At 64.5% G+C, this 56,629-nt stretch carries 53 protein-coding genes (1 of these 53 cut by a window edge); 11 read left to right on the top strand and 42 right to left on the bottom strand.

Features of this window, described 5'->3' with window-relative positions:
* Positions 1-126 carry the 5' portion of a 2-hydroxyacid dehydrogenase gene (locus GVL12_RS09420; RefSeq protein WP_159913182.1) on the bottom strand. The gene continues 816 nt to the left of window position 1, outside the view, so only the first 126 of its 942 coding nucleotides appear in the window; it begins with the start codon at positions 124-126; the stop codon falls past the left edge of the window.
* Positions 127-189: 63 nt separating this feature from the next.
* A complete protein-coding gene (locus GVL12_RS09415; RefSeq protein ID WP_159913180.1) occupies positions 190-2,025 on the bottom strand; it encodes an ABC transporter ATP-binding protein/permease in 1,836 nt (611 codons plus the stop codon).
* Between the two features lie 38 nt (positions 2,026-2,063).
* On the opposite strand from GVL12_RS09415, the gene GVL12_RS09410 reads away from it, so the two are divergent.
* Positions 2,064-2,525 (top strand): acyl-CoA thioesterase, encoded by a 462-nt coding sequence (locus GVL12_RS09410; protein WP_159913178.1) that lies wholly within the window; start codon positions 2,064-2,066, stop codon positions 2,523-2,525.
* A gap of 79 nt (positions 2,526-2,604) precedes the next feature.
* Here the strand turns inward: GVL12_RS09410 and GVL12_RS09405 are convergent, their stop codons facing one another.
* The 8 genes from GVL12_RS09405 to GVL12_RS09370 all read right to left on the bottom strand — a co-directional run bounded on the left by GVL12_RS09405 (position 2,605) and on the right by GVL12_RS09370 (position 11,973).
* The gene (locus GVL12_RS09405) at positions 2,605-3,234 is read right to left on the bottom strand and encodes a polymer-forming cytoskeletal protein (RefSeq protein ID WP_159913176.1); all 630 of its coding nucleotides are present in this window, start codon (positions 3,232-3,234) and stop codon (positions 2,605-2,607) included.
* Between the two features lie 169 nt (positions 3,235-3,403).
* Positions 3,404-4,189 (bottom strand): enoyl-CoA hydratase, encoded by a 786-nt coding sequence (locus GVL12_RS09400; protein ID WP_159913174.1) that lies wholly within the window; start codon positions 4,187-4,189, stop codon positions 3,404-3,406.
* Between the two features lie 8 nt (positions 4,190-4,197).
* Positions 4,198-5,016: an acyl-CoA thioesterase II gene (locus GVL12_RS09395; RefSeq protein WP_200843627.1), complete on the bottom strand. Its 819-nt coding sequence runs from the start codon at positions 5,014-5,016 to the stop codon at positions 4,198-4,200.
* 161 nt (positions 5,017-5,177) lie between these two features.
* Positions 5,178-6,374, bottom strand: coding sequence for an acetyl-CoA C-acyltransferase (locus GVL12_RS09390; RefSeq protein WP_159913170.1), 1,197 nt, complete (start codon positions 6,372-6,374; stop codon positions 5,178-5,180).
* Positions 6,375-6,524: 150 nt separating this feature from the next.
* A complete protein-coding gene (locus GVL12_RS09385) occupies positions 6,525-8,936 on the bottom strand; it encodes a 3-hydroxyacyl-CoA dehydrogenase/enoyl-CoA hydratase family protein (protein ID WP_159913168.1) in 2,412 nt (803 codons plus the stop codon).
* 66 nt (positions 8,937-9,002) lie between these two features.
* Entirely contained in the window at positions 9,003-9,437 is a 435-nt protein-coding gene (locus tag GVL12_RS09380; RefSeq protein ID WP_159913166.1) for a DUF2147 domain-containing protein, read from the bottom strand.
* A gap of 43 nt (positions 9,438-9,480) precedes the next feature.
* Entirely contained in the window at positions 9,481-11,277 is a 1,797-nt protein-coding gene (locus GVL12_RS09375) for an acyl-CoA dehydrogenase C-terminal domain-containing protein (RefSeq protein ID WP_159913164.1), read from the bottom strand.
* A 48-nt stretch (positions 11,278-11,325) separates the two neighbouring features.
* Positions 11,326-11,973, bottom strand: coding sequence for a TetR/AcrR family transcriptional regulator (locus tag GVL12_RS09370; protein WP_159913162.1), 648 nt, complete (start codon positions 11,971-11,973; stop codon positions 11,326-11,328).
* A 231-nt stretch (positions 11,974-12,204) separates the two neighbouring features.
* On the opposite strand from GVL12_RS09370, the gene GVL12_RS09365 reads away from it, so the two are divergent.
* Complete coding sequence (locus tag GVL12_RS09365; RefSeq protein ID WP_159913160.1) at positions 12,205-13,632, top strand: hypothetical protein; 1,428 nt, start codon at positions 12,205-12,207, stop codon at positions 13,630-13,632.
* A 3-nt stretch (positions 13,633-13,635) separates the two neighbouring features.
* On the opposite strand, the gene slmA is transcribed toward GVL12_RS09365, so the two are convergent.
* The 18 genes from slmA to GVL12_RS09275 all read right to left on the bottom strand — a co-directional run bounded on the left by slmA (position 13,636) and on the right by GVL12_RS09275 (position 31,433).
* Complete coding sequence (slmA, locus tag GVL12_RS09360; RefSeq protein WP_159913158.1) at positions 13,636-14,328, bottom strand: nucleoid occlusion factor SlmA; 693 nt, start codon at positions 14,326-14,328, stop codon at positions 13,636-13,638.
* A 277-nt stretch (positions 14,329-14,605) separates the two neighbouring features.
* Positions 14,606-16,042, bottom strand: coding sequence for a sensor histidine kinase (locus GVL12_RS09355; protein ID WP_159913156.1), 1,437 nt, complete (start codon positions 16,040-16,042; stop codon positions 14,606-14,608).
* Positions 16,043-16,070: 28 nt separating this feature from the next.
* Positions 16,071-16,787 (bottom strand): response regulator transcription factor, encoded by a 717-nt coding sequence (locus GVL12_RS09350; RefSeq protein WP_159913154.1) that lies wholly within the window; start codon positions 16,785-16,787, stop codon positions 16,071-16,073.
* A gap of 44 nt (positions 16,788-16,831) precedes the next feature.
* Entirely contained in the window at positions 16,832-17,722 is an 891-nt protein-coding gene (gene argB, locus GVL12_RS09345) for an acetylglutamate kinase (protein ID WP_159913152.1), read from the bottom strand.
* Positions 17,723-17,828: 106 nt separating this feature from the next.
* Positions 17,829-18,932, bottom strand: coding sequence for a glycosyltransferase (locus GVL12_RS09340; RefSeq protein WP_159913150.1), 1,104 nt, complete (start codon positions 18,930-18,932; stop codon positions 17,829-17,831).
* 197 nt (positions 18,933-19,129) lie between these two features.
* Positions 19,130-19,888, bottom strand: a complete 759-nt coding sequence (locus GVL12_RS09335; protein WP_200843626.1) for a glycosyltransferase family 2 protein — start codon at positions 19,886-19,888, stop codon at positions 19,130-19,132.
* 90 nt (positions 19,889-19,978) lie between these two features.
* On the bottom strand, positions 19,979-21,379 hold the full coding sequence (locus GVL12_RS09330) for a hypothetical protein (RefSeq protein ID WP_159913148.1): 1,401 nt from the start codon (positions 21,377-21,379) through the stop codon (positions 19,979-19,981).
* 181 nt (positions 21,380-21,560) lie between these two features.
* Complete coding sequence (locus tag GVL12_RS09325; protein ID WP_159913146.1) at positions 21,561-22,664, bottom strand: DegT/DnrJ/EryC1/StrS aminotransferase family protein; 1,104 nt, start codon at positions 22,662-22,664, stop codon at positions 21,561-21,563.
* On the bottom strand, positions 22,664-23,077 hold the full coding sequence (locus GVL12_RS09320) for an FdtA/QdtA family cupin domain-containing protein (protein WP_159913144.1): 414 nt from the start codon (positions 23,075-23,077) through the stop codon (positions 22,664-22,666). The genes GVL12_RS09325 and GVL12_RS09320 overlap by 1 nt, the downstream gene beginning before the upstream one ends.
* Positions 23,078-23,100: 23 nt before the next feature.
* Positions 23,101-23,829, bottom strand: coding sequence for a DapH/DapD/GlmU-related protein (locus tag GVL12_RS09315; RefSeq protein WP_159913142.1), 729 nt, complete (start codon positions 23,827-23,829; stop codon positions 23,101-23,103).
* Positions 23,830-23,846: 17 nt separating this feature from the next.
* On the bottom strand, positions 23,847-25,367 hold the full coding sequence (locus GVL12_RS09310) for a DUF563 domain-containing protein (protein ID WP_159913140.1): 1,521 nt from the start codon (positions 25,365-25,367) through the stop codon (positions 23,847-23,849).
* A gap of 137 nt (positions 25,368-25,504) precedes the next feature.
* Positions 25,505-26,227, bottom strand: a complete 723-nt coding sequence (locus GVL12_RS09305; RefSeq protein ID WP_159913138.1) for an ABC transporter ATP-binding protein — start codon at positions 26,225-26,227, stop codon at positions 25,505-25,507.
* A gap of 2 nt (positions 26,228-26,229) precedes the next feature.
* Positions 26,230-27,021, bottom strand: coding sequence for an ABC transporter permease (locus GVL12_RS09300; protein WP_159913136.1), 792 nt, complete (start codon positions 27,019-27,021; stop codon positions 26,230-26,232).
* Positions 27,011-27,562: a dTDP-4-dehydrorhamnose 3,5-epimerase gene (gene rfbC / locus GVL12_RS09295; protein ID WP_159913134.1), complete on the bottom strand. Its 552-nt coding sequence runs from the start codon at positions 27,560-27,562 to the stop codon at positions 27,011-27,013. Before rfbC ends, GVL12_RS09300 begins: the two co-directional genes overlap by 11 nt.
* Positions 27,559-28,446 (bottom strand): glucose-1-phosphate thymidylyltransferase RfbA, encoded by an 888-nt coding sequence (gene rfbA / locus GVL12_RS09290; protein ID WP_159913132.1) that lies wholly within the window; start codon positions 28,444-28,446, stop codon positions 27,559-27,561. The genes rfbC and rfbA overlap by 4 nt, the downstream gene beginning before the upstream one ends.
* A 6-nt stretch (positions 28,447-28,452) precedes the next feature.
* Positions 28,453-29,340 (bottom strand): dTDP-4-dehydrorhamnose reductase, encoded by an 888-nt coding sequence (rfbD, locus tag GVL12_RS09285; RefSeq protein ID WP_159913130.1) that lies wholly within the window; start codon positions 29,338-29,340, stop codon positions 28,453-28,455.
* Entirely contained in the window at positions 29,337-30,398 is a 1,062-nt protein-coding gene (gene rfbB / locus GVL12_RS09280) for a dTDP-glucose 4,6-dehydratase (RefSeq protein ID WP_159913128.1), read from the bottom strand. Before rfbB ends, rfbD begins: the two co-directional genes overlap by 4 nt.
* A 258-nt stretch (positions 30,399-30,656) precedes the next feature.
* Entirely contained in the window at positions 30,657-31,433 is a 777-nt protein-coding gene (locus GVL12_RS09275; RefSeq protein ID WP_159913126.1) for a type III pantothenate kinase, read from the bottom strand.
* A 161-nt stretch (positions 31,434-31,594) separates the two neighbouring features.
* Between GVL12_RS09275 and lysM the strand changes: the two genes are divergently transcribed.
* Positions 31,595-32,077: a peptidoglycan-binding protein LysM gene (gene lysM / locus GVL12_RS09270; protein ID WP_159913124.1), complete on the top strand. Its 483-nt coding sequence runs from the start codon at positions 31,595-31,597 to the stop codon at positions 32,075-32,077.
* Between the two features lie 300 nt (positions 32,078-32,377).
* Here the strand turns inward: lysM and GVL12_RS09265 are convergent, their stop codons facing one another.
* The 6 genes from GVL12_RS09265 to glyQ form a co-directional block, all read right to left on the bottom strand.
* Entirely contained in the window at positions 32,378-32,818 is a 441-nt protein-coding gene (locus GVL12_RS09265; RefSeq protein ID WP_159913122.1) for a rhodanese-like domain-containing protein, read from the bottom strand.
* Between the two features lie 71 nt (positions 32,819-32,889).
* Entirely contained in the window at positions 32,890-33,873 is a 984-nt protein-coding gene (locus GVL12_RS09260) for a M48 family metallopeptidase (RefSeq protein WP_159913120.1), read from the bottom strand.
* A gap of 8 nt (positions 33,874-33,881) precedes the next feature.
* Entirely contained in the window at positions 33,882-34,622 is a 741-nt protein-coding gene (locus GVL12_RS09255) for a 1-acyl-sn-glycerol-3-phosphate acyltransferase (protein ID WP_159913118.1), read from the bottom strand.
* Positions 34,623-34,680: 58 nt separating this feature from the next.
* Positions 34,681-35,268, bottom strand: coding sequence for an HAD-IIIA family hydrolase (locus GVL12_RS09250; protein WP_159913116.1), 588 nt, complete (start codon positions 35,266-35,268; stop codon positions 34,681-34,683).
* Between the two features lie 16 nt (positions 35,269-35,284).
* Positions 35,285-37,396: a glycine--tRNA ligase subunit beta gene (glyS, locus tag GVL12_RS09245; RefSeq protein ID WP_159913114.1), complete on the bottom strand. Its 2,112-nt coding sequence runs from the start codon at positions 37,394-37,396 to the stop codon at positions 35,285-35,287.
* 23 nt (positions 37,397-37,419) lie between these two features.
* Positions 37,420-38,361 (bottom strand): glycine--tRNA ligase subunit alpha, encoded by a 942-nt coding sequence (gene glyQ / locus GVL12_RS09240; protein ID WP_159913112.1) that lies wholly within the window; start codon positions 38,359-38,361, stop codon positions 37,420-37,422.
* A 178-nt stretch (positions 38,362-38,539) separates the two neighbouring features.
* On the opposite strand from glyQ, the gene GVL12_RS09235 reads away from it, so the two are divergent.
* Complete coding sequence (locus tag GVL12_RS09235; RefSeq protein ID WP_159913110.1) at positions 38,540-39,676, top strand: SPFH and helix-turn-helix domain-containing protein; 1,137 nt, start codon at positions 38,540-38,542, stop codon at positions 39,674-39,676.
* A gap of 56 nt (positions 39,677-39,732) precedes the next feature.
* The gene (locus GVL12_RS09230) at positions 39,733-40,887 is read left to right on the top strand and encodes a TFIIB-type zinc ribbon-containing protein (protein ID WP_200843625.1); all 1,155 of its coding nucleotides are present in this window, start codon (positions 39,733-39,735) and stop codon (positions 40,885-40,887) included.
* Positions 40,888-40,957: 70 nt separating this feature from the next.
* On the opposite strand, the gene fabB is transcribed toward GVL12_RS09230, so the two are convergent.
* The 6 genes from fabB to GVL12_RS09200 form a co-directional block, all read right to left on the bottom strand.
* On the bottom strand, positions 40,958-42,178 hold the full coding sequence (gene fabB, locus GVL12_RS09225; protein WP_159913108.1) for a beta-ketoacyl-ACP synthase I: 1,221 nt from the start codon (positions 42,176-42,178) through the stop codon (positions 40,958-40,960).
* Positions 42,175-42,699: a bifunctional 3-hydroxydecanoyl-ACP dehydratase/trans-2-decenoyl-ACP isomerase gene (gene fabA, locus GVL12_RS09220; protein ID WP_159913106.1), complete on the bottom strand. Its 525-nt coding sequence runs from the start codon at positions 42,697-42,699 to the stop codon at positions 42,175-42,177. Before fabA ends, fabB begins: the two co-directional genes overlap by 4 nt.
* A 162-nt stretch (positions 42,700-42,861) precedes the next feature.
* Positions 42,862-44,442: an apolipoprotein N-acyltransferase gene (gene lnt / locus GVL12_RS09215; protein WP_159913104.1), complete on the bottom strand. Its 1,581-nt coding sequence runs from the start codon at positions 44,440-44,442 to the stop codon at positions 42,862-42,864.
* Positions 44,443-44,450: 8 nt separating this feature from the next.
* A complete protein-coding gene (locus GVL12_RS09210) occupies positions 44,451-45,332 on the bottom strand; it encodes an HlyC/CorC family transporter (protein ID WP_159913102.1) in 882 nt (293 codons plus the stop codon).
* 147 nt (positions 45,333-45,479) lie between these two features.
* Complete coding sequence (locus GVL12_RS09205) at positions 45,480-46,100, bottom strand: GNAT family N-acetyltransferase (RefSeq protein ID WP_200843624.1); 621 nt, start codon at positions 46,098-46,100, stop codon at positions 45,480-45,482.
* A gap of 363 nt (positions 46,101-46,463) precedes the next feature.
* Positions 46,464-46,946, bottom strand: coding sequence for an Lrp/AsnC family transcriptional regulator (locus GVL12_RS09200; RefSeq protein WP_159913098.1), 483 nt, complete (start codon positions 46,944-46,946; stop codon positions 46,464-46,466).
* Between the two features lie 200 nt (positions 46,947-47,146).
* Between GVL12_RS09200 and hppD the strand changes: the two genes are divergently transcribed.
* Positions 47,147-48,286, top strand: a complete 1,140-nt coding sequence (gene hppD / locus GVL12_RS09195; protein WP_159913096.1) for a 4-hydroxyphenylpyruvate dioxygenase — start codon at positions 47,147-47,149, stop codon at positions 48,284-48,286.
* A gap of 28 nt (positions 48,287-48,314) precedes the next feature.
* Positions 48,315-49,172 (top strand): phenylalanine 4-monooxygenase, encoded by an 858-nt coding sequence (gene phhA, locus GVL12_RS09190; RefSeq protein WP_159913094.1) that lies wholly within the window; start codon positions 48,315-48,317, stop codon positions 49,170-49,172.
* On the opposite strand, the gene GVL12_RS09185 is transcribed toward phhA, so the two are convergent.
* Positions 49,169-50,113: a triacylglycerol lipase gene (locus tag GVL12_RS09185; protein ID WP_159913092.1), complete on the bottom strand. Its 945-nt coding sequence runs from the start codon at positions 50,111-50,113 to the stop codon at positions 49,169-49,171. The two genes, phhA and GVL12_RS09185, sit on opposite strands and share 4 nt — an antisense overlap.
* A 538-nt stretch (positions 50,114-50,651) precedes the next feature.
* On the opposite strand from GVL12_RS09185, the gene GVL12_RS09180 reads away from it, so the two are divergent.
* A complete protein-coding gene (locus GVL12_RS09180) occupies positions 50,652-52,337 on the top strand; it encodes an AMP-binding protein (RefSeq protein ID WP_159913090.1) in 1,686 nt (561 codons plus the stop codon).
* A complete protein-coding gene (locus GVL12_RS09175; protein ID WP_200843623.1) occupies positions 52,334-53,281 on the top strand; it encodes an MBL fold metallo-hydrolase in 948 nt (315 codons plus the stop codon). Before GVL12_RS09180 ends, GVL12_RS09175 begins: the two co-directional genes overlap by 4 nt.
* On the opposite strand, the gene GVL12_RS09170 is transcribed toward GVL12_RS09175, so the two are convergent.
* Complete coding sequence (locus GVL12_RS09170; RefSeq protein ID WP_159913088.1) at positions 53,278-55,260, bottom strand: lytic transglycosylase domain-containing protein; 1,983 nt, start codon at positions 55,258-55,260, stop codon at positions 53,278-53,280. The genes GVL12_RS09175 and GVL12_RS09170 overlap by 4 nt on opposite strands.
* Here GVL12_RS09170 and GVL12_RS09165 point away from each other — a divergent pair.
* The gene (locus tag GVL12_RS09165) at positions 55,154-55,864 is read left to right on the top strand and encodes a 5-formyltetrahydrofolate cyclo-ligase (protein ID WP_306770588.1); all 711 of its coding nucleotides are present in this window, start codon (positions 55,154-55,156) and stop codon (positions 55,862-55,864) included. The genes GVL12_RS09170 and GVL12_RS09165 overlap by 107 nt on opposite strands.
* 495 nt (positions 55,865-56,359) lie before the next feature.
* Positions 56,360-56,629, top strand: a 270-nt coding sequence (locus tag GVL12_RS09160) for an RRXRR domain-containing protein (RefSeq protein ID WP_200843621.1), incomplete at its 3' end; no start/stop codon positions are given.

The following is a 56,629-nucleotide window of genomic DNA, read 5'->3' as shown; positions in this document are numbered from 1 at the left end:
GGCGATGGTCGCATGCCACTTCGTCACATCCGGCTGGTTGACCAGCTCCAGCATGGGAAACGCCCGGGCCAGCTGGTCCAGGTGCGCGGGGGAAAGATGGTTCAGTGCAAGCAGTACAGGTTTCATGGCGCAAGGCTCAGCAAAAAAATCGATTCTCCATCCTCGCGCCTATGCCTGCTGCGATCCGGGTCAGGCCAGCGCCACGCCCTCGGCGACCGACTGGCTTTGCTGCAGCGCCCACATCTGCGCATAGCGCCCGCCCAGCGCCAGCAACTGGCCATGCGTGCCGCGCTCGAGAATCTCGCCGGCGTCGAGCACCAGGATTTCGTGCGCATCGACCACCGTCGACAGGCGGTGGGCGATCAGCAGCGTGGTCTTGTTGCGCGCCGCGCTCTGCAGCTCGGCCTGGATCGCGCGCTCGTTGGCCGAGTCCAGCGCCGAGGTGGCTTCGTCGAAGATCAGGATGGGCGGATTCTTGAGCAAGGTGCGCGCAATCGCCACGCGCTGCTTTTCGCCGCCCGACAGCTTGAGCCCGCGCTCGCCCACGCGCGTCGCGTAGCCCTGGGGCGTGCCGGCGATGAAGTCATGGATGCGCGCGGCGCGCGCCGCGGCCACCACTTCGTCGTGGCGCGCGCCGGGGCGGCCGTAGGCGATGTTGTATTCGACGCTGTCGTTGAACAGCACCGTGTCCTGGGGCACGATGCCTATGGCCTGGCGCACGCTGGACTGCGTCAGGCCACGGATGTCCCGGCCCGCAATCGTGACCCGGCCCTGCTGCACGTCATAGAAACGGAACAGCAGCCGCGCCAGCGTCGACTTGCCCGAGCCCGAAGGACCGACCACGGCCACGGTCTTGCCCGCGGGAATCTCGAAGCTCACGCCGCGCAGGATGGGCCGCGCGGGGTCATAGGCGAAATGCACGTCTTCGAGACGCACCGCGGGGCAGCCAGCGGTCTGCAGCGGCTGCGCATCGGGCGCGTCGGCGACTTCGCGTTCGCGGTCCATGAGCACGAACATCCGGTCCAGATCGACCAGGCTCTGCTTGATCTCGCGGTAGATCACGCCGAGGAAATTCAACGGAATGTACAGCTGGATCATGAACGCATTGACCATGACCAGGTCGCCCAGCGTCAGCCGGCCGTCGACCACGCCCTGCGTGGCGCGCCACAGGATGGCCACCAGCGCGGTGGCGATGATGATCTGCTGGCCGGCGTTGAGCAGGCTCAGCGTGGTCTGGCTCTTGAGCCGCACGCGGCGCAGCTGTTCAAGGTTCTCGTCGTAGCGGCGCGCTTCGAACGCTTCGTTGTTGAAATACTTGACAGTTTCGTAGTTCAGCAGCGAGTCCACGGCCTTGGTGTGGGCCGCCGACTCCTGGGCATTGGCCTCGCGGCGAAAGCGCGTGCGCCAGCCGGTGACCTGCACCGTGAACACCACATACAGCACGAGCGCGGCCAGCGTGATCACCGCGAACCAGACGTCGAAGCGCAGCGCCAGGATGCTCAGCACCAGCACCATCTCGATCAGCGTCGGCAGGATGCTGTAGAGCGAATACGAGATCAGCGACTCGGTGCTGCGCACGCCGCGCTCGATGTCGCGCGTCATGCCGCCGGTCTGGCGTTCGAGGTGAAAGCGCAGGCTCAGCGCATGCAGATGCTCGAAGGTCGTCAGCGCGATGCTGCGCGCCGCGCCCTGCGTGGCCTTGGCGAACACCAGGTCGCGCAGTTCGGTGAACAGCGCCGTCGAAAAACGCAGCGCGCCATAGGCCAGCAGCATGGCTGCGGGCACGACCAGCACCGCGGCTGCGTCGCCGGGCTTGAGCGTGAGCGCGTCGACCAGCTCCTTGAGCAGTACGGGCACGCCCACATTCGCCACCTTGGCCGCGACCATGAACAGCAGGGCCGCGAGCACCCGCCACTTGTATTCCCACAGATAAGGCAGCAGCCGCTTGAGCGTAGCCCAGTCGGCGCCGGAAGCCGGGGAAGCTGATACGGGTAAATCCTGGGGAGATTCGGCAGAACGGCGCATCGGGGACAATTCCTGTTGTTATATTCCCGATTGTGCCAATGCCTCCGCGTCCAGACCTTCCTCCCCACCCATTGCCCGCAGACAAGGATCTCGTGCTCAAGGTGATTCCCATGCCCGCCGATGTCAACGCCAATGGCGACATCTTCGGCGGCTGGGTCATGGCGCAGGTCGATCTCGCAGGCTCGGTGCTGCCGTCGCGCCTCGGGCCGCGTATGGTCACGGTGGCGGTCAATGAATTCATTTTCAAGCAACCGGTGCGCGTGGGCGACATCCTGTCGTTCTATTCGAGCGTGCAGCGCGTGGGCCGCACGTCGGTCACGGTGGACGTCGAAGTCTATGCCGAGCGTTTTCACGACCAGGGCCGCTTTGTCAAGGTGACCGAAGCCTTGCTGACCTATGTCGCCATCGACAGTGAAGGCAAGCCCCAGGCCCTGCCGGAGAACGCCCAGATTGCGGCCTGGCGCCAGGCGATCGCGCGCAACACTGCACCAAAGGCCTGAGGCCTTCAGGCAGCGCCCGATGCAGGGTTGCGGCGCATAGTTCCTGCGGCAGCTTGCGCTGCCGCGAAACGAACGGCAGTTAAGCGGGCAAACCGGCCGCCACGCGCGGCTGGCTGGCCACCGAGGCCGGGCTGGATGCGGCTGCGGCAGTCGCTGCGGGTTGCGCGCTCGCCGATGCCGTCACCACGCTGCTGCCCGGCGCCGTGGAAATGTTCCTGGGCGAGGAACCAGCCTCGATCTGGCCCGTGAGTTCGCCGCCCTCCTCGATCACCACCTTGCCGTAGCGGATCTTGCCGCTGACCTTGCCCGTGCCGTAGATCACGAGCTTCTGGCGCACGATCAGCGTGCCGTCGAACACGCCACGGATTTCGGCGACGTCGATCTCGGCCGTGCCGTGGAATGCGCCCTGCTCGGCAATCTCGATCACGCGCGAATCCATCGTGGCCTCGACCGTGCCTTCGACCACCAGCGTGTCGCAGTCGGTGATTTCAACGCCCTTGAGCTTGATGTTGGGGCCGACGATCAGCCGGCTGCCGCCTTGGCTTTGCGCGGCCGCGCTGGCGGTGGCTGGCACCGCGCTCGCGCTGCCCTGGCCAGCGGCCGGGCTTGCGCCAAAGCTGCTGCCGGTCGATGCCATGCCAGTGGCGGGGCTGCGGGGGGTGAAGCTGTCGTTCTCACGCTTGCCAAAAAACGGGTTCTGCACGGCCATGGTCTCTCCTTGGAAAGCGTCCATGCTAAACAGCAATGTGGCAACATTCGCCTTCATCTCGCAATAAAAGTAACCAATCCCCTCGATTGATGCATCTGCTTGCAAGCGTTTCCTGATTACACAGCTATGGACGCCAGGCCAACAGGTCAGCCAAGCGAATCTCTGGCCGTCAGACCCGAGAAAAGTCGGGGTGGCGCTTTTCCATGAAGGCCGATACCGCTTCACGCGCCGCGGGCTCGTGCAGCATGCGGCCAAAGCTCTCGCCTTCCTCGGCCATGCGAGTGCGCACCAACGCCGCCTGGCCCGACTTCATCAGCCGCTTGGACTCGACCAGCGCTGCGAGCGGCTTGGCCGCGAGCTTGCGCGCCTGGCGCTGGGCCAGCGCATTGCACTCGCTGGGCGGCACCACGCGGTTGACCAGGCCGACTTCGAGCGCGGCTTCGGCCAGGAACGGCTCGCCCAGCAGCAGCGCTTCGGCCGCGCGGTGGTAGCCCATGAGCTGGGGCAGCAGCAGGCTGGAGCTGAACTCGGGGCACAGGCCCAGGTTCACGAATGGCAGCGAGAAAGCCGCGTTGTCGCCCGCATAGACCAGATCGCAGTGCAGCAGCAAGGTGGTGCCAATGCCCACGGCCGGGCCGCAGACTGCGGCAATCACGGGCTTGGGGAAATCCACGAGCTGGTGCATGAAGCGCATCACCGGCGTTTCGCCGCCGAGGCTGTTGGCGGACGCATTGAGGAAGTCGCCCAGGTCGTTGCCGGCGCTGAAGATCGCCAGGTCGCCCTGGAACACCAGCACGCGCACCGCGGCATCGCCACGCGCCGCGGCCAGTGCATCGGCCATCGCGCCATACATGGCCTGGGTGATCGAGTTCTTCTTCGCGACCCGGTTGAACGTGAGCGTGCAGACACCGTCTTCGGTGTGCACAAGAATATCGGAGGTGGTGGTAACCGTCATGGCGTTGATCATTCCTTGAAATAGACAATCTGGTGGCTGCTCGCGAGCAGGTAGCCGGCCTCGTTCCACAGCTGGGCCGTCTGGTCGAAAAAGCCGTTGCGAAACTCCTGGCCCCGGGCCTGGCCCAGCACATAGCCCGTGCCCGTGGTCTGCAACTGGGCCTGGCTGGCGTGGAAGTAGACCGTGATCGACACCGTGCCCGCGGGCACCTGGCGCGCGCGCCGCAACCAGACGCGCGGAAAGAATACATCGGCCAGTGCGGCGAGCGCGCAGAAATCGAGCGGGCGCGGTGGATCGTCGCGCATCCACAGCTGCGACAGGCTCGGGGCCTGCGCGCCGTCCCAGTCCTTGGGCAAGCCGCCCTGCACCGGCCGCATCTCGTAGCGCGAAAGCCACTCGACGCCAAAGCCCGGCGCGATGCGCTGCAGGTCGCCGGGCGCGGCCACCTCGGGCATGGGCTCGTCGGAGATGCTCCAGGTCTCGCGGCGCACCGCCGTCACCACGGTGGCCGTGGTCGTGACCACGAGTTCGCCTTCGGCATCGGTCTGCAGCACCGACAGCGTCCAGTGCTGGGTCGAGCGGTTGGTGCGCACCGGCGTGACCTGCAGCGTGAACGCCCCGGCCGTGAGCGCGCCCGCGTAGTTCACCGTCAGCGACAGCGGCTCGCCCAGCCGCTGCGGGTGGTCCATCACGGCCTTGACCAAAGTGGCAGCGGTGATGCCGCCAAACGGCCCCACCATATTCCAGTAGCCGGGGCTGGTCTGTCCTTCGTGCTGCCCTGGGGACACAGGCTGCAGCTGCAGCGCCAAATCAAGAGGATGGGTCATGGTCATGGAGCCAGTGTCGATGAACGAAGGGGTGGATGCGGTCGTTTTGGTGACTCTGCGAGCCGCCGCCGGGCCGCCCCGAGGCGGCGCGGGCCCCCCTGGGGGGCAGCGCCCCCCAGCGCGCAGCTACGCGAAGCGAGCAAGCGTGGGGGCGACATATTTCACACCCGTTCAAAGATGCCCGCAGCCCCCTGCCCCATTCCCACGCACATCGTCACCATGCCGTACTTGAGATTGTTGCGACGCAGCGCATGCACCACCGTCGCGGCGCGGATCGCGCCGGTCGCGCCCAGCGGGTGGCCCAGCGCGATCGCGCCGCCCATGGGATTGACCTTGGACGGGTCCAGGCCCAGCGTGTTGATCACCGCCAGAGACTGCGCCGCGAAGGCTTCGTTGAGCTCGAACCAGTCTATGTCCTGCTGGCTCAGGCCCGCGTAGCGCAGCGCCGCGGGAATCGCCTCGATAGGGCCTATGCCCATGATCGCCGGCGGCACGCCCTTGCTCGCAAAGCTCACGAAGCGCGCCAGCGGCGTCAGGCCGTAGCGCTTGATCGCCGACTCGCTGGCCAGGATCAGCGCGCCCGCGCCGTCGCTGGTCTGCGAGCTGTTGCCGGCCGTGACCGAGCCGCGCGCCGCGAACACCGTGCGCAGCCTGGCCAGGCCTTCGAGGCTGGTGTCGGGGCGCGCGCCTTCGTCAAGCGACACCGTGCGCGTGTTGAGCGCAACTTCGCCCGTGGCCAGGTTCAGCGCGCGGTCGGTGACTTCGATGGGCGTGATCTCGTCGGCAAACGCGCCTGCGGCCTGGGCCGCGAGCGCCTTCTGGTGCGAAGCCAGCGCGAACGCGTCCTGCGCTTCGCGGCTGACCTTCCACTGCTGGGCGACCTTCTCGGCCGTCAGGCCCATGCCGTACGCTATGCCCACGTCGCCATCGCGATCGAAGATGCTGGGCGACAGGCTGGGCGCATTGCCCATCATCGGCACCATGCTCATGCTTTCTACGCCAGCGGCAATCATCACATCGGCTTCGCCCACGCGGATGCGGTCGGCGGCCATCTGCACCGCCGACAGGCCCGAAGCGCAGAAGCGGTTGACGGTGATGCCGCCGACGCTGGTCGGCAGGCCGGCCAGCACGGCCGCGATGCGCGCCACGTTCAGGCCCTGCTGGGCTTCGGGAATCGCGCAGCCGCAGACGATGTCCTCGATGCTCGCGGGGTCCAGCCCCGGCACCTGGGCCAGCGCGCTCTTGAGCGCCTGGGCCAGCAGGTCGTCGGGCCGGTAGTTGCGGAAAAAGCCTTTGTGCGAGCGGCCGATGGGCGTGCGCGTCGCGGCGACGATATAGGCGTCCTGGATCTGTTTCATGTCATTCCTTCAACGTATCAGCTATGCATAGCCTTTGAAACCGGCATGGCCCAATTCAGTGGCATCGAGGAAGGGCCGCCCCGCACCGAGGCTGCCGTCCCCCTTGGGGGGAAGCGGGGGCCGGCCATCCGGCGCCAGCCGCTCAGGGGGTCAATTTCGCAGAGGTTTGCCGGTGGACAGCATGCCCAGGATGCGCTCCTGGCTCTTGGGGTGGGCGATCAGCCCGCAGAACGCCTTGCGCTCGAGCTGCATCAGGTATTCCTCGCTGACCAGCGTGCCCGCGTCGACGTCGCCGCCGCAGACCACTTCGGCAATCAGCGTCGCGATGTACTGGTCGTGGTCGCTGATGAAGCCGCCGTCGCGCATGTTGACCAGCGAGCCGCGTATGGTCGCAATGCCGCTGCGCCCGGCGACCGGGAACAGCCGCTTGTGCGGCGCGCGCCAGCCGCCCGCGGCCAGGGCCCGGGCTTCATTGAGCGCGACGAACAGCACTTCGTCCTTGTGCGCGACGACCAGGTCGCTGTCGAGCAGATAGCCGAGCTGGCGCGATTCGAGCGCGCTGGTGCCGACCTTGGCCATGGCTGCGGCTGTGAAGCCTTCCGTGAGGAACGGCAACAGGTCCTTGCCCGTAGACGTGGCCGCATTCTCGGCCGCGCGCCGCGCGATATAGGTCAGGCCGCCCGCGCCCGGCACCAGGCCCACGCCGACTTCGACCAGGCCGATATAGCTTTCCATGTGGGCCACGCGGCGCGCGCAGTGCACGGCCAGCTCGCAGCCCCCGCCCAGCGCCATGCCGTGGATGCCGGCCACCACCGGCACCTGCGCATAGCGCAGGCGCAGCATCAGCTGCTGCAACTCCTGCTCTATGCTTTCCACGGCGTCGGCGCCGCCGACCACGAACGCCGGCATGGTTGCCTGCAGGTCGGCGCCCACGCTGAACGGCGCGTCGCCCGACCAGATGACCATGGCAGCATACTCGGCTTCGGCCAGTTCCAGCGCTTCCATCAGCCCTTCCATCACGGCCGGGCTGATCGCATGCATCTTGTTCTTGATGCTGGCGATCAGCACGCGGTCGTCACCCTCAGCATCCAGCGTCCAGACGCGCAGCGCATCGGTTTCGCTGATGGTCGTGCCCGCGGTCTCGAAGCCCGCGCCTGCCTCGCCCAGCAGGCGCTCGGGAAACAGCTGGCGCGCATAGACCGGCAGCGCGCGGCGCGCGACGAAGGTCTTGCGCGCCGGGCTCCACGAGCCTTCGGCCGTGTGCACGCCGCCGGCCTCGGCCACCGGGCCCTCGAACACCCAGGCCGGCAGCGGCGCGCGGCTCAGCGCCTTGCCCGCGTCTATGTCTTCCTGGACCATCTTCGCGACCTCGAGCCAGCCGGCTTCCTGCCACAGCTCGAACGGCCCCTGGCGCATGCCGAAGCCCCAGCGCATGGCCTGGTCGACGTCGCGCGCGCTCTCGGCAATGCTTTCGAGGTGCACGGCCGCGTAGTGGAAGCTGTTGCGCAGGATGGCCCAGAGAAACTGCCCGGCCGCGCCTTCGGCGTTGCGCAAGAGCTTGAGGCGCTCGGCCGCGGGTTTTTTCAGCATGCGCGCATAGACCTCGTCGGCCTTTTGCCCGCCGGGCACATAGTCTTCGCTCTCCAGCTCGAAGCGCAGGATGTCGCGGCCGACTTTCTTGTAGAAGCCTGCACCCGACTTCTGGCCGAGCTGACCGAGTTCCAACAGCTTTTTGAGCACCGGCGGCGTCGCGTAGCTGTCGTAGAACGGGTCGGTTTCGACAGTCAGGCTGTCCTGCAGCGTCCTGATCACATGGGCCATGGTGTCCAGGCCCACGACATCGGCCGTGCGGAACGTGCCGCTCGAGGCGCGGCCCAGCTTCTTGCCCGTGAGGTCGTCGACCACGTCATAACTCAGGCCGTAGTTCTCGACTTCCTTCATCGTCGCCAGCATGCCGGCAATGCCTATGCGGTTGGCGATGAAGTTCGGCGTGTCCTTGGCGCGCACCACGCCCTTGCCCAGCGTGCTGGTCACGAAGGCTTCGAGCTGATCGACCACGCCGGCGTCGGTGCCGGGCGTGGCGATCAGTTCCACCAGCTGCATGTAGCGCGGCGGATTGAAGAAATGGATGCCGCAAAAGCGCGCGCGCATGGCTTCGGGCAGGGCTTCGCCCAGTTGGGTGATCGACAGGCCCGACGTGTTGCTGGCGACGATGGCGTGCTTGGCGACGAAAGGCGCGATCTTGTGATACAGGTCGGTCTTCCAGTCCATGCGCTCGGCAATGGCTTCGATCACCAGGTCACAGCCCTTGAGCAGCTTCATGTGCTCTTCGTAGTTCGCGGGCTGTATCAGGTCGGCGTCGGCGGCGAGGCCCAGCGGCGACGGCTTGAGCTTCTTGAGGTTGGCAATCGCTTTTTCGGCGATGCCGCTCTTCGAGCCCTCCTTGGCGGGCAGGTCGAACAAGATGACCGGCACCTTGACGTTGACCAGATGGGCGGCGATCTGCGCGCCCATCACTCCGGCGCCGAGCACGGCGACTTTCTTCACAGGAAATCGTGACATCTTGGGTTCCATGTAATGCGCCCGCCCGCAGCGCGGACGGGCCTGAAGCGGGAGGCCTGGCGTGGCTTATTGAACGCGAACCCAGGTCTGGGTACGGCCGAAGGGTCCGATCGAGCCGCGCACGTCGAGCTTGCTGCCGCTGTCGGTCGGGGTCAGGCGCAGCGTGTACGACTTGCCGGTTTCAGGGTCGAGGATCTTGCCGCTCTCCCAGACATCCTTGCCTTCGGCCTTCTTCGCGCCGCGGATGATTTCCAGGCCCACCATGGGCTGGTCCTTGCGTTCGTCGACGCAGGCCGTGCACAGCGCCGCCGGGTCGGCGCCCGCGCGCAGCAGCTTCTCGACCCGCCCGCTGAGCACCCCGCCCTGGTCGGTGATGCGGATCTCCGACTTGGGATCACCGGTCTTGTCGTCGACACTTTTCCACAGGCCCACGGGCGTCATCTGCGCCCAGGCGGGCGCGGTGATTGCCATGCAGACCATGGCGGCAAAAGCTTTGAACATGAGCACCTCCAGGAAGAAAAAGGCAAAAGTCCGAAAGACAAGCTCAGGCCAGCGCGGCGTCGCTGTCCATCAACACCCGGCTGCCCGCGCGCGCGGTGCGCATCAGCGTCGCGGTCTCGGGGAACAGCTTGGCGAAGTAAAAGCGTGCGGTCTGCAGCTTGGCCAGGTAGAACGGGTCGGCATTGCCCTTGGCGATTTCGCGCAGCGCCACCTGGGCCATGCGCGCGAACAGGTAGCCGAACACCAGATGGCCCGCGACGCGCAGGTAGTCGACCGACGCCGCGCCGACTTCGTCGGGGTTTTGCATGCCCTTGAAGCCGATCTCGGTCGTGAACTTGGTCATCTGCTCGCCGAGCACCGCGATCGGGTTGATGAATTCGGCCATCTTCTCGTTGACGCCCTCTTCCTCGACCAGGCGGCCCACGAGCTTGCCGAACTTCTTGAGCGTCGCGCCCTGGTTGCCCAGCACCTTGCGGCCCAGCAGGTCCAGCGCCTGGATGCCGTTCGTGCCTTCATAGATCATGTTGATGCGCGCATCGCGCACGAACTGCTCCATGCCCCATTCCTTGATGAAGCCATGGCCGCCGTAGACCTGCTGGCTCAGGGTGGTCGCGGTCCAGCCGTTGTCGGTCAGGAAGGCCTTGACGATGGGGGTCAGCAGCGCGACGAGTTCTGCGCTGTCCTTGCGCACCTTCTCGTCGGAGTGGTGCAGCTCCTTGTCGATCAGCACCGAGCAGAACGTGGACAGCGCGCGTCCGCCTTCGGCATAGGCCTTGACGGTGAGCAGCATGCGGCGCACATCGGGGTGGACGATGATGGGGTCGGCCGGCTTGTCCTTGGCCTTGGTGCCCGACAGGCTGCGCATCTGCAGGCGGTCCTTGGCATAGGCCAGCGCGTTCTGGAACGCGACTTCGGTCAGGCCCAGCGACTGGTTGCCCACGCCCAGGCGCGCGGCATTCATCATCACGAACATCGCCGCCAGGCCCTTGTTGGGCTGGCCGACCAGCGTGCCCACGGCGCCGTCGAGGTTGAGCTGGGCCGTGGCATTGCCATGGATGCCCATCTTGTGCTCGAGCCCGCCGCAGTAGATCGGGTTGCGCTCGCCCAGGCTGCCGTCGGCGTTGACCAGGAACTTGGGCACGACGAACAGGCTGATGCCCTTGGAGCCGGCCGGCGCATCGGGCAGGCGCGCGAGCACCAGGTGCACGATGTTGCTGGTGAGGTCATGCTCGCCGGCGCTGATGAAGATCTTGTTGCCCGTGAGCTTGTAGCTGCCGTCGGCCTGGGGCTCGGCCTTGGTGCGCAGCAGGCCCAGGTCGGTGCCGCAGTGCGACTCGGTCAGGCACATCGAGCCGGTCCACTCGCCGCTGGTCAGCTTGGGCAGGTACAGCTGCTTTTGCGCGTCGGTGCCATGCGCATGCAGAGCTTCGTAGGCGCCATGCGACAGACCGGGGTACATGGTCCAGGCCTGGTTGGCGCTGTTGAGCATTTCATACAGGCACTGGTTGACGACGAACGGCAGGCCCTGGCCGCCATAGTCGGGATCACAGCTCAGCGACGCCCAGCCGCCTTCGACATATTGGGCATAAGCCTGCTTGAAGCCCTGGGGCGTGGTGACCGCATGGCTGTCGCGATCCAGCGTGCAGCCCTCTTCGTCGCCGCTGATGTTCAGCGGAAAGATCACATCGCTGGCGAACTTGCCCGCCTCTTCGAGTACCGCATTGATGGTGTCGGCATCGACCTCGGCATGCCGGGGCATGGCCTTGAACTCCTGCGTGACATCGAACACTTCGTGCAACAGGAACTGCATGTCACGCAGAGGCGGTTGGTAGCTGGGCATGTGTCGTCTCCTTTGATGGATGGTGATGTGATCGGACCGAGGCGCGCATCAGTTGCTGCAGCGCGCCAGAATATTCTCGAAACCCTGGCGGGCGCGCTGCAGCGCACCCTGCGCGCGCAGGAAGCGGGCTTCGTAGTGCAATGCCAGAATGAGCCCATGGACTTCAAAAAGCAATTGGGCTTCATCCGCATCTGCACGTAAGTCACCATGCTCCCGGCACTGCACGATGGTGCGGCGCATGGCCGCGTGCCAGGTGTGAACGGAGTCGGCAAGCGCCTCGCGCACCGGGCCGCTGCGGTCATCGAATTCGACCGCGCCGCTGATGTAGATGCAGCCCGAGTCGATCTCGACCGACGTGCGCTTCATCCACAGGTCGAACAGCGCGCGCAGGCGCGGCAGGCCGCGCGGCGCCTGCATCGCGGGGAAGAACACTTCCTGCTCGAAGCGGACGTGGTATTCGCGGATCACGGAAATCTGCAGTTCCTCGCGCGAGCCGAAGTGGGCAAAGACGCCCGACTTGCTCATGCCCGTGGCCGCGGCCAGCGCGCCTATCGACAGGCCCTCGAGCCCGGCCTGCGACGCCAGGTGCAGCGCCGCATCGAGGATATGGGCCTTGGTTTGCTGGCCCTTGTGCATCCCGCGGACTTCGCTGCGCGCGCTGAGTGGGCTGTCCGACAAGGAGGAAGAAGAAGGCATGGCAAGAAAATAAAACGAACGTTCGTACTATTTTGCACCACAATCGCCTGTCCTCGCTGCGCCACGCGGGTAAACACCTAGCTTCCACGGCCGCCCCCCGTAGCGTCCATGGCCGGCATCCGGCGATGCCGACCGCAGCGGCAAGGGCAAGGCCGGCGCCCCTCCCGGCGCATGCTGAAATATTTTCACCACCATCCGGTGCACCGCCCCATGGGGCATGAAAGGAATGCCATGAGCCGCCATTTCCCTTTTGCCACCCTGACCCTGGCGCTGAGTCTCAGCGCCAGCGCCTGGGGCCAATGGAGCACCGACCCGCAGAAAAACACCCCGGTCGCCAACGTCCCGGGCGCGGCCCAGGTCCAGCCGCAGATTGCGGCCACGGCCGACGGACATTGGTGGATCAGCTGGTTCAGCTTGATTCCACAAGGCAGCGCTCCCCAGGGATACGACGTCTTTTTGCAACGCCTGGGCCCGGACGGCAGCGAGCGGTATCCGCACCAGGGCCTGCAGATAGCCAACCTCGGCGTCGGCTGGACCGAGGACTACGGCCTTGCGACCGACCCCCAGGGCAATGCCGTGCTGACCTTCCAGGACGACCGGGCCCACCCGCCGGCACGCGCCATCGCCGCGACCAAGATCGACCCCGCGGGCCAGCCGCTGTGGCAGACGCTGACCGCCCCTTCGGGCCATGCGCCGCATGTCTCCATCCTGCCCGATGGACACTCGGTCATAGGCTGGAGCACGGACACGGAAAACAGCGTGCGCCTGCGCAAGCTCGATCCCCTGGGCCAGCCGGTCTGGAAATCCGCCGACGGCGCTGCACTGGATTTTGTGCTCGTCGAGCCCGGCTACAGCTACCGCCTGGCCGACCTGCAAACCACGGGCGATGGCAGCGTGATCGTGTCCTTCATCCGCAACCGCGGCATCTCGGGTGCCAAGCACCTGTATGCGAACAAGATCTCGCCCAGCGGCCAACTGCTCTGGGGGCCGGCGCATGTGAAGATCTTCGACGCGGGCTCGCTGCAGCAAGGGAATTTCCCGCACTTCGTGCTCGACGGCCAGGGCGGCGCGGTGTTCGCCTGGTACAGCATAGACCCGCAGATACAGGTCTATGCCCAGCATATCCAGGCCAATGGCAGCCCGGCTTTTGCCGCCAACGGCGTGCCGGTGTCGACCAACCTGCAGCAGGCACGCACCTCGCCCTCGCTGACCTACCAGCCGTCCACGGGCGAGATCACGCTGTTCTGGACCGAGCTCGACAGTGCGCTGGAGCAGCACCGGCGTGGCCTGTATGCGCAGAAGTTCGATGCGCGCGGCGCGCGCCAATGGGGAGAAACCGGCCGCACTGTCCTGCCGCTGGCGCGCCACGACATCGCCCATCTGCACAGTGTCGCGGTCACCGATGGAACGCTGGCTTTCTGGGTGCAGTCCTCCGCGGGCGGGCACGACACCATCCAGGCAATCAAGCTCGATGCCACGGGCGCCGCGCGGTGCCCGCAGTTCGCGGTCTCGACCCGGCCGTCGGCCAAGTCGCGGCTGGTCAGCGGCGCATCGGCGTCAGGCCAGACACTGATCGCCTGGGAAGACCAGGCCCAGAACCAGGGCGCCGACATCTATCTGCAAAGCGTGAGCGCCGACTGCCGGCTGGGCGCACGCTGAGCGTCAAAGCATCAGCGCCAGGCTCTCTTCGAGGTGCTCGGTCGGCAGGCGGCGAAAACCGGAGCGCGAAAAGCGCTGCAGCCGGCCGAGCGCAAACGAGGTCAGCACGCTGGCCGCGACCTGGGCGTCCACCGTGGGCTTGGCCGAGCCGCGCGCATCGGCCACGGGGCGCAGGCATTGGCGCAGCGTCGATTCGATGCGATCGAAGAACTGGTTCATGCGCTGCTGCAGGCGTTCATGCTCGAACACCAGCGCATCGCCGACCATCACGCGCGCCATGCCCGGATTGCGCTCGCCGAACTGCAGCACCAGCGCGATGACGCGTGCGGCCTGGCGCGCGCCGTCGATGCCCGGCTGGTCCGGGTCGGCCACGTCGCGGCCGACGATCTGCTGCACCAGCGTGAACACCGACTGCTCGACGAACTCGATCAGGCCCTCGAACATCTGCGCCTTGCTGGCGAAATGCCGGTACAGCGCGGCTTCGCTCACCAGCAGGTGGGCGGCGAGCGAAGCGGTGGTGATGCGTTCGGCCCCGGGCTTCTCCAGCATGGTCGCCAGCGCTTGCAGAATCTGCTCGCGCCGCTCGCCCGGCTTGGGGCGCTTGCGGGGGGCGGGCGCTGCAGCAGCGGCGGCATCGCTGTCGCCAACAACGGCGGCAGAGAGAAAAGAGGAGGACAGGACTTCAGACTCAGACATAGGCGATCAGGAATTTGTAAATAATTCTCTCACAGCCACCCGCTCCCATGTCCTACTGTTTTCAACCTGAATGGACTTGACAAAACTCAACGCACCCCCTGAGCCGCTTCGCGGCCTCCCCCTCTCAACCTTCGGTGGAGGGGGCGCCCGGCCAGGGACGGCAGCATCGCTGCGGGGCGGCCCTTGCTCGCTGCCACTGGCCTGGAACACGCCCAATTCGCAAGTTTCACCTAAATCTTGAGTCTTGAGTTTGTCGGAGGCTCAAGGGGCCCGCGACTCAAGCCGCGGCATCGGGCTCGGGCGGAAAGACCAGCAGCACGCGCAGGCCCAGGCCGCCGGCGCCTTCGCCCAGTACCAGGCGGGCCTGGTGCAGCTGGGCGATCTCGTCGGCAATCGCCAGCCCCAGGCCCGAGCCTTCGCCGGGCGCGCCGGGCAGGCGATAGAAACGCTGCACGATGCGCTCGCGCTCCGCTTCGGGCACGCCAGGGCCGTCGTCTTCGACCTCGAGGAATGCGCCGTCCGGGCGCGACCCGCTGCGCAAGGTCACGCGGCCGCCTTCGGGGTTGTACTTGAGCGCGTTGTCCACGAGGTTGCTCAGCAGCTCGCGCAGCAGCCAGGCATGGCCCCAGACGCTGGCCGCAGCGACTTCGAGACCGAAGTCGATGTTCTTCGCCGCGGCCTGTTCGAAGAAGGCTTCTAGCAGGCTCTCGCAGAGGTCCTTGAGGTCCACGCGCTGCAGCGGCTGGGACTGGGCGTGGCGCGCGTCGGCGCGCGACAGGGCCAGCAACTGGCGTGCGAGCTGCGAAGTGCGGCGCGTGGCATCGCGCAACTGGTGGATCTGCGTTGCACTGAGCACCAGCGTGCGCTCCAGCGGATGGTCCGTTGACTGCGCTGGTGCATCCGCGGGCGCGGGCGCGGACTGCACCATCAGCGCCCAGGCTTCGACCTGGGCCTGCAAGGCCGCAAGCGGTGTGCGCAGCTGGTGCGCGGCATCGGCGACAAACCGCCGCTGCTCCTGGGCCTGGGCATCGACCAGCGCGAACAGCCGGTTGAGCGAATGCACCAGCGGCCGCACTTCATCGGGCGAGGCGGCTTCGTCGATGGGGCTCAGATCGCGCGGCGAGCGGCGCTCGACCGCACCGGCGAGCACCACCAGCGGCTCGAACGCCTGGCGCACCGACCAGTAGATCGCCAGCCCGGCCGCCGCGATCAACAACACGTTGGGCAGCAGCACGCGCAGCAGCAGTTGCTGCGCCCATTGCTGGCGCGCGTCCGAGCCGTCGGCCAGCGCCACCACCATCTCGCCCGCACCCGCCGTCTCGATGCGCAACACGGCGACGCGGTACATGATGCCGGCGAACTCCTGGCTGTGGAATTCCGCGACCCGCGTGCTCGGCACTTCGACGCGTATCCAGGTGTCGCCCGCGAGCACCCGGCCCTTGAGGTCGGCGATCGCATAGCCGGCCTCGTTCTGGCGCTGGCGCAGAAACTCCTCCACGGTCGGCGGCAGCATCAATACGGGCGGGGATTGGCCGTCGAGCGACGGCGCGAGCACGGCCTCGGCCAGTGCGGGCAGAAAGCGCATCAGCCGCTGGTCGTGCTGGCCCGCGGCGGCTTCGGCCGAGCGGTAGGCAAACCACGAGCCCATCAAGGCCAGCACGCTCAACGGCAGCACCAGCAGCAGCAGCAGCCGAAAGCGCAGATTGGACGTCATGGCTCAGCGTGGGGCCGACGCCGCGGCGTCAGGCGCTGCCTGCCACCAGCTCCAGCCGGTAGCCGAAACCACGGATGGAGCGCAATGCCACACCATACGGCTCGATCTTGCCGCGCAGCCGCGAGGCATAGACTTCGACGGCGTTCGGCGTGATTTCCTTGTCCCAGCCGGTGAGGGCCTGCAGCAGCTTGTCCTTGCTCGCAGGCTTGGGCGCATGGATCAGCAGGTATTCGAGCACCGTCCACTCGCGCGGCCCGAGGTCGATGGGCTGCAGATGGCTGCCTTCGGCGGAATCATCGGCCACGCGCACGCCCACGCAGCGCGCGGCAGTGTCGAGCTCGAGCGGGCCGAACGTCAGCAGCGCCGAGGTCGCGGCCTGGGAGCGGCGTGCAAGCGCGCGCAGTCGCGCGAGCAGCTCGGGCAGCTCGAAGGGCTTGACCATGTAGTCGTCCGCCCCCATGTCGAGCCCCTGCACGCGGTCGAGCAGCGCATCGCGCGCGGTCAGGATCAGGATCGGCATCGCGGCGCTGTCCATGCTGCTGCGGCGCAGGCGCTGGGTCAGCTCCAGGCCGCTCAGGCCCGGCAGGCCGATATCGATCACCGCCAGGTCGAACGATTCACTCGCCAGCACTTCGAGCGCGCGCTCGGCGCTGCCGACCCAGTCGACCGCATAGCCGGCATCGCTCAGGCCCAGCTTGACGCCACTGGCCACCATCACATCGTCTTCCACCAGCAGCAGGCGCATGTCGAATCTTCCAGTGCATGGCCCCTGGGGGGCCCTGGCCACGTTCAGTGGCTGCGGATCATCGTGCCGTAGGCCTGGTCCGTGAGAATTTCAAGCAGCATCGCATGCGGCACGCGGCCGTCGATGATGTGCACCGCATTCACGCCGGCCTTGGCCGCGTCGAGCGCGCCCGCGATCTTGGGCAGCATGCCGCCCGAGATCGTGCCATCGGCAAACAGTGCATCGATTTCACGCGCCGTGAGATCGGTCAGCAGTTGGCCGGCCTTGTCCAGCACGCCGGGCGTATTGGTCAACAGCATCAGCTTCTCGGCCTGCAGCACCGTCGCCAACTTGCTCGCGACCACGTCGGCATTGATGTTGTAGCTCTCGTTGTCTTCGCCAAAGCCGATCGGGCTGATCACCGGAATGAAGGCATCGTCCTGCAGCGCACGCACCACGCTCGGGTCGATCGCCACGATGTCGCCGACCTGGCCCAGGTCGTGCTCGATGCTCGGGTTCTTGTTGTCGGCCAGCTTGAGCTTTTGCGCGCGAATCAGGCCACCGTCGCGGCCCGTGAGACCCACGGCCTTGCCCCCCGCCTGGTTGATCAGGCCGACGATGTCCTGCTGCACTTCTCCGGCCAGCACCCATTCGACCACTTCCATGGTCTCGGCGTCCGTGACGCGCATGCCCTGGATGAACTCGCCCTTCTTGCCCAGACGGTTGAGTGCGGTTTCAATCTGCGGCCCGCCGCCGTGCACCACCACGGGATTCATCCCCACGAGCTTGAGCAACACCACATCCTCGGCAAAGTCGGCCTGCAGGGCCGGATCGGTCATGGCGTTGCCGCCATACTTGATCACGATGGTCTTGCCATGGAACTTGCGGATGTAGGGCAGCGCCTGGGCGAGGATTTCGGCTTTGTCGCGCGGGGCAATGGAGAGGATATCGTTCATGGTGCAGGCCGTGGGGCAGGGAAGTAATCAACAACAAGCGGGGCATTGTGCCGCAACTGCAGTGCCGCAGTGCGCTCTGGGGCGCCCCCGGGACGGTAAAAGCGGCTCACTTCTGCAGCCAGCCCGGCAACTTGAAGCGCACGATCGCCAGATAGGCGCAGACATAGCTGATCATAAACAGACCGCAAAAAGCCATCAGCACCGGCGTATTGCGCCAGAACAACATGGCCGGCAGCACCGTGAGCAACGTAAAGGCCCAGAGATAGGGTGAGGTGCGGTTGTTGCGCATCAGCATCTGCCGGGATTCATCATCGTGGAAGACTCCCCAGACGATACGCCTGTAGACCAACTGGTGGAAGTGCAGCGCATCGGCCATGCCTGGCGAGTCGCCGCGCGCGAGCTTGCGGTACATCGAGAAAACCGTCTCCCAGACCGGGTAGATCAGCAGCAGCATGGGAAACCACGGCGAGACCAGCGCATGACGCTGCACCAGCAGGATGCTCGAAAAAGCGATAACCACCCCCCAGATATAGGCGCCGCCGTCGCCGGCGAACAGCATGCCGCGCGGATAGTTCCACACCAGAAAGCCGCCCGTGGCCGCGGCCGTGCTCAGCAGCAGCGCGGCCAGCGCACGGTCGCCTACCTGCAGTGCCACATGGGCCAGCGCCAGGCAGATGACCACCGCGACCATGCCCGCGAGCCCGTTGTAGCCATCGATGATGTTGAACGCATGCGGCAGCCCGGCGATGGCCACCAGCGCGATGCCCATGCCTATCCAGGGTGCCCAGACCAGCAGCGCGTCGATCCAGGGCAGGCCCAGGCGCGGCACGCCCAGATCGAGCAGCCAGATGCCCAGAACGCCCGTCAGGCCCGTGAGCAGCAGCCGATAGCGCACCGACAGGCGCTGGGTCAGGTCTTCGGCGAGGCCGCCGAGGACCGCAGGCAGGATGGCCAGCATGAACCAGCCGACCCAGATATTCATGCGCAACGCGGACGGGTCGCCGAAGAAAGCCGTCGAGACCAGGCCCGCGCTCCAGCTCAGCAACAAGGCAATCAGCACGGCCAGGCCGCCGATGCGCGGCACATCGCCGCGGTGAAAACGCTGGGGCATGTCTTCGCCATAGACCACATGGTGGCTGCGTGACCAGCGCACGATAAGACCCGCACAGACCAGGGCCGTTAAGAAAGACAGGATGGATAACCAGACCATTCAATTTCGATTCAGTGCGCCTATGACGCCAAAAGAACAATATATGCCAGCCCCCATGAAAATCTCGGGAGCCACAGGCGCGTTATATGAAAATCAGTGTCGCCGAAGGAGCGAAAGGATGCGCCGGCCAGCACCCCGGGATTTACGCGACCAACCACCGGTATTTACCTGGATGGCCCCTTGGGGCGGAGCGTGAGTCAAGCGCGGGCGTACAAGGTCTTCTTGTATGCCTTGTATGCCGGCGATGCCCACAAGCGCAACAAACTGCCCACATGCCATCGCAAATGGCTCCATTTACGATGGCTGGCCCGGCTCCCGGAGTGGAGCAAGGTGCATGGTGCTTTTTCCAGCGTGAACCCCGCCAGGCGGATCCGCAGGCACAGATCGACATCCTCGCAATACATATGGTAGGAAGTATCAAAGCCCCGTACCGCCTGCCATAGCCTGCGGGGAAACATCAGGCAGGCCGCGTTGACCCAATCCACCCGTGCTTCCGGCTGGCCCAACACCCTGCGCCGCAGCAACGCAAGTGGCGTCGGCAGCGCCCTCTCGCTGTCCTGGATTCTGCCTTGCTCGTCCACCTGGATCGGGTAGGCGCAGGCCTCATTTCCATCCTTTGCAGCGTGCATCAATGCGGCAAACGGATCTGCCCCCTGAAGACCAACATCTGGATTCAACACGCAAAGGAAGTCTTCGGTAGCCCCCAGCAGGGCTGCATTGTGGTTTGCACCAAACCCCAGCGGGTGTGCATTGCAGCGCAGTTCAAGAAGAAACGGCCACTCTCCGTCGAAGGAGCACACAGGCTGCTCGGGAATATTGATGGTCAGGACGACCCGCGTGACCACGCCGGCGCTGGCCTGCGCAATTTCCTGCAACAAGGACCGCACCATCTTCCCGTGCCCGTGGCTGACCACAGAAACCACCAGGGAAGAATTCACACCGACGCGGGAGCTCATAGCATTCCATGGAACTGCATGCCCAAGACATGCATATCCCTGCCAACCGGAAAGAGCAGCGAGGCCATTTTATTCATCCTATATTTCAATTCAGCGAAACCGGCTCAAGAATGCTTTCACCGCACGAAAGCAGCGCAAGCCCCTGCGCTTCAATACGCCCGAAAAAGTAAACTGCGCGGACCGCAACAAGGCTGCGTCCAATTCGTCGGATGGCCTGGGCATTGGCTGGGGCGGAAATCCCGACTCATTGACGCCGAATTGCAGCGCCTTCATCAGACTTTCAGGCGAATGGTATTTTTCGTAGTGCAGTCGCGCCTGACACCCCAGCTGGCGCAACGTGACAGTGTCGTTTGCGGACAGGAAGGTCATCAACTGGTCAGGCGTGGACCAGACGCAGCTGCCCACAGGCAACATGTCCACCGCGCCCAGGAATCTTTTGCCCGAGTGGTCGTGTCCTGCAATCGCCACACCCGCGGCCATGGCCTCCACGGCCGTACGGGCGCCAGCGTAGGGAAAGGATGCCAGATAAAGATCCACTTGGCGCTCCTGCAAGAAGCGGGCAACGCTGGGCACATAGGGAATGAACTCCAGAGCACTGGACGGTACCTGCCTCCTGGCCAGGGCGCGTCTGATCTTCCTGCGATAAAGCCAGCTCAGGCGCCCGACATGAAGGTGCTTTCCGCCCGTCTTCGCCAGAACATCAGCGATCACATCGGCGTAATCGGGCCAGTACGCATGCTCTATCTTGTTCTTCCCGGCCGCAGTGCATGACACGATTTCCGCGGATGGCGCGCCCCGGGCTTTCGCAGAATCCAGCCCGGGATCCGCAACGATCAGGGGCAGGTATTGGTTTTCCTTGTGATGCAAGACATCACGACAGTTCCAGAAGCCCATGGAATGCAGGTCATAGTGCTCGCCAAAGGAAAGGAACACACCCAGGCAGAGATGGTGATCGCCATGGTGCAAGTATTTGAGGGCATAGCCCTGACCAGGCTGGACCGCCGATACGGCCACGCTGTCCTGGTGGTGATTGGCCAGCCATACCGTCTCTGGATTGATTGCCTGCAGACAGGCCTGTAGCCACTGAAGCTTGCCCAAACGGCTGCCCGCGGGCACGCAGATGAATTCCAGCCCGGGCGCAGCCCTGAACGCATGCTGGATCGCAGAGAGATCCGTAGCCCCCACCACGCCCGTGATGACAATGGTGACCGGGCCTTGCATGCGGCATGCGATATCCGCCAAAACAGCGGTATGGCCGCCAGACGCCTGCAGTCTGCTCGCGATGAAAACGGCACCTCCACGATCGCGATAGCTTCCTGCATCAGGATGCGCTGTGCATCCGCGCAAGGACAAACGCCCTATCTGCTCGCAGGCCGAGTCCAGGAACGGGTCACCGAAGATTTGCGCCGTATTCAGTGGCTCGCAAAAAACGCGCTCCACTATATTCTCAATATAGAGGAGCGCAGCCTCCAGCTCATCGGCTTTGATCAAGCGTTCAATTTCATGACGGAAATTGCGACTGTTCTCTGACCTTGAAAAAATCACCTCAGCACCTCATCCATGGACAGCCACGAAAACCAGCCATTTTCAAAAAAACAATGAAGCGCTGACCACGCCATTCACCCACCATCAGCCCATGGTGCTTTCAGCCAGAGACAGGCACAACCCTGGATCATTCACCCCGCGCGAAAAATTCTTTCACGGAGTCAATCACCTCTTGTACTTCGGCATCCGTCAAATCCGGCGACATGGGCAAGCTCAGCACCTGCCCGGCAAGCTGCTCAGCCACGGGCAACGATGTCTGAGAATACTCCGCATAGCAGCCCTGCAGGTGCGGCGGCTTGGGATAATGGATCACGGTGCCAATGCCTCGCGAGGCCAGATACTGGTGCAATGCATCACGCTGGGCGGTGACGACCACGTACAGATGCCAGACATCACCGCCCCACGGCGATCCCTGCGGCAGCGTCAAACCTGTGCCCTGCAATGCCTCGGTGTATTTTTTGGCGACAAGCTGCCGTTTCTGGTTCCATGCGTCCAGAACCCTGAGCTTTTCACGCAGAAAAGCAGCCTGCAGTTCATCCAAGCGGGTGTTATAGCCCGCCTCGGTATGCTCATACTTGACGGTCGAGCCGTAGTTCCGCAGCTTGCGGACCTTGGCCGCAATCTCCGCATCATTTGTCAGCACGGCCCCGGCATCGCCCATCGCGCCCAGGTTCTTGCCTGGGTAGAAGCTCGTGCCTGCGGCATGGCCCAAGCCACCGGCCTTGCGGCCCTTGTACAGCGCGCCCTGGGATTGGGCCGCATCTTCAATCACGACCAGTCCGAAGCGTGCAGCAATCTCCATGATGGGGTCCATGTCGGCGACCTGCCCATACAGGTGCACCGGCATGATCGCACGCGTGCGGGGCGTGATGGCCTTTTCAATCCGGGCCGGATCCATGTTGTGGCTGACGGGATCAGGCTCGACAGGGACAGGCTTGGCGCCGCATTGGGACACCGCCAGCCAGGTAGCGATGAACGTGTTGGACGGCACGATGACTTCATCACCCGCCCCGATGCCGTAGGCGCGCAAGAGCAAGGTCAGGGCATCCAGCCCGTTGCCGACACCAACGCAATGGCTCACATTGGAGTAGGCGGCGAATTCCTTTTCAAAGTGGTCGACCTCCGACCCCATGATGTATGTACCGGAATCCATGACGCGCTTGTAAGCAGCATCCATTCCAGCACGGAGTTCGGAATTCAAACGACCCAGATTAAGAAAAGAAACCGCCATCACACACCTTTTTTACAGCCGACAAGAAAATCCGAGTAGTCTCGGTAGTAGTCTTCTTCATCATACTTCTCGGAAGCCACCACCATGCAGACAGCGCCAGAAGAAAAGTTTTTCAACTCCCGCCAGATCATGGGACAGATATACAAGCCTTGATAGCTTCTATTCAGCTGAAAAACCTTCTTCTCTCCACCGTCATCCAGGTGGACATCAAATGAACCAGAAATCGCAATAATCAACTGGTGCAGCGCCTTGTGCGCATGCCCCCCGCGCTCGGCGCCACCGGGCACATCATAAAGATAATAAACCCGCTGAATATCAAACGGGATATGCGTCGACCCTTCAATGAAAGTCAAATTACCTCTAGGGTCTTGTACCCTAGGCAAATCCACAACACTACAGTTCGCAATAGGCATATTTACCCCTAGAAACAAAATAATCAGGTATCGCTATTCACCGTCTTACGCACAAAACGCGCCGGTGTGCCTGCCACCAAGGTCTGGGCTGCGACATTCTTTGTGACAACCGCACCGGCAGCAACAGTTGCGCCCTGACCGATCACGACACCCGGCAGCAACGACGCGCCCAGTCCAATGACTGCATCGTCCTCGATCACCGGCCCCACCACATGCTCCGCATAACCTGCGCGGACCAAATTGTCATTCGCAGTGCCCACCAGCACGCTGATGAACACATTGCGGCCGATGACTGCGTTGCCAGTGATATGTGTGTTATCCATGATTTTGGTTCCATCGCCCACGCTGGTGTTGTAGTTGATGGTCACATAACGACTCACGATGCACGATGCACCAATCTTGCACTTTTCACGAACCGAAGCACCATCGCCAATCAATGTGCCGGCGCCAATGACGACGTCATAAAAAATGACGGCATGGGGCCCGATCGAAGACCCGGCACCGACGAGCAGCCTCTTCTCGAACTCAGGTTTTCTCGCCAAGGCTCCGGCGCCTTTGGGTTCCTTGCCCAGAAATGCCCCCGGAAAAACCTCGACGCCATCTTCCAGACGAACGCCATCAGCGATAACAACGTGGGGGTGAATGACGCAGTTATTACCGATGACTGCATCTCCAATAACGCAAAACGGCGCAATGGAGACGCCAGCGCCCACAACTGCATTGGGCGATACGATCGCAGTAGAATGAATCATCAAGACTCCAAATCTTATTAATAGTTGATGGCGAAAACAACATCATCCACGTCGACCACAAAATCCGCATGAACTCCCTGGTTTTTCTCGCCAACCACGGGCCCCAGCACATAACGGATATTATTCCCCATCGCAGATGCCATATTTCTCCAGTAGCCAAAGCTGTGCTCTTTGTGTGAAGAAATACAGATGATCAAGCGGCATGCAGGCTGGCAGAAAACAAGATTTGCCATGGCTGCCCCCGTGGCACCGACCACACACTCGGCATTCGAGAACAAATGGTATTGCTGTGAAAAGCTAAGCTTTTCAGGATATATCGAAGAAAAACCCAACTCCTGCAGCTTCAAAGCCAGCGCTTCCTCATTCTTCATCGATCGCGCACCCGAGCTTCGGCGCAGCATGATCTTTCGAGGGTAATCGCCATCTGCGGGCCCCATCAATGCGGACAACTCCGCCCTCATGGACTTCAACGCCGACGGACTGAAGACGCCATGTGAATAAACGCCCTCCTTGGCTGGCCGCCGATCGAATGGGATATAGCCTGTGGCCCCCACCACATACAGCTTCTTGACCTGGATGCTCTCCCCCCTTTTGAGCTCGACCAGCGGATGGGCTCCCGCAAGCAAGCGGGCGGAGAAAAGAATATTCGCATGCAAACCCGCATCGACAATGAACGGGATACTCTCATCCATTCCGGACTTCGCACCAACATGAATTCTAGGCAGCACTTCCGTCAGCCAATGCGCATAGTTTGGCGAGCATGCGTCGGTAAAAACCGCAGCAGCCTCCAGGACAGCGCCTGGTTCAGACTTCCCAAACTTCCTGATGATTTTTCTCCGAGGAAAAATGGCAAATCGTCCATGCAACTCTTCCGAAGTGTAGTCATAGGTCAGTTGGTATAGATCATGGTGCAGCACTGCCTCATGCGTCTCAACAAAATTGCTCAGGCCTTCCACCGTGGCATTCACGATTTCCACGGCAGTGATGGCAGGAAAAATATAGCTGTCAGCGACCAGGCCTACTTCATCACCCAGGGATGGAGGAAAGACAATCGGTGCGCCAGTGAGCACCTCTTCTTTCGAAAACAGCTCTGCGGACGGTTTGATCCTTTTTTCCGCTGCGGCATCCCTGATTGCCAGAAGAGCGAGTTCGCGACTTCCTCCGAAAAGCATGAACATTTTTCGGAATTCAAACGACAACAGCTTTGTCCTGATATGCCGAGGAATAGTCCTGCGCGCCAATGGCTTCACCAGCTTGACAATGAAAAAGTCAAAAACCGGCGCGACTTTTTCAGATGTGAAATCCGAGAAATTTCGCAAAGCAGAGCGCGGTCGTTCTGGAACAAAATTATCCAGAAAATAAGAGCCATCCCATGAAAAACAAAAAAAGCTCATCTTCCGGAAAAAATTCGCAAAGGCCCGCTTGACCGGATAGACAACTTTCCACCGGACAGTCCAAACCGTCTTGCCCGCCAACAACCTCAAGAGACGGACAAAATAGAATTGTTTTAAATATTTTTTATAGAAATTTACAAACATCAAAATCAATATCCAGAATGTCCATCAACCCTCAAGTGCTGCACCACTGCCAGACAGCAAGGGCTACTTTATTTTCAATAATCAAACCAATCCATCAAACAGATCCAAAAGTTCAATCACCGATCAATATCAAGACTTCACCCGAAATCCTCGCGCGAGATTTCGTCCACGGCACCATGATGGACTCTGAAGAAGCGGTTGCAATAGTTTTTCACCAACTCATTATTGTGCGATGCAAAGACAAAGATACCCACGGACTCAATCAACTCTTCCATCCGCTTCTTGGCTTTATCCTGGAAATCAGCATCTCCGGTGCCAAAAATCTCATCCACCAGCAAGATGTCTGGCCGCGTTGATGTGGTCACGGCAAACATCAACCTAGTTGCCATGCCGGACGAATAGGTTCGAACCGGCAATTTCAAGAAATCCCCCAACTGGGTGAATTCTTCGATATCTCCTGTGCGTTCCTTTATTTCCCGCATATTCGCACCCATCAGAACGCTCATGCGAATGATGTTTTCATAGCCTGAGAGTTCCGGATCCATTCCGGCACCCAACTCCAGGACCGTCGCCACGCGGCCCTGCCGGACGACTTTTCCTGCAGTCGGCGCATAGACACCTGCCATGGTGCGCAGCATGGTGCTCTTACCCGCACCGTTGTGCCCGATGAGCGCTACCGCATCCCCCTCCTTCAAGGAAAATGAAACGTCTTTCAGCGCAGTCACGATGCTCACGTGACCGGCCTCGCTTTCGATGCGCCCACCTGTTCCAATTCTCACCAACTGATTTCTCAGCGACAAGCTGCGAGTGTTGTAGACGGGATATTGAACCGTCACATTATTGAATTCTAGCTTTGTCATCTTCACACCCAAAATGCAATGCGATTGTGCTTCTTATTGAACAACCAGACTGCACCAATCCATCCAACAACCAACATCAGCAAGTTTGTCTGAATTACAAACATGGGTGGAGCCACACCTAAAAGAGGATCTCTGATTATTTCGATGAAATAAGAAAGTGGATTCGCCCAGATGATGTTCTGACTGAATGGCAAATAGGCGGGGCGGTAAAAAACCGGGCTGACGAACATCAGCAATGGAATCACCGTTCCAACAATATGCTCCAAGTCTCTGAACCGCGCACCCAGCAAGCTGACCACCAGGCAAATCCACAATAGATTCAGCGAAACCAGCAACAAGCCGGGAATGAACAGCAAAGTATTCAGATTGAAAGGCACATTCAAGATAAGCGCCAGCACAATAAACACAGGAATATTGTGCGCAAAATTGACCAGATGCCTGAAAATCAACTGCAGCGGATGGATCGACAAAGGCAGGTTCATGTTCCGTATGATGGATGCCTGCCGTCCGTACAGACCACATGATTCGGTGATCACACCCGAAACAAGCTGCCAGATGATCAATCCGGCAGTCAATGTCGGCACAAAGCTCTTCGCATCGACTTTCAGCAACTCGCTCCAAAGCATGCCTAAGCCGACCGAGCCGATCGCCGTGCCCAAGGTAATCCAAAGTGGTCCGAGAACGCTGCGTTTGTAGCGCGCTCGCATATCGCTGAGCGCCATGAAACTCACCACAGACCAATTTTCAAAAGCCCTCTTGAGGTCATCCTTTGCCGGAAATTTATCAGCACTCATCAAACACCTCCGCATCTTGAAAATAAGATGCTGCCAAATCTTTTTCTGATAATTTCGGGATGCAACCTGCAGGCCAATCAATATTCAACGTGGGATCATCCCAGCGTATGGATCGCTCATGCTGAGGCGCGTAATATTCAGTGGTTTTGTAGAGGAAGTCTGCAGACTCACTCAAAACGATAAACCCATGCGCCAGCCCAGGAGGCACCCATAGCTGCTGCTGGTTTTCCTCACTCAACTCGACTCCCACCCACTCTCCAAATGTGGGAGATTTCCTGCGCAGATCGACCACCACATCAAAAACAGCGCCCTGCACCACACGCGTCAGCTTTCCCTGCGGTTGCTTGACTTGATAGTGCAATCCTCGCAGAACATTGCGGGAACTTCTGCTGTGGTTATCCTGAACAAAATCATAGTTACCGCCTACGACTTGATCAAACTCTTTCTTATTGAAACTTTCCAAGAAAAATCCGCGCTGATCACCAAATACCTTGGGTTCAAGCAGGATGACCCCCGGAATTTTCAATGGAGTCGCTTTCATGCACTCACCTTCTCTTTCAGCAGGCGCAAAAGATATTGCCCGTAACCATTCTTCGCCAATGCTTTCCCCAAATTTTCCAGTTGCCCGGCATCGATCCACCCCTGGCGAAACGCGAGTTCCTCGGGACAAGCCACTTTGAGGCCCTGGCGGTTTTCGAGCGTGGCGATGAACTGGCCGGCTTCGAGCAGGCTTTCATGCGTGCCGGTATCGAGCCAGGCATAGCCACGGCCCATGATTTCGACCTGCAGTTGCGCCTGCTCCAGGTACATGCGGTTGAGGTCGGTGATCTCGAGTTCGCCGCGCGCCGAAGGCTTGAGGCGCTTGGCCATTTCGACCACCTGGCCGTCGTAGAAGTACAGGCCGGTCACCGCGTAGTTGCTTTTCGGCACGGCGGGCTTTTCCTCTAGCGACAGCACCTTGCCCGAAGCGTCGAATTCGGCGACGCCGTAACGCTCGGGATCCTGCACATGGTAGGCAAAGACGCTTGCGCCTTCGTCGCGTACCTGGGCACGGGCCAGCAGGTGCTGGAAGTCGTGGCCGTAGAAAATGTTGTCGCCCAGCACCAGCGCGCTGGGCGCACCGTCCAGGAACTGCTCGCCGATGATGAATGCCTGGGCCAGCCCGTCCGGGCTGGGCTGCACCGCGTATTCGAGGCGCAGTCCCCACTGGCTGCCGTCACCGAGCAGTTGCTCGAAGCGCGGCGTGTCCTGGGGCGTACTGATGATCAGGATCTCGCGTATGCCCGCGAGCATCAGCGTGCTCAGCGGGTAATAGATCATCGGCTTGTCATAGACCGGCAGCAGTTGCTTGCTGATCGCCAGTGTCGCCGGGTGCAGGCGAGTGCCCGAGCCGCCGGCCAGGATGATGCCCTTGCGTTGTGTCATGGTTGTTTATAGAGTTTCTTGAAGCATGCGGACCACACCCTGCTGCCAATGGGGCAGCCGCAGGCCGAAGCGAGACTGCAGCCTTGATGTGTCCAGGCGGGAATTGAGCGGCCGCCGGGCAGGGGTGGGAAAGGCCGTGGTGGGCACGGGCGCGATCTCGCTGACGCGCAGCGGCAGTTCGGAGCGCAACGCGCGCGCGGTCTCGATCACGAATTGGGCATAGGCGTGCCAGCAGGTTTCGCCCGACGCCACGAGGTGGTACAGCCCCAGGTCCTGCGGCGAATGGCCTGCATGCCGGATCGCATGCGCGGTCACATCGGCGATCAGATCGGCTCCCGTGGGCGCGCCCCACTGGTCGTCGATGACCGTCAGGCGTTCGCGCTCCTGCGCCAGACGCAGCATGGTCTTGGCGAAATTGCCGCCGCGCGCGGCATAGACCCAGCTGGTGCGGAAAATCAGGTGCCGGCAGCCGGACGCGGCAATTGCCTGCTCGCCTTCGAGCTTGGTCCGGCCATAGACCGACAGCGGCGCGGTCGCGGCGTCTTCGCTGCGCGCCGCGCTGCCGCTGCCGTCGAACACGTAGTCGGTGCTGTAGTGCACCAGCAAGGCGCTCAGCGCACGGGCTTCACGCGCCAGCAGCGCGGGCGTGGTGGCGTTGAGCAGGCGCGCGCGCTCGGGTTCGGCCTCGGCCTTGTCGACGGCCGTATGCGCGGCCGCATTGACGATGACGTCGGGGCGCAGCGCGCGCACGCTGCGCGCGACGCTGTCGGGATCGGCGAAATCGCCTGCGTGCGGACCCTGGCGCCCCAGGGCGATGACTTCGCCGAGCACGGCCAGGCTGCGCTGCAACTCCCAGCCGACCTGGCCCGTGGGGCCCAGAAGAACAATTCTCATGCGTTCGCGTATTGGGTCTGCACCCAGTCCCGGTAGGCGCCGCTTTGCACCTGGGCCACCCATTCGGGATTCTCGAGGTACCACTGCACCGTCTTGCGAATGCCGGACTCGAACGTTTCCGCGGGTTTCCAGCCCAGTTCGCGCTCGAGCTTGCGTGCGTCGATGGCGTAGCGGCGGTCATGGCCGGGACGGTCTTTCACATAGGTGATCTGGCCCGCATAGCTCTGGCCATCGGCGCGCGGACGCAGCTCGTCGAGCAGGGCGCAGACGGTGTTGACGATCTCGACGTTGGGCTTTTCGTTCCAGCCGCCGACGTTGTAGGTCTCGCCCAGACGACCGGCTTCAAGCACGCGGCGTATGGCGCTGCAGTGGTCCCGGACGTAAAGCCAGTCGCGCACCTGCATGCCGTCGCCATAGATCGGCAGCGGCTTGCCGGCAAGCGCGTTGACGATCATCAGCGGAATGAGCTTTTCCGGGAAGTGCAGCGGACCGTAGTTGTTGCTGCAGTTGGTGGTCAGCACCGGCAGCCCGTAGGTGTGGTGCCAGGCGCGCACCAGATGGTCGCTGGCCGCCTTGCTCGCCGAATAAGGGCTGTTGGGCTCGTAGAGGTGCTCTTCGGTGAAGGCCGGCGCCTGGGCATCGAGCGATCCATAGACTTCGTCGGTGGATACATGCAGGAAACGGAAATCCTGCTGCTGTTCGGCCGGCAAGTCACTCCAATATCCACGCACGGCCTCGAGCAGGCGGAAAGTACCGACGATATTCGTCTGGATGAAATCTTCCGGGCCGTGGATGGAGCGGTCCACATGGCTTTCCGCCGCGAAATTGACCACGGCGCGCGGCCGGTGCTGCAGCAGCAGTTGCGACAGCAGCGCGCTGTCGCCAATATCGCCTTGCACAAATACATGGCGCGGGTCGCCATTCAGGCTCGCGAGATTGTGCAGATTGCCGGCATAAGTCAGCTTGTCGAGATTGACGACCTGTTCATCGTGGGCCGCGAGCCAGTCGAGAACGAAATTGGCACCGATAAAACCTGCGCCGCCTGTGACCAGAATCATGGGGGAAATTAGTTAGATGCCTCTTGGCGAAGCGGTAAATTATCGCATCCACCTTCTGCTCCGGAGAACAGGGGTAGTCACTGACGGTAAGGTCTGCAGCGCAGATGAATCCATGCTGTACAGCCCGAATTCACCAGCGCCGGCAACCCTTAGTGGATGCAGCGTGCAAACCGTCTCATTGAGAAACAATTTATTACAGATTGCAGTGACTGTGCACAGCGGCATGGGCTGCATGGCGGCCGCCCACCGCCGCGCCCATCACGACTGCCAGCGTTGCGCGGCAATCACCAGCAGGCCATCGAAGATCAGGTTGTCGGTGAGCTCAAACGGGCGCGACATGCTGGGCGCCATTTTCCATCCTGCGCCACCGGCCATGATGCAGGCCGGCGCCTCGCCGCAGCGTGCGCAAAGATGCTGATAGATGCGTTCGACGGCCCCGGCGATCGCATAGGTGCCGCCGCTGGTCAGCGCGTCGCTGGTATTGGTCGGAAAAAGCGTGACCTCGCCCGTGGGCACGTGCAGGCCCGCGGTACCGGTTTCGAGCGCGCGCAGCATGATGCCGTGGCCGGGCAGGATCAGGCCGCCGAGAAAATGGCCTTCGGCGTCGAGCGCATCGACGGTCACCGCCGTGCCGACCATGACCACCACCAGCGGCCGGGGCACGCCCTGGCGCAGCACCTGGTGGCGCGCGCCTATCATCGCCACCCAGCGGTCGGCGCCCAGGCGCGTGGGGTGGTCGTAGCCATTGACCACGCCGGCCTCGGCCACCGACGGCACCACCCACTGGGGAACGACATCCCAGTGCGCCATCTGCTCTATCTGCTGCTGCACCCGGCGCATGACGGCATCGCCCGCGACCACGCAGCCGAGCATGCGATCGGGCGCGGGCAGGCCCGCCCAACCGGTTTCGGCCAGTTGATCGATATGCTCGAGAAATTCGGCGCCATGCGCCAGCAGGGTGGCGCCAGGATGCGCCGCGTCGTACAGCGCCCACTTGAGACGGGTGTTGCCAACGTCGATGGCCAGAAATGTCATGCGGCGGATTATCCGGAGTTTTGCGCTGATTGGGGGTTTCATGCGCACTGTGGCGGAGATATAGCTGTCGAGCCGGCAGGGGTTGACAGGGCGTTATCCCACGCCACGGAACGCGAACCGAGGTTAAAGTAAAGCCTCTTTGCTTTCACAGGAGTCATCCCATGGGTCTTTTCACTTTCATCAAGGAAGCCGGCGAGAAGTTGTTTGGTGGCAAGGAGGCGCAGGCTGCGCCAGTGCCGGGAGCATCGCAGGAAGACCGGAACATCAAGGCTGCCAGCGCGATCGAGGCCTATATCGCCACCCAGAAGCTGGGCGCGAGCAACGTCAAGGTGACGTTCGATGGTGCGCAAGGCAAGGTCACGGTCACGGGCGACGCGCCCACCCAGGCCGCGAAGGAAAAGATCACGCTGTGCTGCGGCAATGTCGCCAACGTGACTTCGGTCGACAACCAGATGAACGTCACCACCCCCGAGCCCGAAGCCCAGTACCACGATGTGGTGCGCGGTGACACGCTGTCGGCGATTGCCAAGAAGTACTACGGCGACGCCAACAAGTACCCGGCGATCTTCGAAGCGAACAAGCCCATGCTGACCCACCCCGACAAGATCTATCCGGGCCAGAAGCTGCGCATTCCCGCGCTGTAAGTTAGGCCCCCACGCTTGCTCGGCTGACGCCGTAGCTGCGCTGCCCCCCAAGGGGGCCGTCCGCCGCCTTGGGGCGGCCCGGCGGCGGCGGAGTTGCCCCCACGCTTGCTCGGCTGACGCCGTAGCTGCGCTGCCCCCCAAGGGGGCCGTCCGCCGCCTTGGGGCGGCCCGGCGGCGGCGGAGTTGCCCCCACGCTTGCTCGGCTGACGCCGTAGCTGCGCTGCCCCCAAGGGGGCCGTCCGCCGCCTTGGGGCGGCCCGGCGGCAAAACTGGATGCGCCCCTTTATCGGGCCCGCAGGCTCACTGCCGCCAGGGCAGGCCCGCAAGCCGCCAGCCCCCGACGCGCCCGCGCTGACCGTTCTCATCGGCATCGCCTTCAAAGCCTTCGAGAATGTTGTAGGCCTCCAGGCCCAGCGCCGCCGCGCGCTGCGCAGCCGCGACCGAGCGCACGCCGCTGCGGCACAGCAGCACCACTTTCATGCCTGCGGGCACGGCCGCGCGCAGCTGGGCGTCGAAATCGGCGTTCGCCGCCATGCCCGGCCATTGCTTCCAGGCCACGGCCTGGGCGCCGGGCACGCGCCCTACCCATTCGCGCTCGGCGTCGGTGCGCACGTCGACCAGCACCGCCTGCCCCTGTTGCACCCATTGCCAGGCCAGCGCCGCGGGCAGATCGCCTGCATAGCCCTGGGCGGGCCGCACGCCGGAAGTCGTCGAAGAATCGGGAGTCGGAGAATCAGTCATGGTGCACAGTCTCGCAGAACTGCCGTCGCGTTTCCAGCGACAGCCTGCACCGGACCGCGGACTTTGACGCCTCAAGCGTCGTCGTCGGCCCACAGCGGCGCGGGCTGGTCGCGCAGGCGCTGGCGCAGCGCGCGGTAGTCGGGCAGCACGCTGGCCACCGTGGCCCAGAAGCGCGGGCTGTGGTCCATGTGCCGCAGATGGGACAGCTCGTGCACCACGACGTAGTCAATGACTTCGGGCGCGTAATGCAGCAGACGCCAGTTCAGCCGGATCGCGCCATCGCTGCGCGCGCTGCCCCAGCGGGTGCGCGCGCTCGACAGCCGCAGGCTGCGCCACTGCACACCCAATTGGGGCGCGAAATGGTCCAGGCGTGCGGTGAAATGGCTGCGCGCGGCGTGCAGCCACCAGGCATGCACGCGGCTGCGCACCAGCTCGGCAGACGCATCGGCGGCCAGCGCCAGCTGCAAGGCCCCGAGCGCGGGCTGCAGCTGCGCTGCGGGAATGCCGGGCCCGGGCGTGACCAGTGCCACACACAGCGTGCCGCCCAGATACGGCAAGACCGTCTGCGCGCCCCATTGCAGACGTGCGCTCTGCGCCTCCAGGCCGCGCTCGCGCTGCTCCGCCAGCTTGCGCACGATCCAGTCGGCCTTGTCCTGCAGCACGCGCTCGACCACGCCCAAGCTCGAAGTCAGCGGCGCACGCACGCGCAGGCCTTCGACGCCCACGGTCATGCCGACGCTGCGCCGGCGGCTGCGTTCGAGCAGATAGCCGACGCGAATGCCCGACAGCTGCAGATGGTGGCTGGCCTGCGGATGCACAAACGCCACCGCAGGCGCGATGCACGGTGGCGCAGGCAGCTCAGGTTCAGGCGTGGGCGCAGGTGCGGAGAGTGGCACCAGTTCCAGTTGCAGTCCCTCGGGCTGTGCCGGACTGCCGGCAGGCGGGCCCGTTGGCGGCGACGGCGCGCGCCGCTGGCGCTTGACCAGTTGGCCATCGACCAGCGGCACCTCGGGCGGCGCCAGCCAGTCCCAGGCACGCTGCAGCAGGCCTGCCATGGCCGTTCTCAGCGCGCGTAGGCTTCGGGGTCGAGGCGCTGCATTTCGCTTTCGATCCAGGCTTCGACTTCGAGCATCAGTTCATCGTGCTTGCGGCCCGTGGTCGGGATCTGCGGGCCTACGCTCACATCGACCATGCCCGGGCGCTTGATGAAGGCCTTGCGCGGCCAGCACTTGGCCGACGTCACGGCGACGGGCACCACGGGTACGCCGGCCATGATGGCCAGGCGCGTCGCGCCCGACTTGTAGACACCCTTCTCGCCACGCGGCACGCGCGTGCCTTCGGGGAACATGATGACCCAGGTGCCCTGGGCCAGCAGCCGCTTGCCCTGCTCGACCACCTTGTGGAAGGCGCGCGAGCCGTCGGAGCGGTTGATGTGGATCATGTCCAGGCTGCCGATGGACCAGCCGAAGAACGGCACCTGCAGCAGTTCCTTCTTGAACACATAGGCCAGCGGGCGCGGCATGATCGCCGGCATCAGGAAGGTCTCGTAGGTCGACTGGTGCTTGACGAGCAGCACCACGCCCTGCTGCGGATCGGTCGGCAGATGCTCCATGCCCTGCACCCGGTAGCGCACGCCCATGAACCAGCCCGCGCTGTCCACGCTCAGCTTGAGCCAGGCGCGCGCGATCCGGTAGCGCGTACGCGCCGATGCGCCGAACAGCCGCACCACCAGAATGGCCAGCGTATAGGGAATGCAGGTCACAGCCATCCAGAGCATGTGAATCACGGAGCGGATCAGTGGCATGGCGAAATCAGTCCAATCAAGTAATCAGCGGGACGCGGCGGCGTGCAACGCCCGGCACTCATGGCAGCTTGCCCGGCGCGGACGGTGGCGGCAGCGGTTCGGCCGGCACGAGACTTGCGACCAGCTCGGCCAGGCTCGCGTGCGTGCGGGTCTGCGGCGGGAATTCGGGCGGCAATGGCCGACCGGACAGCACCTCGGCCGCGGTCTGCGCGCACACCAGATGCAGGTGGGCGCCCAGATGCGCACCGGCCTGCAGGTGGGCGGCGCCACTGCCTATCACCCAGGTTTCATGGGACTCGGCGCCATAGCGCTCGGCGATCTGCCGCATCAGCCCGGGCGCGGGCGCACGGCAGCCGCAGCCCTCCTCGGGCGCATGCGGGCAGTAGAACACGGCCTCGATGCGCGCGCCGGCCGCGGCCAGCGCGCGGTGCATCCTGGCGTGCATCGCATTGAGTTCGCCCAGGCCCACCTCGCCCAGGCCCAGCCCGGGCTGGTTGGTGGCCAGCACCACATGCCAGCCGCCGCGGTTGAGCCGGGCCACGGCCTCGAGCACTCCGGGCAGCGCGACCCAGCTTTCGGGCGCGTGCAGGAACGGCTCGCCGGCCGCGTTGAGCGTGCCATCACGGTCGAGGATCGCGAGCTTCATGGCCCAGGCCTGCGGGTCAGGTGGCGAGGCGCGACAGGTCGGCCACGCGGTTCATGGCTTCGTGCAGCGTCGCCAGCAGGCCCAGGCGGTTGGCCTTGAGCGCCGGGTCTTCGGCATTGACCATCACCTGGTCGAAGAACGCGTCCACGGGCGCGCGCAGCACCGCCAGCGTCTGCAGGCTGGCCGTGTAGTCGCCTTCGGCAAACTGCGCGTCCGCGCGCGGCACGGCGGTCTGCAGCGCCTGGTACAAGTCCTTTTCGGCGGTTTCCTGCAGCAGGTCCGCGGCGACGCGGGCCTGCACGGCAGTCTCGGCCTTCTTCAGGATATTGCCCACGCGCTTGTTGGCCGCAGCCAGCGCCGGCGCTTCGGGCAGCGCGGCAAACGCGCGCACTGCTGCCAGGCGCTTTTGCACGTCGGCCAGCCGCTGCGGGCGCAGGGCCAGCACGGCGTCGACCTGCTGGGCGCTGAAGCCCTGCTCGCGCAGGTTGCCGGCCAGGCGCTCATAGATGAAGTCGAGCAGCGCCGGCGTGGCGTCGGCGATCTTGTCGCCAAACGCGGGAATGGCGCTCACCAGCAGGGTTTCCAGGTCCAGCGCCAGGTCCTTCTCGACCAGCATGCGGACCACGCCCAGCGCGTGGCGGCGCAGCGCGAACGGATCGCGGTCGCCCGTGGGCAGGTTGCCGATGCCGAACATGCCGACCAGCGTCTCGAGCTTGTCGGCCAATGCCACCACCACGCCGACGTCATTGCGCGGCAGTTCATCGCCCGCGAAGCGCGGCTTGTAATGGTCTTCGATGGCGTCGGCCACGGCGACATCGAGGCCGTCGTTGAGCGCGTAGTAGCGGCCCATCGTGCCCTGGAGTTCGGGGAATTCACCGACCATGTCGGTCACCAGATCGGTCTTGGCCAGCTGCGCGGCCAGATCGGCCTGGCGCGCCAGCGCACTGTCGCCGAGTTGCTGCGCAATCGACTTCGCAATGGCGCGCACGCGCTCGACGCGCTCGCCCTGCGTGCCCAGCTTGTTGTGGTAGACCACCTTGCCCAGCCCCTCGACGCGCGAGGCCAGCGTCTTCTTGCGGTCCTGGTCGAAGAAGAACTTGGCGTCGGCCAGGCGCGGGCGCACCACGCGCTCGTTGCCGCCGACCACGGCGCTCGCATCGGCCGGACGGATATTGCTCACCACCAGGAACTGGTGCGTGAGCTTGCCATCGGCGGCCAGCAGCGGAAAGTACTTCTGGTTGGCCTTCATCGTCAGGATCAGGCATTCCTGCGGCACGCCGAGGAATTCCTTCTCGAATTCGCAGATCAGCACATGCGGGCGCTCGACCAGCGCCGTGACTTCGTCGAGCAGCGCTTCGTCCTCGATGGGGCGCACGCCACCACCGACCAGCTCGGCCGCGGCCTGCAGCTGGCGCGCGATATCGGCGCGGCGCTCGGCAAAGCTGGCGATCACCGCGCCCTGCTCGGCCAGTTGGCGCGCGTAGCTGTCGGCGCTTTCAATGACCACCGGGTCCACGGCCGCCTCGAAGCGGTGGCCATGGGTGGCGGAGCCGGCCGTCAGGCCCAGCGCCTTGACGCCGACCAGCACCTGCGTGCCGTGCAGCGCGACCAGGCCATGGGCCGGGCGCACGAAGTGCACGCTGGTCCAGCCGTCCTGCAGCTGGTAGCGCATGACCTTGGGGATGGGCAGCTTGGCGATCGCTTCGTCCAGGGCCTTTTGCAGGCCGTCGGTCAGCTGAGCGCCACGCGCCGTGCTTTCGAAATACAGCACGTCGGCCTTGCCGTCGTGCACGCGCTGCAGGCCGGCCACGGCCGAGGCATCGGCGCCCAGCGCGGCGAGCTTCTTGAGCAGCGCCGGCGTGGCCTGGCCGTCGGCCGTCAGGCCCACCGTGGCGGGCATGAGCTTTTGCGACACGGCCTTGTCGGCCGCCTGCGGCGCGACTTCGGTGATATGCGCGGCCAGGCGACGCGGCGAGGCATAGGCCGTGAGGCGCGATTCGGCGCTGGTCAGACCGTGGGCCGCGAGCTGGTCGAACAGCACGCCGGCAAACGCGTCGCCGAGCTTTTGCAGGACCTTGGGGGGCAGTTCTTCAACGAACAGTTCAACGAGAAGATTCGAGTGGTTCATGGTGTTATCTCTGTCGCAGCGGCTCAGGCGGTCTTCTTGGCGGCGGCGGATTGCTCGGCCTTGGCCAGGTCGGCCAGCACTTCCTCTGCCCAGGCCTTGGGCGCCATCGGGAAGCCCAGGCGCGCGCGGCTGTCGAGGTAGGCCTTGGCGACGGTGCGCGCCAGATTGCGGATGCGGCCGATATAGGCGGCGCGCTCGGTCACCGAAATCGCGCCGCGTGCGTCCAGCAGGTTGAAGCTGTGCGCGGCCTTGAGCACCTGCTCGTAGGCGGGCAGCGACAAGGACTGGGTAATCAGGTGCTGGGCCTGCTTTTCATGCGCAGCGAAGGCCGTGAACAGGAAGTCGGCGTCGGCGTGCTCGAAGTTGTAGGTCGACTGCTCGACTTCGTTCTGGTGGTAGACGTCGCCATAGGTCAGCGTGTCGGTCCACTGCAGGTTGTAGACGTTGTCCACGCCCTGCAGGTACATCGCCAGGCGCTCGAGCCCGTAGGTGATCTCGCCGGTCGCGGGCTTGCAGTCGATGCCGCCGACCTGCTGGAAGTAGGTGAACTGGGTCACTTCCATGCCGTTGAGCCAGACTTCCCAGCCCAGGCCCCAGGCGCCCAGCGTCGGGTTTTCCCAGTCGTCCTCGACGAAACGGATGTCGTTCTTCTTCAGGTCGAAGCCCAGGGCTTCGAGCGAGCCCAGGTAGAGCTCGAGAATGTTGTCGGGCGCGGGCTTGAGCACCACCTGGAACTGGTAATAGTGCTGCAGGCGGTTCGGATTCTCGCCGTAGCGGCCATCCTTGGGACGGCGGCTGGGCTGGACATAGGCGGCCTTCCAGGGCTCGGGGCCGAGGGCCCGCAGGAAGGTGGCGGTGTGCGAGGTGCCCGCGCCCACTTCCATGTCATAGGGCTGCAACAGGGCGCAGCCCTGGGCGTCCCAGTACGACTGCAATTTCAGGATGATTTGTTGGAATGTCAGCATGACTTTTTGAGCTTGCGGCAGGCCGGTCCTGCGCTTCGGTAAGTGCGCGCGCGGTGCGCGTAAACCGTGATTTTATGTCGGCGACCGGGATTGCCGCCCGGGCCACCCGCCATGGGCATGCGCCGCCATGGGTCGCCCTACAATGGGCTGCACGTTTTCCACTCCGCCAAGGCCAGCCATGAGTCTGTTGAAAATCATCACCAAGCAACTGATCGAGGTCATCGAATGGACCGATGATTCGCGCGACACCCTGTCCTACCGCTGGCCCGACGAAGACAAGGAAATCAAGAACGGCGCCCAGCTCATCGTGCGCGAGTCGCAGCAGGTGCAGTTCGTCTCCGAAGGCCAGTTCGCCGACCTGTTCCAGCCGGGCCGGCATACGCTGAGCACGCAGAACATTCCCATCCTGTCGACGCTGCAGGGCTGGAAGTACGGCTTCCAGTCGCCGTTCAAGTGCGACGTCTACTACCTCAACACGCGGCTGTTCACCGGCAACAAATGGGGCACGGCCAACCCGGTGATGCTGCGCGACAAGGACTTCGGCGTGGTCCGCATCCGCGCTTTCGGCTCCTACGACTTCCGCATCGTCGAGGCACCCAAGTTCCTCAAGGAAGTCGCGGGCACCGACCAGAACTTCCGCCTCGACGAGTTCGCCGACACCATGCGCTCGCGCATCGTCAGCGTGTTCACCGAAGCGCTGGCCAAGGCGCATGTACCGGTGCTCGACGTCGCCACGCGCTACAGCGACCTGGGCGATGCGCTGCTGCAGCTGATCAACCCGGCGATGCGCGAGAAGTATGGCCTGGAGATCAGCAGCTTCATTCTCGAGAACGTGTCGGTGCCGCCCGAAGTCGAGCAGGCGATCGACAAGCGCTCGAGCATGGGCGCGATCGGCAACCTCAACGACTATGTGAAGTACCAGATGGGCCAGGCCATGGCGGCCGGCGGCGAAGGCAGCGCCGCGGCCACCATGCCCGCGACCATGGCCATGGGCTTTGGCATGGCGCAGGAAATGATGCGCAGCATGCAGTCGGCGCCGGCCGGCGTGGGCACGGCAGGCGTTGCCGGTACGGCCAATGCCGGCGCAGTCGCGCCAGCGGACGCATTTTCACCCGCGGCCGCCCAGGCCACCCAGACACCGGCCGCAGCCCCGGCCGCGCTGCAGGTGCTCACGCCCGAGCAGGCCGCGCAGTTGCTGGGCGTGGGCCTCGACGACGTGATGTCTGAAATCGAGGCCGGCCACCTCAAGGCACGCAAGATCGGCAGCAGCTGGCGCATTGCGCAAACTGCGCTGGACGAATTCCTGCGCGGCTGAGCCAGCCCCTTCCAGCAGATTGACCGGCGCCCTTGCGGCGCCAAGGTGGCTTGGCCGTGACCCCAGAACCTTCCCGCTCTCCTGACGCCGGCTATTCGGCCGTGGCCGAAACGCCGCGGCCCGCGCTGGTCGGCAAGCATCCCTGCCCCGAATGCGGCGCCAACCTCGAATGGAACCCCAAGGCCCAGTCGCTGCGCTGCCCCTACTGCGGCACGCTCGTGCCCTGGAGCGAAGCGCAGCGCGAGGAACTGGGCAACGCCGTGGTCGAGCAGGACCTGGCCGCGGCGCTGCAAAGCCCGCAGGCCGGCCGGGGCTGGGGCCCGCAACGGCGCGAAGTGCAATGCCAAAACTGCCGCGCGATCTCGGTGTTCGTCGACGGGCGCACGGCCCAGCGCTGCGATTTCTGCGGCTCGCCGGCCATCGTCGCGCACGAGGAACGCAACGACGCGATCACGCCGCAAAGCATTCTGCCGTTCAGGATCAGCGACGGCCAGATCCGCGACGCGATCCGCCAATGGTATGGCTCGCGCTGGTTCGCGCCGAACAAGCTCAGGAACGCCGCGCTGACCGACACGCTCAAGGGCCTGTACCTGCCCTACTGGACGTTCGACGCCCATGTGCAGGCCACCTGGCAGGCCGATGCCGGCTTCTACTACTACACCACCGAAACCTACCGCGACGCCAATGGCAACTCCCAGACGCGCCAGGTCCAGCATGTGCGCTGGGAGCCGGCCGCAGGGCAACTCGCGCATTTCTTCGACGACGCGCTGGTGCCGGGCACGGTGGGTGTGCACGCCGCGCTGCTGCGCAGGATCGAGCCCTTCCCGACCACGACCGACCTCAAGCCCTATACGCCCGAGTTCGTGCGCGGCTGGACCGTGGAACGCTACCAGGTCGACCTGGGCCAGGCCGCGCAACTCAACCAGCAGGACATGGACGCCGCAGTGCGGCAGATGTGCGCGCGCCAGGTGCCGGGCGACACCCAGCGCAACCTGCGCGTGCAAAGCCGCTACCAGGGCCGCACCTTCAAGCACACGCTGATGCCGGTCTGGCTCGTAGGCTACACCTACGGCCGCAAGAACTACCAGATCGTCGCCAACGGCTACACCGGCCAGATCGCGGGCGAGCAGCCGTACAGCTGGGTGAAGATCACGCTGGCGGTGCTGTTTGCGTTGCTGATCGGGGTGCTGCTGTTGTCGGCGATGCAATAGCCCGGACAAAACAAAACCCCGTGGCCGGTGACGGCGACGGGGTTTGTCTGGCCGCAGGGCGGCCGAGGGCTTACGCGCCTTCCCAGCGGCGCAGCACCAGGCTGGCGTTCGTGCCGCCAAAGCCGAAGCTGTTGGACAGCACCTGGCGCAGCGGGGCGTCGCGGGTCTCGGTGACCAGCGGCATGCCTTCGACCGCGGGGTCGGGCGTCTCGACGTTGGCCGAGCCGGCGATGAAGCCCTTGTTGAGCATCAGCAGGCAGTAGATCGCTTCCTGCACGCCGGTCGCGCCCAGCGAGTGGCCGGTCAGCGACTTGGTCGACGAGAACGGCGGAACCTGTTCACCGAAGACTTCGCGGATGGCGCGCAGTTCGGGCACGTCACCGACCGGGGTCGAAGTGCCGTGGGTGTTGATGTAGTCGATGGGGCCGTCCAGGCCTTCGATGGCCTGGCGCATGCAGGCAATGGCGCCGTCGCCCGAAGGCGCGACCATGTCCTCGCCGTCGGACGTGGCGCCGAAGCCCACGACTTCGCCGAGGATGTTGGCGCCGCGCGCGAGCGCATGCTCCAGGCTTTCGAGCACCACGGCGCCGCCGCCGCCGGCGATCACGAAGCCATCGCGGTTGGCGTCATAGGCGCGTGCGGCCTTCTCGGGCGTGGCGTTGTACTTGCTGGACATCGCGCCCATGCCGTCGAACAGCAGCGACATGCCCCAGGACAGCTCTTCGCCGCCGCCGGCGAACATCACGTCCTGCATGCCCCAGGCGATCTGCTGGGCCGCGGAGCCTATGCAGTGCGCCGAAGTCGAGCAGGCCGAGGTGATCGAGTAGTTGATGCCCTTGATGGCGAAATTCGTCGACAGGCAGGCCGAGACCGTGGAGCTCATGCAGCGCGTGACCTGGTAGGGGCCGACGCGGCGTATGCCTTTTTCGCGCAGCGTGTCCGCGGCTTCGATCTGGTTGGCGGGCGAGCCGCCGCCCGAGCCCATGATCAGGCCGGTGCGCGGATGGGAAACCTGCTCGGGTGTGAGTCCGGCCTCGGCGATGGCCTGGGTCAGCGCAATCTGCGCATAGGCCGCCGCATCGCCCATGAAACGCAACTGCTTGCGGTCGATCAATGCCTCGACATCAATTTGCGGAATGCCGGCCACCTGGCTGCGCATGCCCAGTTCGGTGAACTCGGGCATGGCCCGAATGCCCGAACGGCTCTCGCGCAGCGAGGCCTCGACCGCTGCATTGTCGTTACCGATGCACGAGACGATGCCCGTGCCCGTAATCACAACCCGACGCTTCATTCTGCAGATCCTTCGGTTTTGCCCTCACGCATGAACAAACCCACGCGCAGGTCGGTTGCCGTATAGATGAGCTTGCCGTCGGCCAGCAGGCGTGCGTCGCCGATGGCCATGTTGAGTTTGCGCTTGATCAGGCGTTTGATGTCGATTTCGTAGGTCACCAACTTGACGTCGGGCCCCACTTCGCCGGTGAACTTGACTTCGCCGGCGCCGAGCGCACGGCCACGACCGGGCAGTTGCAGCCAGGTCAGGTAAAAGCCAATCAACTGCCACATGGCGTCGAGCCCCAGGCAGCCCGGCATCACCGGATCGCCCTGGAAATGGCATTTGAAAAACCACAGGTCGGGGTTCACGTCGAGTTCGGCCACGATCTTGCCCAGACCATGCTCGCCGCCTTCGCTGGCGATGTGCGTGATGCGATCGAACATCAGCATGGGAGGCAAAGGCAGGCGCCCGGAATCAGGAGTGAACAGCTTGCCCTCGCCGGAGGCGATCAGTTGCTGGTAGGAAAAGGAATCGGCCATTATCAAACTTGCTCCACAGCGGTGCACTCACCGCTTCGTTGTCGCGTGATTCGCAGCATTTCGCAGCGCCACAGGCGCGCATTATCCGGCCCACGGCGGCGCCGTATAACCGCAAAGACCCTGCAAATGCAAAAGAACACGGATACTTCAAAAGACGACAGTCTACTTGCCCTGGCTGAACTTTCGCTGTCGCCAGGCTGCACAGCCCAGTGCCAGCGCGGCCAACAGCCATAGCGGCAGCTGTCCGGCCCAGCGCACCCAGCGCGCAAAAGGCGTGATTCCGTCGCGTCCCTGGACACTGCCGGACAGCACGCCGCGCTCATGCGGCGCGAGCGCCTGGGTCACGTCGCCATGGTGGTCGATGATCACCGTGGCGCCGGTATTCGTGGCGCGCAGCATGGGCCGCTCGAACTCGAGCGCGCGCATGCGGCTGATCGCCAGATGCTGGTCGATGGCGACGCTGTCGCCGAACCAGCCGATATTGCTCACGTTGACGAAAATCGTCGGCGCCGTGCTCGGATCGCGAAACCGCAGCCCAAGTTCCTCGCCGAACAAATCTTCATAGCAGATGTTGGGCGCGAGCCGCTGGCCGGCCCAGTCCATGGAAGGCTGGTCCAGGCTGCCGCGGTTGAAGTCGCCCAAGGGGATGTTCATCATCTCGGTGAACCAGCGAAACAGCGGCGGGATGAATTCGCCGAACGGCACCAGATGGTGCTTGTCGTAGCGGTATACCGAGGCCTCGCCCGGCACCAGGCCGATCACGGCATTGGCATAGCCTTCGAGCGGGTTGCCCAGCGGAATGCCGATCAGCGCGGCCTGCGGGCCCTGGCTGAAATGCTGCTGCAGTATCGCCATGTAGTCGAGCGGCAGTTGCTGGGGCAGCAGCGGAATCGCGGTTTCGGGCGCGACCACCAGTTGGGCATCGGTGCTGCGCAGCGCACGCGAATACCAGTCCAGCGCCAGCGGCACGCCGCTGCCGGGCTCGAATTTCTCGTCCTGGGGGATATTGCCCTGCAGCAGGGCCACGCTGATCGCGCCTGGCTGTGCGGCCGGCGCGGCGGCCAGGCAGGCGCGCAGCGCGCAGTCACGCTGCCAGAACAGGCCGGCGAGCAGCGCCGCGCCGGCCAGCAGCAGCGCCCCGCTGCGCGCCTGGCGCAGATGCCGGGCCCGCAGCCCGGCCAGCCCATAGGCGAGCGCGGCCGCGACGGCCCCGGTGCCGTAGACGCCCAGCCAGCGCGGCAGCACGGACAGCGGCCCGTCGACATGGGCATAGCCGCCCGCGCCCCAGGGAAAGCCGGTGAAGAGACTGCCGCGTGCCAGTTCGGCCAGCGTCCAGCAGGCCGCAAACAGCAGCGCCGAGGCCAGCGCGCCCGAAGGTTTCAAGCGCGCAAAGGCCCAGGCCGCGAGCGCGTAATAGCTGCCGAGAAACGCGGCCAGTCCGAGCACCGCCAGCACCGCCAGCGGCGCGGGCAGGCCGCCATAGGTGTGCATGGAGATGAACAGCCACCAGAACGTCGCGGCCAGCCAGCAGGTGGCGAACACGAAGGCGAGCGCCGCGGCGCGCCGCGGCGCCGCCACGGCGCGCAGGCCATGGGCGAACAGCGCCAGCGACAGGATCTGCAGCCACCACAGCGGCTGCCCTCCTGCGGGCCAGGCGATCGACAGCGCCTGGGCCAGGCCCGCGGCGGCCACGACGGCCGCCGGCAGCCAGAAGGCCGCGCGGCCGGGCGAAAGCAAAGCCATGCGGGCGTTCAGTTGCTCACCAGGCTGTCCGGCGCATGCTCGCGCACCACGCGGAACCAGCGCACGGCACCGCCCTTGGTGTGCAGCACGGTGAAGCCCAGGCCCTTCATCTGCAGGTATTCGCCACGCTTGGGCACATGGCCCATTTCATGCGCAATCAGCCCGCCTATGGTCTCGAAATCGTCTTCGGGGTCGGTGGCCTGGAGGACCACATCGAATGCTTCGGCCACGCGCTCGACCGACGTGTCGCCCGAGACACGGTAGCTGCTGTCGGCCAGCGCGAAGATGTCGCCTTCGTCTTCGGGAATGTCGAACTCGTCTTCGATCTCGCCGACGATTTCCTCGAGCACGTCCTCGATGGTGACCAGGCCGGCAACGCGGCCGAACTCGTCGATGACGATCGCCAGGTGGCTGCGGTTGCCGCGGAACTCGCGCAGCAGATCGTGCAGGCCCTTGCTCTCGGGAACGAACACCGCGGGGCGCAGCAGCGCGCGCAGATTGAGTTCGGGGGCGCGCTGGAGCTTGAGAAGGTCCTTGGCCAGCAGGATGCCGATGATGTTTTCCCGCTCGCCCTGGTAGATGGGAAAGCGCGAATGGGCGGTGGTGATGACCTGGTGCAGGATGACGTCGAAAGGATCGTCGATGTTGACGAGGTCCATCCGTGTCGAGGCGACCATCACGTCGCCGGCCGTCATGTCGGCCATCCGGATCACGCGTTCGAGCATTACGCGGGAATCGGCGCCAATGACTTGCTTGTCTTCGGCTTCCGCCAGGGTTTCGATCAATTCATCGGTGGACTCGGGGGCCGGATGGATGAATTCAGCGACTTTTTGCAGAAAACTGCGCTTGTCTTCCTTTTCGGAAGAACGAGCAGAATGCGGGTCTGACACTGTCTTGGAATGCAGGACGTGCGGTAGTGGAACAAGCTGCAAGGATAGCGGATTGCCCGCGTTTGATGTGTGGCGTTTGCGAGAAATCCCCGTTGCGCCATGGCCCTCTTGGCGCCCAAGGCGCGCCATGGCCGCGGCTGCCGCGCCTCAGGCCCCGGTCTTGTGGCGGCCTTCGCGCATGCCCTGGCGAATCTCCTGCATGCCCGCCAGAAAGCTCCAGAACTGCCTGGCCTGCTTCTTGAGCTGGTAGTCGACTTCGGCGACCTGCTGGTTGAGCATCTGCTCCATGTGCGTGTCTATGCCCGCAGGCGGCAGCTGCAGATAGGCTTCGGACTCCGAGCCGTCGCGCGTGACCACGGCACCGGCCTTGCGCGCGATCTTGAGCATCGCGGTGTTCTCGGACAGCGCATGGATGAACATCATGCTCACGCCGCGCGTGCGCCCATGCACGATCGCATGGTCGAACAGACGCTTGCCCAGGCCCTTGCCACGCGCCTGCTTGAGCACGGACACGCCGAACTCGGCGCAGCGATGGTGCTCGGGATGGGGCCCATAGGCGAGGTGCGCCATGGCGATCAGCTCCAGGCGCCGGTTGTAGATGCCGAATACCTGGTCGCGGTCGAAATCGAGCTGCTGCACATAACGCAGCACCTGCTCGTCGCTGGCCGCATAGCCAAAACGCAGGTAACGGTCGGCAGTGTCGAGCTTGAGCAGATGGCGGCCCACGCTGTGGCGGTGGCGCGCACCCAAGGTGCGAATAGGAACCATGGCAGGACGGCCCAAGGTGATGAAGCGGGGTGACGGGCTGGCAACCGGGCGCAACATCTGCGTGCCCGCGCGCCAGGAAGACCTCAACCAGTCAATAGAAACGTTCATGCCTCGAATATAGGGGATTACCCTATACCCTTCAAGAAACATGTTGCAGTGCAGCATGCAAACGATGCGAGCTTGCAACGCTTTCAGTGCGCATGGCTTGAGCGCAGGCCGTTCGTTGCGGGCCGCACTCCCCCCGTTCGTGGTGAACCCGTCGAACCATGAACGGCCTGCCCTCATGCCACGCTGTTGCTTGATAACGCCTGGCGAGGCTTCGCCTCGCTCAGAACGAACGGCTGACGAAGGGCCGAGGGCAGGCTAGACCGGCACGGCCGTCGTCGCCTTGACGCGGTCCAGCACAAAGCTGGTTTTGCAGTCCTGCACGCTCGGGTGCTTGAGCAGCGTGTCCATGATGAAGCGGCTGTAATGCGCCATGTCGCTGACCACGACGCGCAGCAGATAGTCCATCTCGCCGGTCAGCGACGCGCATTCGACGACTTCGGGCCAGGTCTGCACGCTGGCGCGGAACACATCCATGGGATTGCGCTTGCTGGTTTCGGTGTACTTCTCTAGCCGCACGTTGAGATAGGCGGTCAGGCCCAGGCCCACGGTCTCGGGGCGCACCAGCGCGACATAGCGGTCGATCACGCCCGCTTCTTCGAGCCGCTTGACGCGGCGCAGCACGGCACTGGGCGAAAGGCCGACCTGCTCGCCGATCACGTCATAGGTTTCGCGGCCGTTTTCCTGCAGGCGCCGCAGAATGGCACGGTCCAGTTTGTCGATTGCTTGCGTTGCGCTCATGGCCGGCATTCTACGGATGCGGGCAAAAACACCCAGGGTTTCCCCGAATCACCCTCAAAAACTGCATGAAATGTGTCTTCCTTGCACTTTTCATGCAAATCTGGCGCGTACATCTGTGCAACAACGCAGGAATTCACGGCCAGCAAGTTCTACAGTGGACTCCATACCCACCGACCGCCACCCCGGCAGGAGACACCACCATGAATGCCCCGCTTCCCTTGAACACCGCCCCGTCCACGCCCTCTTCCACCGCCGCCTGGGACAACCCCATGGGCACGGACGGCTTCGAGTTCATCGAATATGCGGCGCCCGATCCGGTCGCCATGGGCCAGGTCTTCGAAAGCATGGGCTTCAAGGCCGTGGCCAGGCACCGCCGCAAGAACGTGACGCTCTACCGCCAGGGCGAGATCAACTTCATCATCAACGCCGAGCCCGACAGCTTCGCCCAGCGCTTCGCGCGGCTGCACGGCCCCAGCGTCTGCGCGATCGCGTTTCGCGTCGACGACGCCAAGGCGGCCTACGAGCGCGCGCTCGATCTGGGCGCCTGGGGCCATGAAGGCACGCACACGCCCGGCGAACTCAACATCCCGGCGATCAAGGGCGTGGGCGACAGCCGCATCTACCTGGTCGACCGCTGGCACGGCAAGAACGGCGCCAAGCCCGGCGACATCGGCAACATCGGCTTCTTCGACGTCGACTTCGTGCCGCTGCCGGGCGTCACCACCGAAGAGATGCTGACCCCGCGCGGCCACGGCCTGACCTATATCGACCACCTGACGCACAACGTGCACCGCGGCCGCATGAACGAATGGGCCGACTTCTACGAGCGGCTGTTCAACTTCCGCGAGATCAGGTACTTCGACATCGAAGGCCAGGTCACGGGCGTCAAGAGCAAGGCCATGACCAGCCCCTGCGGCAAGATCCGCATTCCGATCAACGAAGAGGGCAAGGAAAAGGCCGGCCAGATCCAGGAGTACCTGGACTCCTACCACGGCGAAGGCATTCAGCACATCGCCATGGGCTCGGACAACCTCTACGCGACCGTCGACGCGCTGCGCACCAGCGGCGTGCGCCTGCTCGACACCATAGACACCTACTATGAACTCGTCGACCAGCGCATTCCCGGCCACGGCGAGCCGCTGGACCAGTTGCACCAGCGCAAGATCCTGATCGACGGCAAGAAGGACGCCATCTTGCTGCAGATCTTCAGCGAGAACCAGCTCGGCCCCATCTTCTTCGAGTTCATCCAGCGCAAGGGCGACGACGGCTTCGGCAACGGCAACTTCAAGGCGCTGTTCGAGAGCATAGAGCTCGACCAGATGCGCCGCGGCGTGCTCTGAGGCAAGTGCCTTCCCCGGGAGAAAAGCCATGGGACAAGCTCCAGTGGTCTACGGACAATCCGAGCGCCCGCCGCGCGGCGACTACAGCCGCGCCGCGGGCGACTACACCTGCGCCCAGGATTACGCGGCCTATACCGAAACCGACCACGACACCTACCGGCGTCTGCACGCGCGCCAGTCGGCGCTGCTGCCGGGGCGCGCCTGCGCGGAGTTCATCGCCGCGCTGCCGTCGCTCGGGTCCCATGAGCGCATTCCGCGCTTCGAGGACATCAACACGCGGCTGATGCCGGCCACGGGCTGGCAGATCGTCGCCGTGCCCGGGCTGATTCCCGAGCTGGCGTTCTTCGAGCTGCTCGCCGCGCGCCGCTTTCCGGTCACCGACTGGATACGCACGCCGGCCGAGTTCGACTACATCGTCGAGCCCGACATCTTCCACGACCTGTTCGGCCATGTGCCGCTGCTGTTCAACCCGCAGCTCGCCGACTATGTGCAGCGCTATGGCCAGGGCGGCATCAAGGCGCACAGCCTGGGCGCCTGCGAAATGCTCGCGCGGCTGTACTGGTACACGATAGAGTTCGGACTGATACGCGAGGCCGGCGGCCTGCGCGCCTATGGCGCGGGCATCCTGAGCTCGGGTGGCGAGCTGGTCCATTCGGTCGAAAGCCCGCAACCGCAGCGCCTGCCGCTCACCGTGGAACGCGCGATGCGCTCGCGCTACAAGATCGACAGCTACCAGCAGACCTATTTCGTGATCGACGACCTGCAGCAGCTGTTCGACATGACCGAAGCCGACTTCGCGCCGCTGTACGCGCAGCTGCGCGCCCTGCCCGAGTTCTCGGCCGACGGGCAGATCATTGCGCCGCAGGCGGCACCCGCCAACGGCTAGGCCTGCTCCACCAGCGCGGCGCAGTCCTGCATGAGCTGCGCGTCGAACACCAGTTGCACATGGGCCTGGTCGACGATCAGCCGGTTGTCGGCGCCGGGGTAGGTCGCAGCAAGCGCGGGCATCACCAGGTTGTCGCAGTTCGAATACCAGCAGGTCATGCGCGCGGCCAGGGCCTGTGGTTCCTGGGCGGCCAGGGTCCGCAGCCAGTCGCTGTCCAGGCGCATCTGCCGGCCGTTGAGGCTGTGGCTGAAATTCGCGATCCAGGTGCCACGGTGCGGCGCGGCCAGCGTGATCACACGCGCCACCAGCGCCTGCAGACGCTGTGCGGCCTGGGCTTCGCTCACGCCGTCTGCGACCACAGCGCCGCGGCTGCGCAGCCAGGCGCGTATCACCAGCCCGCCCATGCTGTGGCCGATCACCACGGGCGGGCGGCCCGAGATCCCGGCCATGCGCCGCACGGCGGCATCCAGGTCGGGCACGCAGTCGTCGATCGACCCCCAGGCCGGCTCGAGCGTGACCGCGATGCAGGGGATGCGGCGCGCCGCGAACAGCCGCTGCCAGGGCTGCCAGAAAGCCCGGTTGCACAGATAGCCATGCACCAGCACCACCCCCACAGATCCTGCGTCTGCCTCGACGTCATCGGCCAGCGCGTGCGTGCGAAACGGCTGGCGCCAGCCGAAGATGCGGTAGGCGAGCCCGACTTCGGCCAGGAAGGCGCGCAGCATGGCGCGCGCCGCCACCGGCGGCAGCTCGCCCATGGCGTCGCGCGGTGCCAGCAGCAGGCAGACGAATTGCGTGCCTATGCTCCACGCGGGAAACAGCAACAGCGCCAGCACACCGCCCAGCGCCAGCGCGGGCGACTGCGGCCATTGCCACCAGAGCCAGAGCACGGCCAGTGCCCAGCCGCCGAGGATGGAGGCCTGCTGCCAGCGTGCGTTCATTCCTGCATACCTGTCATGCCTGCGGTTTACCACGCCGCGCCGCCCTTGGCTATCGGCGGACCCCCATCTTTCGCCCCTTTGGCCCTTTGGCCCTTTGGCCCTTTGGCCCTTTGGCCCTTTGGCCCTTTGGCCCTTTGGCCCTTTGGCCCTTTGGCCCTTTGGCCCTTCGACAGACTCTCAAGAAACAGCTTTTTTTGCCAAATAAATCAATGACTTAGAAAGCGCGCGATTTGGGGAAACAGCGACGAGCGACGTCTCTTCGACAAGTTAATGGCGAACGCCGACTAACCATTCGTGGTGAGCCTGTCGAACCATGAACGGCCTGCCCTCAAGCCCCGCTGTTTCTTGTTAACGCATGGCGAGACCTCGGCTCGCCTACCTTGCTCAGGGCGAACGGAAACCCTCTTGCGCTGTCCTCCCCGGGACATTCCCTAGGACAAGCCCGGGGGACAGCCCGGGCTGGCGGCTCCAGAATGGGCAGATCCCATCGCGGCCTGCTGCGCCAGGTCATTCTTCCGACATTCAAGGCTGTACTCGCATGGATCCTCTCTGGCTGCAGAACTATCCCGCTGACGTTCCCCACGATATCGATGCCGGTGCCTACCGATCGGTGGCCCAGCTGATCGAGGAATCGCTGAAGAAGAACGCCGACCAGCCGTTTTCGGTCTGCATGGACCACTGGATGCATTACCGCGAGCTCGACCAGCTCTCGCAGCAGCTCGGTGCCTGGCTGCAGGGCCTGGGGCTGGAGCCCGGTGCGCGCGTGGCCATCATGCTGCCCAATGTGCCGCAGTTCGCCGTGACCATGGCCGCGGTGCTGCGCGCGGGCTATACCTGCGTCAACGTCAACCCGCTCTACACCGCGCGCGAACTCGAGCACCAGCTCAAGGACTCGGGCGCGAGCGCCATCGTCATCCTCGAGAACTTCGCCCATACGCTGGGCAGCGTGCTCGAGCGCACGCCCATCCAGCAGATCTGCATCACTTCGCTGGGCGACCTGCTGGGCCCGGTCTATGGCCGCTGGATACGCTTTGCCGCGCGCCATCTCGCAAAGATGGTGCCGCCCTATACGCTGGCGCTGACAGACGGCCGCCAGGTCACGACCTTTCCCCAGGCGCTGGCGCTGGGCGCGCAGCGCACGCTGCGCCCCAGCCCGGCGACGCCGGACTCGATCGCCTTCCTGCAATACACCGGCGGCACCACGGGACTGTCCAAGGGCGCGATCCTGACGCACCGCAACATCATTGCCGCGACGCTGCAGGCCGAAGCCTGGTTCGCGCCCGCGCTGAGCAGTCTGCCCGACCGCCGCAAGCTGCACAGCATCGCCGCGCTGCCGCTCTACCATATCTTCGCGCTCACGCTGTGCCTGCTCGCCATCCGCCAGGGCTCGAGCCTGAGCCTGATTCCCAACCCGCGCGACATCGCCAAGTTCGTCGGTGTGCTGAAAAAACGCCCCTTCCACCTGCTGCCCGGCGTGAACACGCTGTTCAACGCGCTGCTGCAGAACCCGCAGTTCCGCGCCCTCGATTTCTCCAGCCTGTACCTGACCCAGGCCGGCGGCATGGCCGCGTCCGAAGGCACGGCGCGCGAGTGGAAGAAAGTCACGGGCAGCACCATGATCGAAGGCTGGGGCATGAGCGAAACCTGCGCCATCGGCACCAACAACCCCGTCACCAACCCCGAGTTCACGGGCCACATCGGCCTGCCGCTGCCGGGCATATCGATCACCATCAAGGACGAGAACGGCCAGAACCTGCCGCTGGGTCTGCCGGGCGAGCTGTGCATCCAGGGCCCGAATGTGATGACCGGCTATTACAACCAGCCGCAGGAAACCGCCAAGGCCTTCACCGACGACGGCTACCTGCGCACCGGCGACGTGGGCCAGATGGATGGCCAGGGCTGCGTGCGCATCATCGACCGCAAGAAGGACATGATCCTGGTCAGCGGCTTCAACGTCTATCCGAACGAACTCGAGAACGTGATTTCGCTGTGCCCGCATGTGGTCGAATGCGCGGCCATAGGCGTGCCCGACGAAAAGCAGGGCGAGGCGATCAAGGTGTTCGTCGTGCGCAGCAGCACGGCGCTCGACGAGGAAGCGGTGCTGCGCTACTGCAGCGAAAACCTCACGGGCTACAAGCGGCCCAAGTACATCGAGTTCCGCGACGCGCTGCCCAAGACCAATGTCGGCAAGATCCTGCGGCGCGCGCTGCGCTCGCCGCAGTGAGCCGCGCTCACGCCGCGGGCGCGCTGTGGCCCGAAATGACCGTGCTCGAGCGCGGCTGGCTGTCGGCGAACAGCGTGCTGTTCACCGGGCCCGACGCCGCCGCGCCATCGGACGCCGCGCTGGTCGACACCGGCTACTGCATCCATGCCGAACAGACCGTGCAACTGGTGCGCTCGGCCCTGGGCACGCAGCCGCTGGCGCGCATTCTCAACACCCATCTGCACAGCGATCACTGCGGCGGCAATGCCGCGCTGCAGGCGGCCTGGCCGGGCGTGCACACCGCCATCGCGCCGGGCCAGGCGGCCCAGGTGCGCGACTGGGATGCACAGGCGCTGGGCTATGTGCCCACGGGCCAGCAATGCCCGCGCTTTCGCATCGACGCCACGCTCCAGCCCGGCAGCGACGTCTCGCTGGGCGGGCGGCCCTGGCAGATCCACGCCGCGCCCGGCCACGACCCGCATTCGGTGGTGCTGTTCGAGCCCGAGGCCCGGCTGCTGATTTCGGCCGATGCGCTCTGGGAAAAAGGCTTTGGCGTGGTGTTTCCCGAACTCGACGGCGAGGACGCGTTTGCCGAAGTCGGCGCCACGCTGGACCTGATCGAGCGTCTCGCGCCCTTGACCGTCATTCCCGGCCATGGCCCGATATTCCAGAACGTGGCGGCCGCGCTGGCTGCGGCGCGCGCACGCCTTGCGGGCTTCGTGCAGTCGCCGCTGCGCCACGCGCGCCATGCGGCCAAGGTGCTGATCAAGTTCAAGCTGCTGGAATGGCAGCACATAGACGCGTGCGCGCTGCAGGCCTGGACCGAGGCCACGCCCTATCTGGTGCAGCTGCATGCACGGCATTTTTCGCAGACCGCGCCCGCGGCCTGGACCACGGCCCTGGTCGATGAACTGGTCGCCGTGGGTGCGGCCCGGCGCGAGGCCGGGCAGCTATACAACGTTTAAGGCAAGTCCTTGTTGGGCTCGGGCTCGTTGATCGGGCGCGGCCCCACCGTGCCCAGGCGCGACTTGAGCGACTGGGGCTGGCTGGAGATCAGCGCCGCGTAGGCGGTGGTATTGGCCAGCACCTTCTTCACGTAGTCGCGCGTTTCGGTGAACGGCACGTTCTCTGCCCAGATCGCGGCGTCGAGCACCGGCCCGTTGCGCCACGCGCGCGGGCGGCCCGGGCCGGCGTTGTAGCCGGCTGCGGCCATCGCCATCGAGCCGTCGAAGTCGTCGAGCGCGAGCTTGAGGTAGGCCGTGCCTATGGTGATGTTGACCTCGCGGTCGTTGATCATGCCCGGCGTGAAGTCCGTCATGCCGATCTTGCGCGCGGTCCAGCGCGCGGTCGCGGGCATGACCTGCATCAGGCCCGAAGCACCGACGCCCGAGCGCGCATTCATGATGAAGCGGCTTTCCTGGCGTATCAGTCCGTAGACATAGGCCGGGTCGAGGCCGATCATGCGCGAACGCGCGATCACCGTGTCGTGGAACGGCATGGGGTAGCGCTGGTTCCAGTCGACTTCGCTGCGCGTGCGCTCGCTGGTGTTGATGCAGCGGTCCCAGACTTCACGCTGGCAGGCCAGTTCGGCCGCGGCAAGCAGCGAGCGTTCGTCCATGCCGCCCGGCGTGTGCAGGTTGGTCGCGTAATTCCACTCGCGCACACCTTCGCTGCGCAGGCCCAGCTGTATCGCCTGCAGGCCGCGCTGCAGCCCGGGGTTGGCCAGCACCGCCGCTTTTTCCTGCGCCGTGATGGCCGCGGGTGCGGCTGGCACCGTCACGCGCTGGCCCAGTTCCTCGAGCGCGAGCTGCTCGTAGAAGCCGCCGGGCCCGGCAATGCTTTCGAACAGCTGGCGCGCCTGGGCGCGCTCGGCGTCGCCGCCATGCGGGGCCAGCAGCGATTTGGCTTTCCAGTAGACCCAGGTGCTGTCGGCCTGGCCCTGGGGGCTCATCGCATCGATGGCGCGCGTGACCTGGCGCCACTGGCTGGCGCGCAAGGCGGTGCGCACTTTCCAGCCCAGCAGTTCGTCGTTGAGGTCCTTGTCCTGGCGCACGTTGGCGAAATAGCCCTGGGCCTCGGGCTGCAGCTTGAACGCGGCCTGCTTGCCGATCGCTGCCCAGGCCCAGTTGCGCTCCTCGGCCGTGAGCACACCGTTCCAGCGGCTCTCGAGCTGGGCCGCGGCCTGGGCCGGGTCGTTGGCCGCCAGGCGGATCAAGGCCAGCAGGCCCAGTTCCTTGCGCACCTGGCCGCGCGCCATGCGCGGGCCCGTGAGGAATTTGATCGGCGACGCAAACAGCTCGCTGACCAGGGGCAGCGACTCGGGTGCGACCATCTGCACCGCATCGCGCACCGCGCGCTGGCGGTTGGCATCGGCGGCCAGGCGCGCCTTGCGCCAGATGTCGCTGGCCGGCATCTGCTTGGCGGCATAGAAGTTCGCGGCCGCGTTGGTGCAGGCATCTTCGGCATCGCGCTGGGCATACCAGAGGTCGCGCACTTCCTGCGCCTGCGCCTCGCCGGTGCGGCCTTCGATCTGCTCAATGGTCAGCGCATAGCAGCGCACCGCGCGGTCATCCTGCATGCGGTAGCCCGGCAGCATCTGCTCGAACTGCCCCCATTCGCGGCGCTGGCCCAGCAGCAGCAGCCAGTCGTTGCGCAGCCGGTCTTCGTGGTAGCTGCCGGCCCAGCGTTTGAGGAACGACTGCACCTCGTCGGGCTGCGCCTCATTGAGCCGCGCGCGCAGCTCCCAGTAGGCGCCCCAGGGTTCGAGCCCGTGGCCGCGCACGGCGGGCAACAGCTGAGCGAGCTGATTGCGGTCGCCTTTGCGGTAGGCTTGCTGCATGGCGAGCAACGCATCGTCGCCACGGATTTGTGCCACCACCAGCGGCGAAGCCGTGGTCCAGAGGGTTGCCGCGAGAAGCGGTGTCAGAATCTTGAGCCAGTGCATGGAGGATTATGTGATGGACAAAGCAGCCTTACGGCGCGCATTGATCGAACAGCGGTTGAACCTTACGGATCGACTGGACCGCGCGGACCTGTTGCAACAGGTCATGCGATTTTGGCTCATTGATCGGCCCGATACCGTGATTGGCGCCTATTGGCCCATCAAAGGAGAGTTTGACCCCTTGCCAGCCCTGCACCGCTGGAAGGAAGATGGCGAGCTGCAGCGCGACGGCCAGCGCCGGCGCATAGGCCTGCCGGTGATCGACAAGGTCCACAAGACCCTGAGCTTTCACCTCTGGTACCCGGGCTGCCCGATGGAAGAGGATGCCTACGGCATTCCCAAGCCCAAGGACACCGAAGTGGTCGTGCCCACGCTGCTGTTCGTGCCCTGCGTCGGTTATGCCCCGGGCGGCTACCGGCTCGGCTATGGCGGCGGTTTCTACGACCGCACGCTGGCCACGCTCACGCCGCGCCCGTTCACCGTGGGGCTGGGCTTTACCTGCGGCTACCTCGACGACTTCGTGCCCGAGCCGCACGACCTGCCGCTGGACGCCATCCTCAACGACAACGGCGTGGTCTGGCCGCAGGCGCAGCGACCGCGGCGCTAGCAGCGTTCGACACCGGGCCGGTCAGCCGGACTGGCAGGCCAGAATCTCTGGACGCGCGCCGGCCATGCCGCAGGTCCATGCATGCGCGCCGACCGGTGTATTCCGTCGCGCGCCTGCCGCTGGGCAAGCGGCGAGATCGATACGCTCAAGAGGTCAATTACCCCGCCCTAAAAGACGGGGCTTGGAACTGAAAGGAATCAAGCCAGATTGACCAGGGAAAGCGGTACCCAACCCGCTACGTTGACAGCAGGTCGTTCAGACGCACCAGCGAATGCTTCCTCAGTTCGCTGCTCTGCAAGATCTTGATCATGCAGGACAAAGGTAAAGGTCCGAAGGTCGTGATCGCAGCCCGCAAAGGCTGGAGCCGGTTGTCGACATTCCCGAGGGGAGCGGGTTCGTGAGAAATCACGCGCCCCGTCACCAGGCCCGTAAGGGCTGACCGCTGGAAAGACAGCCTGGCTGCACAGATTGCAGCGCTTGTGATCAGGAGTCGATGTGGCGGTTTTTGTGTTGGACATCCATGGCAAGGCTTTGATGCCGTGCACCGAAAAGCGGGCCCGGCTGTTGCTGGACCGCGGCCGGGCGCGCGTGCATCGCCTCCTGCCTATGGTCGTCCGACTGGTCGACCGTCAGGCCGGCGACTGCGAATTCCAGCCTCTGCGTCTGAAAATCGACCCGGGGAGCAAGACTACGGGGCTCGCGCTGGTCCGCGAGGTGGCGGCAGTGGACGCTTTGACTGGCGAAGTCCAGCTGGGCGTAGCCGTG

This window comes from Pantoea sp. 18069 (genome assembly GCF_902706035.1).
GTDB lineage: Bacteria > Pseudomonadota > Gammaproteobacteria > Burkholderiales > Burkholderiaceae_C > Comamonas.
This window is presented reverse-complemented; position numbering and strand designations above follow the sequence as displayed.

Coding starts and splice junctions, on each gene's coding strand:
- GVL12_RS09415 (WP_159913180.1), bottom strand. CDS start 2,025: ATGCGCCGTTCTGCCGAATCTCCCCAGGATTTACCCGTATCAGCTTCC.
- GVL12_RS09410 (WP_159913178.1), top strand. CDS start 2,064: ATGCCTCCGCGTCCAGACCTTCCTCCCCACCCATTGCCCGCAGACAAG.
- GVL12_RS09405 (WP_159913176.1), bottom strand. CDS start 3,234: ATGGCCGTGCAGAACCCGTTTTTTGGCAAGCGTGAGAACGACAGCTTC.
- GVL12_RS09400 (WP_159913174.1), bottom strand. CDS start 4,189: ATGACGGTTACCACCACCTCCGATATTCTTGTGCACACCGAAGACGGT.
- GVL12_RS09395 (WP_200843627.1), bottom strand. CDS start 5,016: ATGACCCATCCTCTTGATTTGGCGCTGCAGCTGCAGCCTGTGTCCCCA.
- GVL12_RS09390 (WP_159913170.1), bottom strand. CDS start 6,374: ATGAAACAGATCCAGGACGCCTATATCGTCGCCGCGACGCGCACGCCC.
- GVL12_RS09385 (WP_159913168.1), bottom strand. CDS start 8,936: ATGTCACGATTTCCTGTGAAGAAAGTCGCCGTGCTCGGCGCCGGAGTG.
- GVL12_RS09380 (WP_159913166.1), bottom strand. CDS start 9,437: ATGTTCAAAGCTTTTGCCGCCATGGTCTGCATGGCAATCACCGCGCCC.
- GVL12_RS09375 (WP_159913164.1), bottom strand. CDS start 11,277: ATGCCCAGCTACCAACCGCCTCTGCGTGACATGCAGTTCCTGTTGCAC.
- GVL12_RS09370 (WP_159913162.1), bottom strand. CDS start 11,973: ATGCCTTCTTCTTCCTCCTTGTCGGACAGCCCACTCAGCGCGCGCAGC.
- GVL12_RS09365 (WP_159913160.1), top strand. CDS start 12,205: ATGAGCCGCCATTTCCCTTTTGCCACCCTGACCCTGGCGCTGAGTCTC.
- slmA (WP_159913158.1), bottom strand. CDS start 14,328: ATGTCTGAGTCTGAAGTCCTGTCCTCCTCTTTTCTCTCTGCCGCCGTT.
- GVL12_RS09355 (WP_159913156.1), bottom strand. CDS start 16,042: ATGACGTCCAATCTGCGCTTTCGGCTGCTGCTGCTGCTGGTGCTGCCG.
- GVL12_RS09350 (WP_159913154.1), bottom strand. CDS start 16,787: ATGCGCCTGCTGCTGGTGGAAGACGATGTGATGGTGGCCAGTGGCGTC.
- argB (WP_159913152.1), bottom strand. CDS start 17,722: ATGAACGATATCCTCTCCATTGCCCCGCGCGACAAAGCCGAAATCCTC.
- GVL12_RS09340 (WP_159913150.1), bottom strand. CDS start 18,932: ATGGTCTGGTTATCCATCCTGTCTTTCTTAACGGCCCTGGTCTGTGCG.
- GVL12_RS09335 (WP_200843626.1), bottom strand. CDS start 19,888: ATGAGCTCCCGCGTCGGTGTGAATTCTTCCCTGGTGGTTTCTGTGGTC.
- GVL12_RS09325 (WP_159913146.1), bottom strand. CDS start 22,664: ATGGCGGTTTCTTTTCTTAATCTGGGTCGTTTGAATTCCGAACTCCGT.
- GVL12_RS09320 (WP_159913144.1), bottom strand. CDS start 23,077: ATGCCTATTGCGAACTGTAGTGTTGTGGATTTGCCTAGGGTACAAGAC.
- GVL12_RS09315 (WP_159913142.1), bottom strand. CDS start 23,829: ATGATTCATTCTACTGCGATCGTATCGCCCAATGCAGTTGTGGGCGCT.
- GVL12_RS09310 (WP_159913140.1), bottom strand. CDS start 25,367: ATGTTTGTAAATTTCTATAAAAAATATTTAAAACAATTCTATTTTGTC.
- GVL12_RS09305 (WP_159913138.1), bottom strand. CDS start 26,227: ATGACAAAGCTAGAATTCAATAATGTGACGGTTCAATATCCCGTCTAC.
- GVL12_RS09300 (WP_159913136.1), bottom strand. CDS start 27,021: ATGAGTGCTGATAAATTTCCGGCAAAGGATGACCTCAAGAGGGCTTTT.
- rfbC (WP_159913134.1), bottom strand. CDS start 27,562: ATGAAAGCGACTCCATTGAAAATTCCGGGGGTCATCCTGCTTGAACCC.
- rfbA (WP_159913132.1), bottom strand. CDS start 28,446: ATGACACAACGCAAGGGCATCATCCTGGCCGGCGGCTCGGGCACTCGC.
- rfbD (WP_159913130.1), bottom strand. CDS start 29,340: ATGAGAATTGTTCTTCTGGGCCCCACGGGCCAGGTCGGCTGGGAGTTG.
- rfbB (WP_159913128.1), bottom strand. CDS start 30,398: ATGATTCTGGTCACAGGCGGCGCAGGTTTTATCGGTGCCAATTTCGTT.
- GVL12_RS09275 (WP_159913126.1), bottom strand. CDS start 31,433: ATGACATTTCTGGCCATCGACGTTGGCAACACCCGTCTCAAGTGGGCG.
- lysM (WP_159913124.1), top strand. CDS start 31,595: ATGGGTCTTTTCACTTTCATCAAGGAAGCCGGCGAGAAGTTGTTTGGT.
- GVL12_RS09265 (WP_159913122.1), bottom strand. CDS start 32,818: ATGACTGATTCTCCGACTCCCGATTCTTCGACGACTTCCGGCGTGCGG.
- GVL12_RS09260 (WP_159913120.1), bottom strand. CDS start 33,873: ATGGCAGGCCTGCTGCAGCGTGCCTGGGACTGGCTGGCGCCGCCCGAG.
- GVL12_RS09255 (WP_159913118.1), bottom strand. CDS start 34,622: ATGCCACTGATCCGCTCCGTGATTCACATGCTCTGGATGGCTGTGACC.
- GVL12_RS09250 (WP_159913116.1), bottom strand. CDS start 35,268: ATGAAGCTCGCGATCCTCGACCGTGATGGCACGCTCAACGCGGCCGGC.
- glyS (WP_159913114.1), bottom strand. CDS start 37,396: ATGAACCACTCGAATCTTCTCGTTGAACTGTTCGTTGAAGAACTGCCC.
- glyQ (WP_159913112.1), bottom strand. CDS start 38,361: ATGCTGACATTCCAACAAATCATCCTGAAATTGCAGTCGTACTGGGAC.
- GVL12_RS09235 (WP_159913110.1), top strand. CDS start 38,540: ATGAGTCTGTTGAAAATCATCACCAAGCAACTGATCGAGGTCATCGAA.
- fabB (WP_159913108.1), bottom strand. CDS start 42,178: ATGAAGCGTCGGGTTGTGATTACGGGCACGGGCATCGTCTCGTGCATC.
- fabA (WP_159913106.1), bottom strand. CDS start 42,699: ATGGCCGATTCCTTTTCCTACCAGCAACTGATCGCCTCCGGCGAGGGC.
- lnt (WP_159913104.1), bottom strand. CDS start 44,442: ATGGCTTTGCTTTCGCCCGGCCGCGCGGCCTTCTGGCTGCCGGCGGCC.
- GVL12_RS09205 (WP_200843624.1), bottom strand. CDS start 46,100: ATGGTTCCTATTCGCACCTTGGGTGCGCGCCACCGCCACAGCGTGGGC.
- GVL12_RS09200 (WP_159913098.1), bottom strand. CDS start 46,946: ATGAGCGCAACGCAAGCAATCGACAAACTGGACCGTGCCATTCTGCGG.
- hppD (WP_159913096.1), top strand. CDS start 47,147: ATGAATGCCCCGCTTCCCTTGAACACCGCCCCGTCCACGCCCTCTTCC.
- phhA (WP_159913094.1), top strand. CDS start 48,315: ATGGGACAAGCTCCAGTGGTCTACGGACAATCCGAGCGCCCGCCGCGC.
- GVL12_RS09185 (WP_159913092.1), bottom strand. CDS start 50,113: ATGAACGCACGCTGGCAGCAGGCCTCCATCCTCGGCGGCTGGGCACTG.
- GVL12_RS09180 (WP_159913090.1), top strand. CDS start 50,652: ATGGATCCTCTCTGGCTGCAGAACTATCCCGCTGACGTTCCCCACGAT.
- GVL12_RS09165 (WP_306770588.1), top strand. CDS start 55,154: ATGGCGAGCAACGCATCGTCGCCACGGATTTGTGCCACCACCAGCGGC.
- GVL12_RS09170 (WP_159913088.1), bottom strand. CDS start 55,260: ATGCACTGGCTCAAGATTCTGACACCGCTTCTCGCGGCAACCCTCTGG.